Below are 57,671 nucleotides of genomic sequence, written 5' to 3' on the forward strand. Positions count from 1 at the left end.
ATTTTGACCCGCAGCGCATCAAAAAAATGACCGGATACATGGGCTCAAGCGGTCGCTGTTGCCACGCACCAATTTCTTCCATGGCCTCGTCAGGGACCGAGCTGATGAAATCATGCGAAACCTCTGTGCCGTATTGCTCAGAGGGAAAAGCACGGATCTCACGCACCGTCATGCCTCGGGCATACATGGCGATGATCTTGTCATCGAGAAACTGCCATCCCGGTCGCGGGGAATATCCAGCCGCAGCGGGCCATCGCCGGTCAGTACGGTTCTTCCACTCTTGCCATCGCGCTGATTGGTCTCATCCTCTGGGCGCTGCGCGCCCGGAGGATAGCCCAAGTGATGGCCGAGTTTGGCGTTCAAGGCCCGTTCAATCAAGGCTTTCTTGAATACCGCTGAGGCGTCCTCGATAGCTTCCGCTGTCATCAACCCCTGGCCGAACTGCTCAAGCAGCTCTTTGGGATTTTGGGCAGGTCACGCAGGGGTTTCTTCTTGGTTGGCATACATGCACCTCTTACCCATGTTATGCCCGAACACAAAATTTCTGACACCCCCGCAGGCCCAGGCGTACCTGATTGAGCGAGCTGAGCCTCTAGCTGCCTGTAGCGCTGCCATATTTGCCGCCCAGCACCAACGCAACACCACCCAGCACAGCGACGGATGCCAACACCATCCTTACGCTCAGGCTTTCCCCCAGAAAAACGATACCAGCCAGCGAAGCCAGGATGGGTACGCTCAACTGCCATGTCGCTGCCTGAAACGAGGCAAGATGACGTACCGCGACGTACCAGGCCGCGTAACCGACGCCTGACGCCAGCGCTCCGGAAAGAACGGCATAAAGTATCCCCAGCGGATCCCAACGCAGCCCTAACAGAAACGGTAAGCTTGCAATCAGGACCAGTGGAATGGAGCGGATAAAATTGCCGGCAGTGGTCGCAAGAGGATCGGCGACACCCTTGCCGAGTAGTGAATAAACTCCCCAGGCCAGCCCCGATAGCAACATCGTGAGCGCACTCAGGGGATCGGGTGCTGCCGCGCCTGGAAGCAGCAGACTGACAAGGCCAATGAGCGCCAACACAAACCCAACGATCGCCAGCCCGTGCATCCGCTCGCCTTTGAACAAGCCGTACAGAACCATGCTCAGTTGAACCGCGCCAAACAACAGCAACGCCCCCGTCCCGGTCTCCAAATGATGGTATGCGAAAGAAAAAGCGAAGACGTAGATGAACAAGGCTGTGGCGCCTTTCCAACTGCCCTTGATGGAAGTCGTGGATCGCCTGACGACGCACATCAGCCATAGCACCAAGGCCCCGCTAACCAGCCGGACAACGCTGAAACTCGCAGCATCGACGTCGGTGTGCTTTAGCGCCAGGCGGCACAGCAGTGAGTTCGCGGCAAAGGCAATCATGGCGAAACAGATCATCACAATCAGCCTTGCCGAGGCTGATGGATTGGACGTTCGGGTGAAGTGTCTGCTCGTTGTCATGGTCGGTCCGAATGCCTTGGTAGGCTCCTAGAACTTTCGACGCCACCGCGCCCGTTGGAAACGTTCGACTATAGCGAGCTTATAAAGGCGCCTGTACCGATCGGTCAATACAATTTTTTTCCTACGACCATGGGATGAGCGTCTCTCGCATGTATCCTTCAGTGCGAGCCCATGGGTATGATTGACCCTCAACCGGTTGGAATTGACTCATGGGAAAAAAGAACGCCGTCGTCGCTGCCGAACCTGCTGAAACAAGCACCAAGGAACGGATCCTGAAAATCGCTGCACAGTTATTTTCAACGCGCGGGTTTCACGCGACCGGCATGGCTGAGTTGGAAAAAGCCACTGGCCTGGCTCGAGGCGCACTGTATTACCACATCGGCAGCAAGGAAGAATTGCTGTTCGAAATCACCAGCCGGTACCTGCGAGTGCTCATCGCAGAAGGCACGCCTCTGTGCGAGAGCGATTTGACTGCGGAAGATAAATTTCGCCATCTCTCGGCCATCGTGATGCGCACGATTGTCTCCCACCTGGCCGAAATGACGGTGTGTTTTCGCGAAGTGTATTCGGTCATTGGCGAGCGCCAGACCGAGTTGCTCGACCTGCACCGGCAATATGAAAAACTCTGGTCGCAGATCCTCAAGGCTGGCGTGAGCGAGGGGACCTTTCGCACATCCGACTCGTTGGCCGTGAAGGCTATCCTTGGTATTCATCACTACAGCTACTTGTGGATCAAGCCTGGAGGCCCTCGCTCCCCGGAATCCATCGCGACGTTTTTCTGTGACACCCTCCTGCCCGGACTGAAGGTTGAGCCGCGCCCCGCTTGACTGTCATCAACGGCGCTTCAGATGCGCCGCCTCCCTGGACCTCCTCCGCTTTTACGTTCCCTCGCCATGGTTGCCCTTGCGACTGGACCAGGCGTACTTTTCGTCCTACGCTGACCATAGACCGACCGATCGGTCTGTAGATGTACTGTTGCGTCGTTCCGACAAAAACAAGAGGGAAAAACAATGACAAAAAAGTCCATGATCCCCGCCAAGCAAGACATGCCTCAAACAGCTTTGGCTCGCAGGGATTTCCTGATTAAAAGCGGGGCCATTATCGGTACTGCTGCGTTTGCTCTGGGTGACAGCGACCTGGTCAACGGGGAGACGACCAACATCGCCCCGCCTGATCCGAGCCAGCTTCTTGAAGTCCCACAATGGACCCGCAGTCTTGGCGCTCCCACGGCAAGCCCTTATGGCAAACCTTCAACATTCGAAACCAAAGCGGTCAGGAATCTATATCCCGGCCTGAAGGACACGATGTCCGCCTACAGCACCTCGCCACTTCAGGAGTTGGACGGCATCATCACCCCGAACGGCCTTTTTTATGAGCGCCACCATGCGGGCGTCCCACAAATCGATCCGGCGCAACATCGGCTGGTGATTCACGGCCTCACCGAAACAGCCTTGATCTTTACCATGGACGAGATACGCCAATTCCCCGCCGTTTCTCGAGTGCACTTCATGGAGTGCTCGGGCAACCCATCGTTTCTCCCACCCTGGGGCAAAACCGCAGCAGAAGTCAGCGGCCTGGTGAGTTGCGCTGAATGGACAGGCGTTACTTTGAAAACCCTGCTGGATGAAGCCGGGCTTAAGCCTCAAGCCAAGTGGATCATCGCCGAAGGGGCCGATGGCGCGGCAATGACACGCAGTATTCCCATCGAGAAATGCCTCGACGATGTGCTGGTGGTCTACAGCCAGAACGGCGAGCGCCTGAGGCCGGAACAGGGCTACCCGCTTCGCCTGTTTGTCCCCGGGTACGAGGGCAATACCCACATCAAATGGCTGCGCCGACTCCACGTCACCGACGCGCCCGCCTACAGCCGGGAAGAAACCGCCAAATACACCGACTTGATGGCGGACGGCAAGGCTCGGAAGTTTTCCTTTGTCATGGAATGCAAATCGCTGGTGACCTACCCTTCCGGCACCCAGAAACTGACGCGCAAGGGCCTGCATGAGATGCGTGGCATTGCCTGGAGCGGCCACGGCAAAATCACCCGGGTCGATGTTTCCGTCGATGGCGGCGATAACTGGACACAAGCCAGGTTACAGGAGCCCATTCTGACCATGGCCCTTACCGTCTTCAGGGCGCCTTTCGAATGGAACGGCCAGGAATTGATGATCATGAGCCGCGCTATCGACGAGACCGGATACGTTCAGCCGATGCTGGACCAGTTGATCAATGAACGTGGCAAGGTCTCTTTCTACCACAACAATTCGGTGCAACCGTGGCGCGTGTCCAGCACTGGGGAGGTGACCAATGGACGGGCTTAAAGGTGGGTCGTTATTCATCGGTTTGCTTTGCGCCTTTGCGCTGACTCATGCCTCGGCACAATCCCGATACGGTTTGGGCACCAAGGCTACCGAAGCGCAGATCGCTAGCTGGAACATCGATGTAGCACCCGACGGCAAGGGCTTGCCTCCAGGACGCGCGACGGTGGCAGACGGGGAAAAGGTCTACATGAACAGCTGCGTCAGCTGTCATGGCGTGAAGCTTGAAGGCGGCATTGGTCCTGCATTGGCGGGGGGCAAAGGAACGCTGACGACTGACAAACCGCTCAAGACAGTCGGCAGCTATTGGCCTTATGCAACGACACTTTTCGACTACATCCGCAGAGCCATGCCCTTCCAGGCGCCACAGTCATTGTCCAACGAACAGGTCTATGCAGTGACCGGCTACATCCTGCACATGAACAAGCTGCTGGACGCCAACGCGACCGTGGAAGCGGCGACCTTGGCGGATGTAAAGATGCCGAATCGAGACGGTTTTTTTACCGATGACAGACCGGACAGCAAGGCTGTTGCGTGTATGTCGGACTGTTTAAAAGCCCACTGACGGATCAAAAAATGTAGAATCCGCTCGCCGGAAAACCGTTCCCTTCTCCACGAGCTTTGCTGATGAAGCTGGCCAGCCGCGAAAAATCGATGATTGCCTGGGTGCTGTATTTCAGCGTCCTGTTCGCGTCGTTGCTGTGCGCGATGGGCCATGGACAAATGGCCGGCTTGCGATTGAGCGGTCTGGACGGCGGACTGTTTTGCTCTACAGACGGCGGCGCGGTACTCGAAAGCCCGCACGACGTGCCCGCCCCTTCACTGCCCGTCGAAGCTGATTGCGTCATTGCCAGCCTGTTCGGCGCGATCCTGCTGGCAGCGTTTTTCGGGCTGCTCGCCCTGCTTGCCGGCGAGCCAGCCAGGCCCTTGCCCGCACAACCGACCCGCTGCTTACCCAGGCAGCGCTGGCCCCTGATCAATCCTCGCGCCTCCCCAGACCTGCTTCCCTCGCCTTGACATCATCACCACTTGCCGCTGCATGACGCGCGGTCGGTGTGTGCTCATCGAATTAAGACAGGAAGCTTTTCATGTTTCGCTTGACTACTTTGGCGCTGCTCGCGGGCAGCACCTGCGCGTGGGCGCAAGACACGACTCTGAACTTACCCGCCAGCTATATCAACGCCTCGGCCGACCAGCCGAAACCGGCCACCAGCCTGGACCTGGACACCCCCATCGAAAGCGGCTCGCGCCTGAACCTCAGTGCCCGGGAAAATCCCGCCTCTGTAAGCGTAGCCGATCGCAAGACAATGGAACGCATCGGTGCACGCAACTTTCAGGACGCGGCGAACGCCCTGCCCGGGGTGAACGCTTCCGCGCCACCCGGCTGGGGTGGCTATGTGTCGTACCGTGGTTTCAACGGTGCCCAGATCAGCCAGTTGTTCAACGGCATCAATCTGCAATACGGCGGCGCAGCACGTCCGGTCGGCGCCTGGATTTATGACCGGGTGGAATTGCTCGGCGGCCCCTCCTCGTTCCTCAACGGCAGCGGTGCCGTGGGCGGCAGCCTGAACGTGATAACCAAGCTTGCCAACCGCGACGAAGATACTTTCGAAGGCCGGATGAGTTACGGTCGCTACGACACCTGGGAAACCGCGGTCGGCTTCAATAGAGCGCTCAACAGTGGCGATGGCCCACGCCACTATGCGCGCCTCGACTACAGCCGCACCAACAGCAACGGTTACATCGACCGCCAGGAGAACGGTGCGGGCAACCTGGCCTTCTCGCTGCTCAGCGACATCAACGATCAACTCTCCCATACGCTGGCGATCGAATATCTGGAAGAGGAAGAAGACAGTCCTTACTGGGGCACACCGGTACTGCAACCAATGACCGGCAGATTGCACATCGACAAGCGCAACCGCTTCAACAACTACAACGTCAAGGATGGCCGCTATGAGCAGCGCACCCGCTGGATACGCTCGATCACCGACTACCATCTGGACGACAACACCCAGTTGCGCAATACCTTCTACCGTTACGACGGCCAGCGCGATTACCGCAACCTTGAGGTTTACCGCTACAACAGCGATAACAGCGCTATCGCCCGCTCCGGCGGTTACCGCCAAAGGCACGATCAGGAGGTCAACGGTGACCGTATCGAGCTGACTCACCAGGCTCAACTGTTCGGCCTGGCCAGCGATTGGGCTCTGGGCGTGGATTACAACACTAACCAGCAAACCAACTATCCATTGTCCAAAGGCGCCTTCGACACCATCGATCCAGATGGCTTCGAGCCGGGCCACTTCTCGGACATTCCGGGGATGGATGCACCGCGCACTAAAGGCCGCAGTACTTGGACCGACACCTCGTCGGCTTTCCTCGAGAACCGTACGCGTCTGACCGAGCGACTGGCGCTAATTACTGCGTTGCGCTATGACCATATCGACTTCGAGGTCATCGATCATGCGGCGCAGGCCAGGCTCGACAAACGTTGGGATGCAGTCACGGGTCGCCTGGGTCTGGTGTACGACCTGACGTCGAATGTCAGCCTTTATACCCAATACAGTACGTCAGCCGAGCCGCCGGGAGGTACGCTTACCGGCGCCTCCATTTCCCAAGTGGGCGACTTCGACTTGAGCACCGGCCGCCAAATCGAGGTGGGCAGCAAGTTCGATTTTCTTGAGGGTCGCGGCTCGGCCACTGCGGCGGCCTACCGCATCGTGCGCAAGAACATCTCCGTCCCCTCCTCTACGGTGCCCAATACCACCGAACAAGCGGGTCAGCAGACTTCGACCGGCATCGAGCTCGCGACTTCGTTCAAGATCACGCCCAAGCTATTGGCCGCGGGTAACTTCAGCTGGGTCAGGGCCGAGTACGACGAATTCAATGAAACCATCGCAGGCGTCGTTTACTCGCGCAAAGGCAAGAATCCGGTGAACATTCCAGACCGCGTAGCCAATCTCTGGTTGACCTATGACGTGGCTCCCGACTGGCAACTCGGGGCCGACGCACGTTACGTGTCGTCGGTCTACGCCAATACGGCCAATACGACGTGGGTGCCCTCGTACACCGTTTATGGTTTGTCCATGACTCACGACCTGGACAAACACATGCAGCTCAGCGCGCGTCTGCGTAACCTGAACGACGAGGTCTATGCTCGTTTCATTCACCAGAGCAACACCCAATATTACCTAGGAGAGCCGCGCAGCCTGGAAGTCGCTGTGCAGTGGAGCTACTGATAAGAAAGAACCCGTAGCGTTATGGAGGGGCCCGCTGGACTGACATCCCAGCGTCCCTTTCATGATTCAAGCAGCTGGTCGTTCCCCTTTGATAAGCTCGAAAACATCGCTTATAGAACGAGGTTCGCCAGACTGTTTTTTTTTTCGATCTCTTCAGGCTTCTACTGTTGCGGCCAATTGCTTACGAATGTCCATTCGGTCAAAGTGAGCGCGCTTTTCAATGATTTTTCCATCGGCAACGGTCAGGAGCATCATCAACGAAAATCGTACTCGGGCCCCTTTCGGCTCAATCCCTTCAAATATTCCGGTTTGCCGACCATCGAATATCATGTAAGCCGCAACCTGATCGCCCTCGGCGAGCAGTGATTCGATCTTAAAAGTGAATCCTTCGAAGGCATCGAAGTTTTTTTTCTCCGACTGGATGAATCCTGCTGCTCCAGGAATAGGCGTGTCTACTTGGGTATAAAAAACAAAGCTCTCATGGCAGCAACTCGCCGCTGCCGCGTAATCCTCAAGCTGAATAGCGGCATAAAATTTTCGCACCAGTTCTTTGTTTGCTTCGACCGACATTAACTTTCTCCTTGCTGAATGGTCGTTTGGGCTCGCTGAATCAGAGACTACAAGTCTCGCCGTCTTCGGGGATGAGCAAGCGATCAGTCATGCCCTTCTCCACGGAGAACTCACGAAGCTCTTTACGCGTCAGCACAGCATGGTTTACAGACTCCATATGGGTAGCGATAAGCGTCGCCTGAGGCGCTGCCTGAAAAACTTCGTAGACGTCCTGCTTACCCATGATGATGGAACCGAGCCCGATCACCTGGGCATCTCCGGCATTTAGAATGACGACTTCGGGCTGAAACTGCTGCAAGGCGTCCTGGACGTATTGATTCCAGATCGTGTCGCCAGCGAGATAGAGAGTTTTCTCGTCTGGATGACTGAACATTACCCCGCACACCTCGCCAAGAATTTCCCCCATAGCTGCCATTGCACCATCAGTGCCGTGTTGACCGAGAGTCTGCGCCAGCGACACTCCATTAAATAGCGCTCCTTTGATCAGTCGAACGTCGCCGAAACCCTGAGATAGGATCAACTCACGGTCCTCTTCATTCTGAACAAAAATCGGCAGTTGTTTGGGAACCAGGGCTTTAGCGGCCTCGTCCCAATGATCGGGGTGGGTATGGGTCACGATGACGGCGTCAACGTTCAAGATGTCTTCCATGGACACCGGCAATGCCACCGTAGGGTTGAACAAATGGCTATTAGCCGTCCCCTCAAACCCTGGATATGCCCCCTTCTTTGCAAGCAAAGGGTCGATCAGAAACCGAGTCCCTGCGTATTCAATAATCAACGTTGCGTTACGTATCTGCGTGACCTTCACGATATTCTCCTTGACTCAAGCTATGATTTGGACCGAACAGTCCAAAATGTATAAAGTTTTCGACTCTTACAAATCCAAATTCGACAGCAGCAGGTGCAGCGCACTTTCTAAATCTTGTTTCGTGTATCCAGCACGTGCCATGACCTGCAGTCCGGGAAAAGCCAGAACCAACAGACGGGCCAATTCTCGGGCATTCCGGTTACTACCCAATGACCCATCTTGTTGCCCTCGCTCAATCGCCCTCTCCAACGCCTCCTCAATGAGACGAAAGTCCTCCATGACCCTCTGACGGACATCAAGATCATGTGCCGCCATCTCTACAGCTTGATTGATGCTCATGCAGCCATGAGATTCACTTGGGTCATTAAGGTCAGCAAAAAGAGAACGGAAGAACGACTCGATAGACAGGCGTGCAGGGCCGTCCTGCAAGGCTCTATGCATGTCTTTAGCTCGCTCACGACGATAGGCGTCGAACGCCATAATAAATAACTCGCGCTTGCCGCCAAATGTTGCGTACAAACTGCTTTTGCTCAGCCCCGTGGCGCCGAGAAGGTCAGTTATTGAAGTTGCCTCATAACCTTTGCGCCAGAACACAACCATTGCCTTGTGTAAAGCTTCTTGCGTATTGAATGTCTGCGGTCTGGACATGTTCGATTCGAGCGCTCCGTTGCGTAAGCCGGATTGGACTGTATGGGAACTACTCTAACCGTTAAGGACCGATCGGTCCAGAATAACGTCAAACCACTGGTCGGTAAGCGACAGCTCATCAGTCAAGTGGCGTGTTTCAGCCTCAGTCGCATATGCAGTGACCGGTCTGCGCAAGCGATGATCGTTCCACCATACTGCGCTGAGCTGCCATCCCAAGTGGTAATCACTCCATCAGCGCCTTTTACTATCGGAATCAACGCTTGGATATCGTAAGGCTGCAGACTGGCTTCGATCACCACATCAACGAATCCCGATGCGAGCATGCAGTACGCATAACAATCTCCGCCAAAACGAACCAACTTCACCTGATCCGCTACCGCTTGAAAAGCGTCTCGACGAACTGCCGTGTCGAACAACTGCAATGTCGTGCACATCAACGTGGCCGAGGAAATTTCCGGGCATTGACGTGTTTTAACTTGTTTCCATTGAGCCAAGCGCCTTCAGGCGTGCCAACGTACCGCTCGCCAGTAAATGGCTGATTCATCACGCCGAGCACAGGACGCTGACCATCGTTTAGGGCTATTAGCGTCCCCCATAGTGGCAAGCCAGTGATAAACGATCGAGTCCCATCGATAGGATCAAGTACCCAACTCAGTTCACTGCGCCCCTGCAGCGAGCCTTCCTCCTCACCTAAAATTCCATGTGTGGAGTATTGATCCTGAATCAGTTCACGCATTGCTTGTTCGGCTTTACGATCAGCCAAGGTTACCGGACCTTAGACGCTACCCCCTTTGTGCTTTACATCCAACGTGCTTCGAAAGTACGGCTCAATAACCTCAGCGGAGACATCAGCTAAACGCTCAGCGAAATGCTGATACTCATTAATCAAACGCATGTCCAACACATCAGCCCTCCTTCCCGGGCGCGGGCGCTGTCTGGCCGCTGTCTTTCAAGGCCTTGGTCACTTCCGGCGGCATGTATTTTTCATCGTGCTTGGCCAGCACTTCGTCGGCCACCACCACGCCGTCGGCATTTAGCTTGCCCAAGGCGACAATGCCCTGCCCTTCGCGGAACAGGTCCGGCAGGATGCCGCGGTAGGTGATGGTCACGGTCTTGTTGAAGTCGGTGACGTTGAAGGTCACGTCCAGGGAATCCCCGGAGCGCACCAGCGAACCTTTCTCCACCATGCCGCCGGCACGGATGCGCGTGTCCTTCGGTGCTTCGCCGTTGGCGATCTGGGTCGGGGTGTAGAACAGGTTGATGTTCTGTTGCAGGGCACTCAGGGCCAGGCCGACCGCGGCGCCCACGCCCACCAGGATCGCAAGAATGATGACAAGACGTTTTTTGCGCAGCGGATTCACTGACCGTTCTCCCGGCGCAGACGACGCGCCTCCTGTTGCAGATACCGCCTGCGGGCCAGGACCGGCACCGCCACGTTGAGGACCAGCACGGCCAGGCAGATGCCATAGGCTGACCAGACATACAGGCCATGATGGCCCATGGCGAGGAACTCGCCGAATGAAGCGAAACTCATCGAGCGCTCTCCAGGCTGCTCTGCACTTCGGCCTTCACCCAACTGGCGCGGGCCTCGCGCTTGAGCACTTCCAGGCGCATGCGCAGCAGCAGCACCGCGCCGAAGAAACAGTAGAAACCCAGCGCCGTGAGCAGCAGCGGTAGCCACATCTCCACGGGCATTGCCGGTTTTTCGGTGATGGTGAAGGTCGCGCCCTGGTGCAGGGTGTTCCACCATTCAACCGAGTACTTGATGATCGGGATGTTGATCACCCCGACAATGGCCAGCACCGCGCAGGCATTGGCGGCACTGTCACGATTGCTGATGGCGTTGCCCAGCGCAATGAGACCGAAGTACAGGAACAGCAGGATCAGCATCGACGTCAGTCGGGCATCCCAGACCCACCACGAACCCCAGGTCGGCTTGCCCCAGATGGCCCCGGTGACCAGCGCCACGGCGGCCATCCAGGCGCCGATGGGCGCGGCGCATTGCAGGGCCACGTCGGCCAGTTTCATTTTCCACACCAGCCCGACCACGCCACACACCGCCAGCATCACGTAGATGGACTGGGCCAGCATCGCGGTGGGAACGTGGATGTAGATGATGCGGAAGCTGTTGCCTTGCTGGTAATCCGGTGGGGCGAAGGCCAGGCCCCAGACCACGCCGACGCCAATCAGCAGCAGTGCGAAGAGGCTCAACCAGGGCAACAGTCTGCCGCTGATGCCGTAGAACCACTTGGGTGAGCCGAGCTTATGAAACCAGGTCCAGTTCATTGCTGTTTCCATCACGGTTGCGGCCCAGGATTTGCGACCGCCGAATCTGCCCATGGAGCAGGCCTCGCTAGCTGTTCGTGTTCCCTTTAACCAAGAGTGTTTTACATTCTGGACGCTTCAGAAAATGAACGGTCAAACCAAAAATCAACCCCCAAAAAGGGGCGGAGAATCCACAAAAAGAGACCCCAGAAGCTGTAACGAGAAAAGTGAAAAGTCCTGCGTCGTGCTCTTTTGTCTCACCCAGGCTGCGCACCAATGCATCGCCGATCGCGCCATACAACGCCAAGCCTGCAAGTGCTGCGATCAACGCTCTAGGAAACGCCGCGAACAAGGAAACCAGCGTGGCACCTGCTATACCAAACAGCAGATAGGTGGCACTCCCGGAAAGAGCAGCGACATAGCGCCGCCGCGGATCCTCATGGGCCTCGAGGCCGGTACAAAGGCTTGCTGTAACTGCCGCGAGGTTCAGACCATGGCAAGCAAAGGGCGCCAACAGCATCGCGCCGATAGCACTGACACTGATAATGGGACTGGCAGGCGTGTTGAACCCTGCGTTGCGCAAAACTGCCATGCCTGGCATGAACTGGCCCGTCAGCGACACCACAACCAACGGCAACGCCAAATTCAAAATGACCGTTAAAGAAAACTGAGGAGCGATCCATTGAGGAGTGGCTAGGTCAAACACTAACACTTCGGTTCGCAAGTGCCCGCCAAACATCGTGACGGCGCCACCGACCAGCAAAACGGCCAACACGGCATAACGTGGCCAGACTCTACGCATTAGGATGTACGCAATAAACATCGACGAGACCAAGGCTGGCTGCTCCGGTAGCACCCGAAATACCTCGATGCCGAACGAAAAGAGAATGCCGGCTTGCATGCCCGCCGCGATCGAGCCCGGCAAGCGAGCGATGATTCGATCGAAAGCACCGCTAACGCCAATCAGCAGTAGGATGACATTAGCGACTATAAACGCACCCACCGCTTGATTGATGCTCATTTGCGGAAGCGCCGTAACGAGCAGCGCCGAACCGGGGATGGACCACGCAATCACGACCGGCACCCGATAATACAGGCTGAGCGAAGCCCCAATTACCGCACTGCCAATCGAGATCGCCCATATCCAGGATGAAAGAACTTCCTGTGAAAGGGACGCACTCTGTGCGGCATGAAAAACCAACACAAGCGGGCCGGCATAAGAAATCAACGTTGCAATGATCCCTGCCACCAGAGCTGATGGCGAAGCATCTCTGAGCACACTTTTCATGGCATTCGCAATTTATCGACGCAACAAGGAACGACTCATCAGAACGGGGGCCGTCCCGCTGGCCCCGTTCTGGTGAATTAATCATGCATTCTGGAGGGCTCGGGGGCGCTGACTGCGCTGCTCTGCAGTTGGATCAACAGCGTGTTGCAGCTGGAAGTTAAACTTGAGTTCAGCGTAGCGCCCCGAAACACCCCGTGCGCCATCCTCCTTGAACTCCACCTCTCCAACCAATCCATCGCGGGTGGCGTATGCAAAGTCATCCCAAAGGTACTTATCTCCTGAAAGATTGATCTGAGTAGTCAGATGCCTGTGTCCTGGAGCCGAAATGAAGAAGTGAACATGCGCCGGTCGCTGGCCGTGGCGACCGAGCCCGTCCAGGCATTCCTGGGTAGGGCCCTGCGGATCGCAACCATAGCCGGAGGGCACGATACTGCGCGCACGGTAGCGCCCCTGCGCATCTGTAATGATGCGACGACGCAAGTTGTACTCAGACTGGCTCTTATCGAAAAATGAATACGTGCCCTTGGTATTGGCGTGCCACAAATCTACCGTGGCGCCCGCCAGTGGATGACCCTGTGTATCAAACACTTGGCCTTCAAGGAACATCACGGTAGCTGGCCCCTCCTCGTTGCCGTCGTCCATACGGACTTCGCCTTCGCTTATGGGGGCACCAGCAACGTAAAGGGGGCCCTCGATGGTACGTGGCGTACCGCCCGTCAACCCTACCTGCGCATCCTTGGCGTCTTGCAGCAAATCCAGGAAGTGCTCAATACCTAGGCCTGCGACCAGCAACCCGGCCTCACTGCGCCCGCCCAAACGGTTGATATAGTCCACCGCTTTCCAGAACTCATCCTCGCTGATTTCAAGGTCTTCGATTATCCGCGCGGTATCGTTCAACACTCGTAGGATGATGCTTTTGAGGCGCGCGCTGCCCGCCGCATTTTTCAACCCAGCAGCATCCTCGAAGAACTTCTGAATCTCGGCGGTTTGCGAAATCTTCACGGTCATGGTGTTCACCTCATCTTGTTTTTTTAGAGTGATCGAATAGCAATTGCAGGAATCTCAACGGTCATCCGCATGGATGGACGAAGGGTGGCGACACAGCCCGTTGATCTCGATGCTCATGTAGGGAAAAAGCGGCAGCTGCATGAGGGTGTCGTGCAGCGCCTCGACGCTAGGTGCATCGAACACGCTGTAGTTGGCGTAGTGACCCGCGATGCGCCAGAGGTGGCGCCAAGTACCCTCGCGCTGCAGTCGCTGGGCCAGTTCTTTTTCGTCGGCTTTGAGTTGCGCTGCCCTGCTCGCATCCATATCGAGTGGGAGGTTCACGGTCATCTTGACGTGGAATAGCATGGTGCTCTCCTTATAGGGTTGCGGATTCAGGAACGGCGAAAATGAGCCAGGCGATCTTCATCCAATGCCAATCCCAGACCTGGCGTGGATGGAACAAGAAGCTGGAAATCACGATACTGTGGTCGCTCGACCACGATGTCTTCGGTCAATAACAGCGGACCAAACAACTCGGTGTCCCAGGTCAGATGCTTGAGCGTGACGAATGCATGAGCCGAAGCCAGGGTGCCGATTGCACCTTCCAGCATCGTCCCCCCGTACAGCGCGATGCCGGCCGCTTCGGCAATCTGTGCCGTACGCAGCACAGCGCGAGGGCCGCCATTTTTTGCGATTTTTAGCGCGAAGACGCTGGCTGCGCCATCCGCCGCCAGGCTGAACGCGTCTTCGACGCTTTCAATGGACTCATCGGCCATGATGGGTGCCGGGCTTCGCTGGTTCAGCCGAACCTGGCCTGATCGATTAACCCGCGAGATGGGTTGCTCGATCAGATCAATGCCGTTCTCGCCAAGCACCTGGCAGCCACGTATTGCCTGGGACTCGTCCCAATACTGGTTGACGTCGACCCTCACACTGGCACGATCGCCAAGGGCCTTTTTGATCGCAACGACATGCTTGAGATCCTGCTCCAGAGGATTGGCGCCGATCTTCAATTTGAAGATGCGATGACGGCGCAGCTCCAACATTTGCTCGGCCTCGGCAATGTCCCGGGCGGTATCGCCGCTGGCAAGCGTCCAGGCGACTTCCAGGCTGTCGCGTACCCGACCGCCAAGCAGCTCGCAGACGGCCATTCCAACGCGTTTGCCCTGGGCATCGAGTAGCGCGCTTTCGATGCCGGACTTGGCAAAAGTATTGCCCTTGGCAATCTTGTCGAGTTTTTGCATCGCGGCATTAATGTTGTCCGCTGCCATGCCTACCAGCGCGGGCGCCAAGTGAGCGTCGACATTGGCCTTGATACTCTCCGGGCTTTCATAGCCGTAGGACAAACCGCCGATGGTGGTGGCTTCGCCGATGCCTTCGATGCCGTCACTGCATTGAAGCCGCAGAATAACCAAGGTCTGCTTTTGCATCGTGTGCATGGCTAGCTTGTGCGGACGAATAGTCGGCAGGTCGACGATGATCGCCGACAGGCTGTGGATCAGTACTGGGCTCATGACAATCTTCCGATACGTGAACTGAGAGACACCTGGTTCCGCTCAAGGAACAAGGCAAGATTGGTTACGGTTTGGCGGCCATCAAAACGCTCGAATCGGCCACGTTTCTTTTGCCGACGAGGGTGAACAGCGCCATGGCTATCGCGGCAATGGCGCCTGGAACCGCGAACGCAACGAAATTCAATGGCAGCGGCAGGCCAATGCCCAGCAGTGCTCCCCCCAACAGCGGCCCCAGGATCGCGCCATTGCGACCGATACCCGATGCCCATCCAAGGCCAGTGGAGCGAATCGACATGCCGTAGAACTGGGCAGTGGCGGCGTACAGGAGAATTTGCGTACCGATGGTTGTCGCGCCGGCCACACTGATCAGCAGATACAACAATGCCGGCGAACTTTTGAATCCCAGAAGGCTGATGGACACGGCGGCCGTCAGGAAAAACATCACCGTCACTTTTCCAAGGTTGTAGCGGTCTCCCAGCCAGCCACCAAAGATCGCTCCGGCCATACCACCGAAATTCAGCGCCAACAGAAAGGTCAGGCTTGAACCTAAGCTGTAACCGGCATTTGCCATCAGCTTGGGCAGCCAGGAGCTAAGTGCATACACCATGAGCAAGCAGCAGAAAAATGCGACCCACAAACACAGGGTGCGGGACGCGCGCCGCTCACGAAACAACGCCAGCAGAATCACTCCGCGGCCCTTGTTGTCCGCCTGGCTCAACGTATCGCTATCGCTGGGAGCCGAAGCAGGGTCTACTTTGCTCAGAATGCGCCGCGCCTGCCCTTCCCTCCCGGCCCGAATCAGGAAACCGATCGACTCGGGTAAAAAAACCAAGATCATGGGCAGCAGCAAAAGGGGCACGGCTGCGGCGAAGAACATGGATTGCCACCCGAAAAGCGGAAGCATGTAAATTCCCACGCTAGCGGCAAGCACGCCTCCCAGCGAGTAGCCACTGAACATGACCGCAACCAAAGTGCTGCGAAGACGTCTCGGGGCGAATTCGCTCATCAATGCGACTGCGTTAGGCATCAGCCCCCCGCAGCCCAATCCGGCAAGAAACCGGCAAATGCCAAACTCTGTCGGATTGCTGACAAAACCGTTGATAAGGGTTGCCGAAGAAAACAACGTGAAGCAGATTGCGATGCTTTTCTTTCTTCCGATCCTGTCAGCCAGCGACCCAAACGCAAGCGCTCCGAACATCATGCCGAACAGTGCATAACTGCCCAGTGCGCCGGCCTGGATCGGCGTGAGTTGCCACTCGCGCATAATGGCCGGCAGCACAACGCCGAAGATGAACAGGTCGTATCCGTCAAATATCAAGAGCAGCGCGCAAAGCGTTACCACTCCCCAATGGAATCGGCTGAAGCGTGCATTGTCGATGAACTGATTAACGTCAATTACTCGCATGGCGTCGTTACTCTTGTTTTTATTTTGGGAACCACATCGGCGATGCAATCTGTCGCGCCTGATGCGACAGGTTTTCCTGGTCAGCCGAGGTCACCGCCACTGACTGGCAGCGTTACGCCGGTGATATAGGACGCGTCATCCGAGGCCAGGAACAGGATCGTGGCGACCTGTTCGTCGATCGTTCCGTAGCGCTTCATCAAACTGCTTTGAATCGTCTGGTCGACGATTTGCTGATACCAAACCTTCTCTTCTTCGGTTGGCTGCGCGGTGTTGCGGGGGATACGCCGCGGTGGCGCCTCGGTGCCCCCGGTCGCGATCGCATTGACCCGGATACCACGTTCGGCATTCTCGAACGCCAAGCAGGCGGTCAAGGCGTTAACGCCACCTTTGGCTGCGCCATAAGGAACACGGTTGACGCCCCGGGTCGCGATTGACGAGACGTTGACGATCACGCCGTGCCCTTGTTCGAGCATGTAGGGCAACGCCGCGTGACAGCACCAGAGGGTCGGAAACAACGAGCGACGCACTTCCGACTCGATTTGCGCGGCCTCGTAACGCTCGAACGGTTTGGTCCAGATAGTCCCGCCCACGTTGTTGATCAATATGTGCAGGCTGTCGAAAGCCTCGACGGCGGCTGCCATCACCGACATGCATTCGGTGTGCATTTCCAGATCGGCGACGAGGGTCAATACGTCGTCTTGTTTGAGCTCATGCACCAGCTCCGATCGATCAACCGCAACAACCCGCGCGCCCTCGGCCCGCAATTGCTCACACACGCTTCGACCAATGCCTTGAGCCGCGCCGGTTACCAAGGCAACCTTGTTTTCGAATCTGTTTTTCATGACAACCTCGAACGGAGTCTTTGCGTAACGATTCAGGCCGCGGCAGGCGCGAACTTTTCGAAATAGAAATTGGCAGGGTTAATCCCTTGCTCGCGGATGTAATGGTTGACCGCTTCGACCATCGGTGGCGGGCCGCACAAATAAACGTCTACCTCGCCCCCGTTGAGATGACAGGGCTCGATGTGCTGAGTGACATAGCCCTTGAACGGATAAGTACTTTCCGGATTGGCCACACAGGCGCGAAAACTGAAGTTGGGGATGCTCGCGGCGAAAGCTTCCAACCGATCCAACTCGACCAAATCGAAATCATTGGTGACGCCATAGATCAAGTGCACCGGATGCTCACTGCCCTGCTCCGCGATTTTTTCTAGCATGGCTGTGAATGGCGCCAGCCCGGTGCCGCCAGCGAGCAGCAGCAGTGGTCGCTTGATTTCACGCAGGTAGAAACTACCCAAGGGGCCGGCCAGGTTCATGCTATCGCCGGCCTTGGCCAGGCCGGTCAGGAAACTGCTCATCAGGCCGCCCGGTACGTTACGGATCAAGAAGCTGACCTCACCGTCTTTCTGCAACGAGCTGAAAGAATAGGCGCGTGTCTGTTCGCTACCGGGTACTTGCAAGTTGACGTATTGGCCCGGCAGGAACGCCAGCTTGTTTAGGCCATCGCCCTTGATCGATAGCGCGATGGTGCTTTGAGACAGTTGTCGCACATCGCTGATTGATGCCTGGAAACTCGCCTGTTCGATCTTGCAGACTTGCGAAGCTGCGGGCACCCGCACGACGCAATCGCTCTGAGCGCGCATCTGGCACGTCAGCACGTAACCTTGGGTAAGCTCGTCTTCGCTCAGGGCATCTTCGATGAAGTTGTCACCCATGTCGTAACGCCCGGCCTCGGCGAAACATTTGCAGGTGCCGCACGCGCCGTCACGGCAGTCCAGCGGGATGTTGATGCCTTGGCGATACGCCGCATCAGCGACGGTTTCGTGCCCCTGGGCCTCAATGAAGCGGGTGATCCCGTCTTCGAAATTTAATGCGATCTGGAAACTCATGTTGCACCTCACTCACAGCGTCGAGCCGACACTTGGATGCGTCGACAGCGCTCGCCGCAGCCTGATCAGATGTGATAAATGTCGATGACTTGGCGGACGTAATCGTTTTTCAGCACGACTTTCTTCGCCTTGATAAGCGGCTGGTCGCCGCGCAGGTCGAGGGTGTAGAAACTGCTGCCGAAAAAGCTGTCCGTTACCTGGTAGCGAAAGCTCAGGGTGTGCCAGTTAAAACGCACCAGGCACTGGCCTTCGGTCTGCTCGACAATTTCAATATTGCTCAGGTTGTGAGAGGTACGCGTGTCCGGAGTGGACGCACTGGAGCGCTCGGTCTTGATGCGAAACACACGATCTTCCAGACCGCCACGGTTGCCGTACCAGATCAGCGATATTTCACTTTGCGGATCTTCGGTCAGCGTGTCATTGTCGTCCCAGGCCGGCATCCAGAACGTGGCATCAACGGCGTACAGCTCCAGCCATTGATCCCATTGGGCATCGTCCAGGTAGCGAGCTTCGCGATAGAGAAAGTCACGCACAACGTCATAAGTACTCATTGCACGGCCTCCACCGGAATCAATGGCTGCTCGGCGGATGCGGCCTTGAGCATGGTTTCTTGCCAATATTTGTGTTGCAGGACAAACAGGCCCTCGTCTTCAGTGCGCTTGCCGGAGAGCAGCGGCTTGAGGCCGATTTCCTGTGCGGCAGTGTCTGCGCCCTCGACCCAATGTTCTGCACCACGGGACATGTCGTTCCATCCACGCCCAGCACCGTAGCCAGTTTGGCAGGAGCGGAACTCTTCCAAATCATCCGGCGTGGCCATACCGCTGACGTTGAAGAAGTCTTCGTATTGGCGTATGCGCTTGGCGCGCGCCTCGGCGCTTTCGCCTTTGGGGGCGATGCAGTAAATGGTGATTTCAGTCTTATCGACCGAGATGGGCCGAGCGATGCGAATCTGCGAACTGAACTGGTCCATCAAATACACGTTCGGGTACAGACAGAGGTTGCGGGAGTTTTCGATCATCCAATCGGCCCGGGCCTGTCCGAAGTCACGTGCCAACTCATCACGACGCTCGTATGCAGGTCGATCCTCGGGGTTGGCCCAACGCGTCCAGAGCAACAAATGGCCGTGGTCAAAGGAGTAGAAACCACCGCCGTTTTTTGCCCAGCTACCGGCACTCATGGTTTTGATTTCTTCGCCCGACTCACGTTGCTTGCGCTGGTTCTGCGTGGCTGCGTAGTTCCAGTGCACAGAGCTCACGTGGTAGCCGTCGGCGCCGTTTTCGGCGGTCAGCTTCCAGTTGCCTTCGTAGATATAGGAACTGGATCCGCGCAGCACCTCCAACCCTTCCGGCGATTGGTCCACGATCATGTCGATGATTTTCGATGATTCGCCCAGATGCTCCGCCAAAGGTTTTACGTCGGCATTGAGGCTGCCAAACAGGAAGCCACGATAGGACTCGAAACGAGCAACTTTTGTGAGGTCATGGGAACCCTCGCAATTGAAGCTTTCGGGGTATCCGGCCTCGCTCGGATCCTTGACCTTGAGCAGTTTGCCGCTGTTGTTGAACGTCCAGCCGTGAAATGGGCAGGTGTAGCTGGAACGATTGCCGGACTTGTGTCGGCAGAGCATGGCGCCGCGGTGGCTACAGGCGTTGAGAAAGGCATTGAGCACACCGTCCTTGTTGCGCGCGATGAAAATCGGCTGGCGCCCCATGGTGGTGGTCAAGAAGTCGTTGTTGTTGGGAAGCTGGCTTTCGTGGGCAAGGTAAATCCAGTTGCCTTCGAAGATGTGCGTCATCTCCAGTTCGAACAGACGTGGATCGGTGAACATCTCCCGTTTGCAACGGTAGATGCCCTTCTCCTTGTCTTCTTCAAGCAGGGCATTCAGGTAATCGTTTCCCAGGGACATGGCCAGGGCCTCCATTGTTATTGTTCAGGCCCGGTCAGATTAGGCAGACAATTCAGGAGGAAATATCCGATTTCCGCAGATCGCTATCCATTTTGCGCAGCCGTCACGCAGGATCGATCAGCGGCACCGGCGCGCCAGGATGGCGCGTTCAGACGCGTGATTTGAGGGTTTGCGAAGGAAGCTCGCCGAACTGCGAACGGTAAAGCTCAGAGAAGCGGCCCAAGTGAAGAAAGCCGTAGTCCAGCGCCACTTCAGTCAGGCTACGGACCGGGCAACTCGGGTCGCTCAGGCAAGCTTGAATGCGTTCCAATTTGCGCTGGCGAATGTACTGCAAGGGTGTGATACCCAAGTGGCGCTCGAACAGCACGTACAAGGACCTGGTGCTCATACTGACCTGTTGTGCCAAGTGCTCGGCGTTCAAGTCCTGTTTCAGATTTCGGTCTATGTAATCGAGAATGCGATCGAAGCTGGCCGATTGTGATCCTGCGCCTTCGCGGCTGACGTTGGTCGTCATGAGCGACAGCAGCTTGCTGCCAATTATCTGGGCGTAATGCTCTTGTACCCGCATGATCGGAGTACTGGCCTCGGACTCCTGGCAAATCATCGCCAGTAAGCCAAGAAACCCTTCCAACTCATCCAGCTGATAGTGGTTACGCAGAAAACGTATGCCCGTCGCGGGCCGCAACCATCGCAGCTCATCACATATCGATTCAAGCAACTGAACGGGCAACTTAACAATGAATTTCTCGCAGTCCTGGGAGTACGTCAGGTCGACAGGATCGTCTGGATTGATCAGCAGCAATTCGCCCGGGAGCAGGTAGTGTTCATGCTTATAGCCTCGCCACAAACAATTGCCGCTAAGCAACACCTGAAGGTGGTAGACGCTTTCCAGCGCAGGCGACGTGACACGCACGCTTCCGCCGTAGCTGATGCGGCACAGATCGAGACCGGCGAATTTTCGATGGTTCAGGCTGGCCTGGGGGTGGGTGGTTCGAGAGAGACCGATGCGATGGGATCCAACGTGCAAGTTCACGTAGTCGGACACCGCGTAAGGATCCGCATCCCGAAAAATGCTACTGCGCTCACTGAGCAGATGGCTATCCATCGCACCGGCACTCGAAGTTGCAATTATTAGAGTCATTACGCCCACCCGAAGTGAAACCTGCGCCTGGCGTGATGTAAATGTCTCCAGGCTTGACGGCGCGTCGGCAATCACACGCCCCCTTTGGACTGACGATCAAGCATCCCGCAATCCGAGTGTACACGCACTTGATCATCAGACTTTGAACTGTGCCATCAACTGCTGCTGATGATTGGCCAGATGGTTCAAGGACTGACTGATCTGAGCGGATCTCTTAGATTGATCAGACAGCGACTCGGTAACATCGCGAATCGATGCCACATTTCGATTCACCTCCTCCGCAACCGCACTCTGCTCCTCGGCTGCGCTGGCGATCTGCAGGTTCATGTCATTGATGATCGAAACTGCGCCGCTTATACGCTGCAGTGCCGTCACAGCTTGCATAACCTGCCCTGCACTCCCCTGGGCCTGATGGTGACTATTGTTCATCGCGTTGACCACCTCACTCGTACCGCGCTGCAACGTCTCGATCACCAGACGGACCTCTTCGACTGAGTCCTGGGTTCGCTTTGCCAACCCTCTCACTTCGTCGGCCACAACCGCGAATCCACGACCAGCATCACCCGCCCGCGCGGCCTCGATGGCCGCGTTCAGCGCCAACAGATTGGTTTGCTCGGCGATCGCTCGTATGACATCCAGCACCGAACCAATCTTGCCGCTGCTGGCTGCCAAGCCTTCGACCTCTCTTACCGCAAGACTCATGTCTTTGGCCAAGCCATCAATCAAATGCGTAGTTTGTTGTATCACCGCCAGGCCATCCGAGGTCGCCTGCTCCGCACCACGAGCCGCTTGCGCAGCCTGGGCCGCGCTATTGGCCACATCATGGGCCGTTGCACTCATTTCCTGCGACGCTGTGGCCACCTGTTCGATTTCCCTGAACTGGTGCTCCATCCCTGTACTGGTTTGCTCGGACAGTGTCGCTGACTGATCAGCAGTTGTGCGGGCGTCATGTACCGACGCCTTGACGTCTCGGATTATCGGGTGGAGTTTGTCTAGGAAGCGATTAAACCAACCTGCTAACTGACCCAGTTCATCGTTGCCTTGATAATCCAAACGTTTGGTGAGATCACCCTCACCGCTGGCGATATCCCGAAGCATGTTGGCCACGCTGAGGATTGGCATGCTGACGCCGCGAGCAGTCAACCACAGCACAATCAGACCTAACAGCGCCACGCCTCCCGCAAGCCCTGTTTCCCATAGCGCACCGGACAGGCTTCGCTCATCAAGTTCCTGATGCAGCGCAAGCGCCGGTTCCAGCAAGATTGCTCGCGGAACCTCTAAAACCAATCCCCAAGGTTTCCCCTCAGGGATCACCTTCAGCGGCTCCAAAATGCGCAGGCTCGTAAGCGTATCCAAGGACTGAGACTTACCTGCGCTCAACAGCGCCAGTAGGTCAGCACCATCCTTCTGAACGCTTTCGAGTGTACGACCGAGTGAACCTGGATTATGGCTATCGCCCGCAACCAACCCAGCGGAACTGACGATTCGCAATGTCCCCCTACCCTCATAAAGTTGCAGGCTGCCATCCAGACTTAGCTGCTGCAATCGACTCAAGCTGATATCCGCGCCGATGACCGCAATGACTTTGCCGTTTTCGATCAATGGAAAAGCAAGAGTTGTCATCAGTAAAGGCTGGCCAGACGTGTCGTCAAAATAAGGATTGAGCACGCAAGGCCTGAGGGTTTGCTGTGGGCAGCTATACCAGGTGTTGAACGGAGTACCGTCCAACATAGGGGTGGTATCGGCGATGATTTTCTCAGGCACTGCCATGTAACTGTCTGTCGGATCCTTTTGACTCCAGTAAGAGGCAAATCGACCTTTTTCATTACTGCCCACGGTAGATTCATCCGAAAAGCGCCCATCCTGGCCGTCCAGTGCATCAGGCGCAAATACCACGTACAAACTCAATAGCGAAGGATTGGCTTTAAGGCCGTCGTGTACCAGTTGATTTAGGTCCTTGCGCAGCTCCCGGGGATCAGCTCCATGCTTGGTTGCTTGCTCTCGAAGTTGTTGGACTTGTCGAGTGAACTGGTTACCGTAATTATAGATGTCCGAAAAAAAGCGCTGAGTGGTCTCAACCTGCTGCTTTCCGCTAGCCTCCATGCGTGCACGGGCTGCCGCCTCAAGCATCTGTGAGTTGGCTGATTTGACCAATGCCAGACTGGTGTCCATGCGATACAGGGACGTACCCACCAACAATACGACGGTACACAGCAGGCAAAATCCCGCCAATAGTGTGATTTTCCACTTGATGGAGACACGCGCAAAACGCATAGATACCTCCCCGTACCCGGGATATTTTTTAGTGGAGCCAAATCAATGACTCAACATGACTGATTGATGTACCTGCGCGATCACATCCCTTCAGCCAGTTCTTCTTTCAGGCCCGAAGTAATCGCAACACTCGCCCATCAGGGAAAGCGCCTCTTGGATTTCCAGAGCACGTCCTTCTCGCAAAAGGATGTTGGCTAAATGCCCCGCTACCCTCGCTGCGCCCAGACTGGCACCCGCCATGCCCTCCCCGGCCTGTTCAGGTGAGTTACTCCAGGCGCCAAACAAACGAGGCCCCAAGCGCGAGAGTTGGTCCCACGTACAACGCGCATCTCCGGTACCGCCTATCACGCTCTCGTAATCTGCCGGATAACACGTGCTACCTCGGGCCGGCCTGGCCGCAACAATCAACACTTTCTCAGCACCGGCGTTATAGACAGCCTCACGCAAAGGCGCACGATCAGCAGCAAGCCCCAGGCTCATGCAGACAATGTCCACTCGATGAGAAGCTGGCTGCGAGACGAACCAGTCGAGCGCCATGGAAACCTGAGTGGCGGTTGTCACCGGCCGCTCCTGAAACACTTGCGCATGGGTAATGATTGCTTGAGGGCAGCTATTACGAATAATCTTCGCAACGATCGTTCCGTGCCCCAGGCGGTCCGGTGCGCACGCCTCGACCCGCCCATCGGGAAGAAAGGCCAGAGAACCTTCGATGTCCATCGAAAGTCCTCCGCTGTCAATCACACCTATACGGACGGCCATTACTGAACCGTGAACAATCGCAGGGCTGAGTTGTTCGACATGTTGGGGTTACCGGGCAGCTTCAGCTCCCCGACCTTCTCCAAACTGGCACCGTCATAAATAAGCAAATCACCACCCGCGCCACCAATCCACACGTATCTGTTATCGGAGCTGACGACGACGGAATAAAACGTATGGGGGAGGCTTACTTGCTTGAGGGGTTTGCCACCCTGTTCCAAGTCGAAAGACTGGAGCACGTTATAAACCGCATAGGCGCGCTTTTGGTCCGGGCTAGCCGCCATGGAGAAATAAATGGTCTGGGTGGGTTCAATATCGTTCATGTGCAACTTGCCCTTCTTCAGATCAAGGGTAAGCAGCCCCGTTTGGAATGTTTCAGGGGACGCGGGGTCTTTATTGCGCAACTTGACGTAGTATGGGGCGACCATGAGCTGAGAGTTGTCGTACTGATACCAGACGTTAAGCATATCGGGGGGGAAATGATCCTTTTGCGACCATTTCTGGATAGGCAACTCCTCCAATTGCTTTCCCGATTCGGCATCAAATACATACATATCCTTGCCCAACGCATAAATCTTCTTCCCGTCAGTCGAGTACATCAGCATCGTCACTTGACGAGGGGCAGGAGCTGTTGATTTCAACGTCAACGTTTCCGCGTCGTATAACGCAATGCGCGTGGGTTGGACTTTGAATTCGTTGCGCAGGTGTTTTACCGGATTCTGATACACCGCGAGCGTTTTGCCGTCGGGCGAAAGATTCATGCCCCACGTCGCCCAGACACGCTCGTCGGCTTTGCTCATGTCCAATCGGAGCAGGTTTTTTCCGGTTTCCATGTCCATCTTTATGACGCTTTGGCTTCCATTCGCCAAGACGTATACATATTTGGCATCAGGGCTTACTGCGGAAACAATTGGCGTAGCACCGCTGTTTTCAACGACAAATTCTTTGAGGATCTTGCGGTTGTCCATGTCCACAACGAACACTTTGTCAGGGTGCGCGACCACCGACAAAAAATCTTTAGCCACGGCAGGCGTTACGCCGCTCATTGCAGCGATTACCGACAGCACGGCGAAGCAGGATGACTTTATCATTATTATTAGCCCTTGGATTCGGGGAATACGGAGTTCAGGTTGCGCCAATCTTGAGTGGGGTCCGCAGTGTCTTTGCCCCACGTCGGATAAGTAGACATCGTGTCTGGAACTTGGGCAGGCCACCAGCAAGGATCAGAACAGGCGTACAAGTCTGCTTCCATCGGCTGACAAAGGTTGGAAACGCCACCGAACCCATCGATTTCCCATCCTGGATCAAAAGAAGTCGAACAGCCTACCAAGGCGTTCATTGCTACAACTTCTTCTTCACGACCTTCGGCGTGAGCTTCAACAAAGGCCTTGGCCTTGGCATTGGCGGGAGTCAAATGTTTCATACTTTGGCGCTCCGTGGTTCGATATGATTACGGAAGAAGCTAGGATTATTTTTCATTATTCGCACGTAAGATTCGATTCCGAAATCCACCCAATCGCGCAGCAAGTCACAGTAATGATAAACAGGAGCAAACGGATCACCTTGTTTCGCATAAGACTCGTGATAACACCCACCCGCACAAATAGAGCGAATACGGCAGGTTTTGCAACCGAAACTACTGCGATCTTGGGCGCCTTCTATGAACGCCGCCAACTTAGGCACATCGATACCGCGACCAACGTTGCCATAGGTCGGTTGATCAGACCCAACGAAACGATGACACAGGTGCAGGTCGCCATCCTTATCAACGGCCAGCAATCCCAGACCGGCACCACAAGGCACGACTTTTTTGGTGCCCTGTGCAATATCTGTCAGCAATTGGTGCATGTTGGAAAATCCGATATTTTCGCCACGGCAAGCCGCATCGACATAACGGCGTCCCAGGGTCTTCATATCACTGAACACTTGCTTCAGCGCATCGTTATCCAGATTGAATGATGCAATCGGACCCGACGTCGCTGGGCCAAACCCAACTTCAGCAAATCCCAGTTCGTTCTTCAGGTGATGATGGATACCCAACACATCGGTAACGCCGCGGGTCAGTGTCACACGGACGCCGACCGCCCTCGCGGTATAGCGCGACAGCAGCATCCGCACCTTATGCGCCACCACGTCATAGGTTCCGTTGCCACCTACCGTAATGCGATTGGCATCATGCATGGCTTTCGGACCGTCCATTGATACCGTCAGGCCAAAGCGATGCTCGTTGAGCCAATCCACCATGGGCTCTGTTAACAGCGTGCCGTTGGTGGTCAACGAAAAATCAATCTTCTTGCCCTCTTGCGCCGCTCGGGCTTCGGCGTAAGGCACCATCTCGCGAATGAGTGGGTAGTTGGAAAGCGGCTCACCACCAAAAAACACAAGATTGACCTGGTCCCGATTCTTTGCCTGTTTGAGCAACATCTCAAACGAGGCCTTGGCGGTTTCAAAGCTCATCTTGACGCCCTTCGAGGGGGTCGTGAGGTCTTCCTTGTAGCAGTAAGTACAGGAAAGATTGCAGCCTGTATTCACGTTAAGAACAATGGTCGAAAGCGGTATCTCATCAACCTTGGCGATCACGCGAGGCGCTTCGACAATACCTGGCTCGCGCAGGATATCCAGGTCGATAAAACTGCTGATGCACTCTGCCAGACTGTCCGGGGAATGTCGGGCGCCTAGCTCGGTGCGCATGACCTCGCTGTCGACACTATCGAAGCGATTGAACAGGTCGTATACATCGCGACCAACCCCATCAAGCTCGAAAAGGCTGCTGCTGGGGACATGCATCATCATGGCATGACCGTCCACATCTATTTGATGCGCGTTATGCCGAATAAGGGTAAGCGCTGTCATGAGAGCCTCAACGAATAGGAGTGTCGACGAAACGCTGGACGGTGACATAGAGATGCGCCTCGCCCTGGAGAGTTTTGCCGTTGTCATCAACGGTGGCGATCACCTTGAGATTGCCAAGGTTGTTGGTAGACATCGGCCGTTCAGGATTTAAACCCGCGTCCGCTGGCGTGAAACGGCCGTTCTGTTCAATGGAACCTGAGTACTTGGTGTCCTGCATCTTCGCAGCCCCTTCGTCCCAGTTGTCCACCGCCCACGAGGCGTCAAACGTCCCCACACGGATGTCGTCAGCGGTTCCCAGTTTTCGGTCGGCTCCTTTGAGCAAGCCGATTGCCTCAAACTGCGCGGGAACCTTTGCGATGGGCCCACCATTGCCGCCCACCCGAGCGATAGTTTGTTCAGGCTCAACGCGTACACCGTCAAGCTTGGAAAAAACCACCAGAGGCGCACTTGCCTTGCCCACGCTGACCTTCACTGCCCCCCAAGGCTTTTCCGAGGAAAGCTTCATCACAACTTTGGTATCGCTCTGAGAAACAACGGTCCCGGTAACGCCTTTCGGTAGAACCGGCTTACCCGACAGCCCCACCCCGACGAGCGTGATCTCACTTTCTGTCCCGGTTCTGAGGTATGTCGGACTGACAGCGAGAATCCGAGGCGAGGCATCGACAGGTGAAGCTATGAAGCGTCCGCCAATGACCTCATTGGATTTTTCGAACCATCGACCTGTCAGTGATCCGTCTGCATTCAGAGCAAACACTTGCCGGATTTCCTGCTTGCCGTCGCTTAACGTCGCGCGCCACTCACCCTCGCCCAGCAACACTCCCCGGCCTTGATACGTCGCAGAGCCTGCTTTGTTATCGAGGGTCATTGAAACATCGTAGCCCTCCTCCCCGGCCTTCAATGACAACGTACCCGAATAGTCGCCGCTTCCTGGTTGATGACCGGTCACGACCCAACGCTCGCTCAATTTGGCATTGGTTGCTTTGGGTGCCTGACCCAGTGGGTAGTTTTTCGCCAGGAATGGCAGGACTTCGCCATTAACATAGGTCCACCAATCCCGGTCACGCGCCATGGCTTGAAGCTCCAGCGTCGGGAATTGCCCCAAATGGAAGTTGAGCAACTTCTCCCAGTCAGCAGGGGTTCGACGTTGCAAGGCGACCCGCGCATAGGAGTGACATCTGGAGCAGGTCTCGGTCATCATTTGGTTAGGCGCCACGTCTGTTGCGACGGGCTCCTTTTCCAAGACGTAGCGACGCCCCTCGGTTTCCTTCACGCTCAGCCCGCGTGTCTGGGCCAGGTATCTCACGACCGCAGTGCGGTCATCCTGGCTCAGCGGAACATGATGGTTGCGCATCATCCGCACGACCGTCATATCCCAGGCCTCGGGGGTTTTACGCACGGCGTCTATACGCTCGAAACTACCATCGGCAGCAATGTGACAACCGGCGCACATGGTATTTAAAACCTGTTCCCCTGTTTGTTGTGCTGCCGCAAACGGGGCGATAGCGAGCGCCAACACCGTACTACATGAGATGAACGCAAGGCGACGGAGTGGTTTCATCGATCAGAATTCCTTTGGCTCTTCACAGGGGACAAAGCCCATGCTGGCGATTTTTTTATAATATTGTCTTTAGTTTTTGTTTTATCGCACTCCAAAACCCGGGGTGGCCTCAGAGTGTCTTTTCATTCATATACATATTCCGTGCCATCTCACACAACACGCTGATTTATATAGATAAAAATGAAAAAATCATGACAAGAAACAAGAGGAGTGATCTATTTCTGAACACAGTGTTCAACGCCTCTCAGGGTGCGATACACACCTAAGTCGCGATGTATAACGTCTGTTCAATTGGCGGCTTGAGGCGCAAAAATGATCAGAGATGGGTTAGAGCGTGTATCCGCGCCGTTCGGAGACAAACATTGATGAATGCAATCAAATAACTATCACGCCAAGAGGGGGGCCAGTGATAACCCCCTCAATCTGAAAGGCATAACAAGCTATTCCATTTTTAGCTTACGATAGATAGTGCCGCGAGCAACGCCGAGCTGCTGCGCAGTCGCTTTCACGTTGCCGCCATTGGCATCCAGCGCGTCTTGAATCTTCTTCCTTTCAAATTCCTTTAACGATTTCTCATCACGCTTCTCGTCAGGCTGCTCCAAGCCTGGAAAGTGTTCCGGCAGGATCACGAGCCCTGCGCCAGCCAACGCCACAGCCAGCCGGATCACTTGCTCCAGTTGCCTGATATTTCCGCGCCACTCCTGATTCTTCAGCAGCTCCAACGCTGCGGGATGAATCGCGCCTCCCTGATAGCGCTGGGTCAATTTGGTGATGATATCTTCCATATCCTGCCGCTGACGGAGCGCCGGAATCCGAACCTGCATGCCATTGAGGCGATAAAAAAGATCCTCTCTGAAACGATGCTCCTCAATAAGCTTGTGGATATCGCAATGGGTCGCGCTAATAACTCTTACATCGACTGGATGTCGTTCTGAGCTGCCGAGACGGGTTACTTCCCTCTCCTGCAGTACCCGAAGCAGCCGGGTCTGAAGATTGAACGGCATATCGCCAATCTCATCGAGCAACAAAGTCCCGCCATGCGCTTCTTCGATACGACCTTTCGCACCGCCTCGACGTGCCCCTGTAAACGTTCCTTCAACGTAGCCGAACAGCTCGGACTCAATCAGATTCTCGGGTATGGCAGAACAGTTAATGGCTATGAACGGAGCACCAGGATTCAACGAGTCGTGAAGCGCCCTGGCGAACACCTCTTTTCCTGTACCCGTTTCGCCCTGCAGGATGACGGGAATGCTCGCTGCAAAGGCTTTCGAGGCCATGTTGAATTGCTGATTGAGCGCAGGATCGTGTCCAACCCCAGGGGATGTATGGCGCAAACGAGCAGCAGGCTGAGCGCCGCCAGGCAACGATAATGACTGGGCATAAACCGAAGACCCGTCGTTGAGCGCTATCAGACTGGGTGAGTTCACAACTATGGACTGTGGCCCACGCTCAAAAAAACTATCCCAATCCAATGAAGACTCGACTGGCGCAGAAGCATCGATGCCCAATATCTTCTTTGCGACTTTATTGGCGGCACAGAACCTTCCATTCTGATCGAAAGCGACCAATCCCTGGAAAGGTGTTCCTATCAATCTCGCGTCAAACTGAAGTGCTACGATCTGGCAATCCACCAACCCCGAATACAACCTGCTTTCGATGGCCATGGACGCGATCTTTAGCTGCTCCAGAACAGCAGTCGCATTGCGCTGGCCGATACCGGTTATGTCGATTGCACCCACCAGCTCCCCACGCACACCGAAAACGGGTACGGATACGCAGAAAAAATTTTCAAATTCTTTCAAGTAGTGCATACCGCCGCAGACGATAAACGGCTGCTGCTCATGGAGTGTGCAACTGGGCGCCGTGGTTCCGATATCCACTTCATTGACGCGCTTTCCCACTTTCAGTGAGTCCACAGTGTCGGGCTGGGACGCGTGCTTGGCATAAACGATCACGCCTTCGAGGTTGACACAAAACAGGGCCCAGTCTTGCCCTCCGAATATTCCCCACAGCCTGTCGAGCTCAGGTTGAGCGCATGCAGCCAAACGCGAATCCGAACTACTCAATTCATGGGCGCGCCAACGTCCAGACAGTCGCTTATCCCAAGGTGAGAGCCCTGCTTTCCTGGACCGCTCCCAAGAACTGGCTACTGCAGGAGGCAGCAGATCCGCCGGCAAGGAGTGTCCATCCAGAAAGCGACGCCGAACCTCATCAAGGCCGTGCATGTCTCTTATATTCATTTGCTGACCACTCATTACCTTTCTACATTCTTGTATGTTTTTATCATTAATAATGACCAGCCGCATATAATTACATAGCATAAAAAAGCGCCCGTTCAGAACGGGCGTTTTTTCTTCAAGATCTTGCAGTTATGTTCGATCCAGTGCCTTACAGGGCATAAGGCGTGGCCTCATCCTTGATGGTCAACCATTGCCATTGAGTGAACTCTTCCCAGTTCGCCGCCCCTCCCACGCTCGTGCCATTTCCAGATGCGCCCCAGCCGCCGAATGGATTCACCACTTCGTCATTGACTGTCTGGTCATTGATATGAAGCATTCCGGTCCGAAGCTTGTCACCGACCTTCATCGCACGGCCAATGTTCGAACTGATGATGCCGGCAGCCAAGCCGTATTCCGTGTCGTTAGCGAGTCGTATTGCTTCCTCGTCAGAGTCAAAGGGCACGACAACGGCGACGGGTCCAAAAATCTCTTCACGGAACGCGGGATTGTCCGGTTTGACATCGCTGAGCACCGTCGGCTGGAAGAAAAGCTCTTCGTAACGCCCACCCACTTCGAGTTTTGCACCGGCCTGCTGAGCCTCGCGGACAATCTTGGCCACTTGATCGCGCTGGTGTGCATTGATAAGCGGCCCGAGCGAGACCTTTGTCGTAGCGGGATCACCCACCGAGAGCTTGCCCACTTTGGCAGTCAGTGCTTTGAGGAAGGCCGGATACAGGCTGCGCTGAACGAGAATGCGCCCAGTAGCCATGCAGATTTGCCCCTGGTGCAAAAACGTTCCCCAGATGGCGTTGGCAACTGCCAAGTCGAGATTCGCATCGTCCAGAATTATCAACGAATTCTTCCCGCCTAATTCCAGCGACACCTTCTTCAGGTTGCGGCCAGCCGCTTCGCCGACTTTGCGACCTGCGGCGGTCGATCCGGTAAATTGGATCATTGCCACGTCTGGCGATTCAACCAACGCTGCGCCCGCATCGCCCGCACCCGGCAAGACGTGGAGAACGCCCTTCGGCAGCCCAGCAAGCTCAAATAAGCGCCCAATGACCAGCCCGCCACTAACGGCGGTTCGGGGATCGGGCTTCAGCACGACACTGTTACCGACGGCCAAAGCAGGCGCGACCGAGCGCATAGCAAGGTAAAGCGGAAAATTGAAAGGTGAGATGACCCCTACAACCCCTATTGGACGACGCCTGGCTAGGCTGAGGCGACCGGATCCCGGAGCATTGGGCAGAACGTCACCCTGGCTTTTCCCAGGCATCATGGCGCTTTCCTGCAACGCTTTTATCGTTACACGGGTTTCAAACGCCGCTTTTAACTGGGTCGAACCGCTTTCTCTAACCAACCACTCGACGATATCGCCAAAATGCAGTTCTGCGATTTCTGCCGCTTTACGCATGATTGCGGCACGTTCTTCATAATCAGTGAGGAACCAATCCGCTTGTACTTCATTAGCCACGCGAGCCGCCGCTGAAACCGACGCCGCGTCAGCCATGCCGATGCAACCCAACGATGCCCCCGTTGCAGGCTCTATGACCTGACTGACGTTAGGAGAAACATTTATCCAAGTACCGTCGAAAACACAGTGACTCCAGAGCTCCTCTGGCAGAAATTTTAAAGTTTGATTCATGACGTTACCTATGTAAATTATTTTTAGGGCAGTGCTATGTCTGGAACTCCTTCGGTTACAGCACAAGGCGTGCCAATGCCATTTCAGGAACACACACGAAACTTTCTGTTTAATGTTTGCACACCGACAAAAAAATGTGTTCCACAATTGAACACCGGTCGACCGCACAGACATATTGTTCGGCGACGACATAGTCATCGATGATTAGCAAAGTTATAGAATGAGCAACTTTCCGCTGATCGTAAACACTGAATTCAGACAGGCCTGTATCCCTGCGACAACAACCAGCTTCGAACCCCACGCCCCTGAGATTCCGTCAACCCGGCAAGCACCTGCTCGTGCGGCTCCGAGCGTAACCGTTGCACAAGCGGCGCCAGCTCGACCCCGTGCACCTGCCAGGCACCCAAGGGTTGATCCGGGGTAATCACTACCTGCGCCTCAACTACGAACCCGTCACACAGTACAGGGGCGCGCTCAATCTTCAGGGCGTCGAAATTCGCTTCGGCATGAGCGGCCACCGCATCCGGCCACTGTCTGCGAGCAAGCCAGAATGGTTGGTCTTGCCATCGCTGTTCGTCGAGGTAAAAGTCCCGACCAATCCTCGCGAAACGCATGAACAATTGCTCGACTCGCTGCTGGTGAAACCGCTGGGCCAATGCCGATCGCTCGGGTTTGCACAGCAACGTGTTGATCACCGTCGGCGCCTGCAGTGCCGAGGATAATGATTGGAATATGCCGTTTCCCGAGAGCGGATCGACCGCCATCGCAGCGTCACCGACTCGTATCCAATGATCGCTGCAAACGTGTGGATTCAGAATTGCCGTGCTGCTGCGTGCAAGCACCTGCACATCGATCTGACGCTGCGGGCCAAAGAATGCTTGCGCAACAACCGAATCCAGACGTCGCTCAAGACAATATTGAAGTAGATCGCGCTTATCAGGCAGGTCGGCACTGGCGACATCCAGCGTCCACTGCCAATAACACTGGCCATCGGCTCGCCGAGCCATCCATACCCAACCGTCCTTGAGGCTTTCTACTGCGCTGGCGGTGGCACCCGGCCGACCTTGCCATCGATTGAGCAAGCTTACGGTCTCCGGCCCACGCACACCTTTACCAAGCGAGGGGGCTTGGCGTCCTCGTGCCTCTACCAAGAAGTCCGCCTTGATTGCGCCATGTCCTTGGACCTCGACTTTGTGCCCGTCCGTTGAGCTTTCGATGCCCAGCACGCGTCCGTCTATCAACTCCACCCCGGCCAGGCGCAAGTCTTCCCGTAGCCCTTTATCGAATGTCGTACGGTCCAATAAATATTCTATGTTTTGGGAATGTTGCTGACCGTTCCACGCGACTTCGCGCTGTGAAGGCAATGTCGCGTCGCCCAAGGCGTGATGGAATCCCGCGCTGTGCAAAGCCTCAAGCACACGAACCGAGACGCCCTCCAGCGCTGCGAATCTTCGCCATTCGCTGGCCAGCGAGACCGAATAACCTAACCGCCGTAACCCCAGCGCCACCGCCGCTCCGGCCGGTCCGGCACCAAGGATGAGTATTCTGGGGCCAGTCATCGGCAAGGCCTCTCGCCCGAGCCAACGAAGGGATACAAGGAACGTGCTTGAAACATCATGCAAATCCTCATGATCAGATTTCGTGTTGGACCGATTTAGGCCTCAACACGCCGTCGAGCAGCTCAAAATGTAGGTCTGCATTGGCCAGTGTTGAAGGGCGATGACTGATCAGGATTCGCGTGCGCCCGGCAAATAATCGGTCGATGGCTTCGATGACGTCACGCTCGGTGGCTTCATCTACCGCAGACGTGGCTTCGTCCATGACTAAAATCATCGGATCCTGTAGCAGTGCCCGAGCGATTGCGATTCGTTGTTTTTGTCCGCCAGACAATTGTTGACCGCGTTCACCCAAAGGGCTGTCGAGCCCTTCGGGCAGTGACGCGATCAAGCTATCAAGCTGCGCGAGTTGCGCCACTGCGGTTATGGCTTCCCGACTGGCGTGCGGCACGGCGTAGGCCAGGTTGTCGGCGAGACTGCCACGAAACAACACGATGTCTTGGCTGACCACGGCAATCCGTTGCCGTAGCTCGAACAGGTCGAACTCTCGCAGGTCGATTTCTCCCAACAGCACCCGCCCAGCCTGTGGATCGAGGTGGCGCTGAAGAAGGTCTATCAATGTTGATTTACCCACCCCGGAGCCACCGCTCAGCGCAACTTTCAAGCCATAAGGAATGCACGCATCGACACCGTGCAGGGTGCTGAGACGACCTGGATGGGTGAAGTGAACGTCATCGAAACGCAACTCCCCTTGGGCGGGCATCGGCTTGGGTAATACAGGGCTGAGGACAGTAGGCTCTTCGCCGCGTAGCTCCATGACCCGCCCGAGACTGACCGTCATCCTTTGTATCGCAACATAAAGGCCCAGCAGGCTTTGGACTGGTCCCACCGCCATCCCTAGGTAAGTGGAAAACGCGATCAACGCACCGAGTTGCCACGTGCCTTGAACCACCCAGTAGCCTCCCAGGAGAAAGGCACAGGCACGCGCCAATGACGTTAATGTTCCCGGAACAGCCTGCGTAAAAAACTCGGTAATCTGCAGCTTCAGCAATTGCTGCATATAGCCCTGTCCCAACGCTTCCAATCGATTCGATTCTCGCTTTTGCTGACCGGCAGATTGAATGAACTTCATCACTGGCAGTGTCTCGACCATGAACGACGAAACGTCCGCAGAACACTCACGCAACCGCCTTACATCGCGCTCGACTTTGCGGCGCATCCAGCGCAACCACAGGATGTCGAAAGGAATCAGCACCAGAACCAGCAGCGACAGCTTCCACGACAGCGTCACTAACATGACTACCGCACATATCAGCCCGACCACGCTCGATACTGCCGAAAACAATGAGTCCACGGCAAAGCGCTGGATCTCAGCGACATCACCATCTAGCCGTGACATCACATCACCGATGCGTCGTTGAGCATAAAAGCTCGGCGCCAAGGTTTGCAGGTGTCGATAAAGGTCGTCACGTAGCGAAAATAAAATCCGTCCGGACAAGCGTGTGTGCAAGTAACGATTCATCCCCGAAAGCACTGTTCCGAGTATGCCTGCGACGATCATCAGGCTTGCGATTGTTACCAGCTTCGAAAAGTCTCGTGCGAGCAAACCATCGTCGATCAGAAGTTTCGTCAGCCAAGGTTGCAGCAACACCAAAAGCGAGGCACAAACTGACAAGCCGAGCAGCCCGACGATGGCCAGTCGATGCGGACGTACAAAGCTGTAAAGCCAACGCAACGCAGCCAGCAACGACTCTGGATGCTGGCTGTCGATCAGCCAAGAAATCAGTCGCTGCATCGAACAGCTCCGCATGGCACAAAGGTACTTATTTTTATCATGGTCAATCCCTGCGCCAGTGTCTTATGTAGATCTGCGCTTTCAACCATCACCTTAGATGCAAATTATGAGCCAGCCTGGCAATCGATCAGTGTGCACGCTCGCGTACTATGCTCCCTGGCCCTCCTCCCGCCTAAGGCCAGTTGGCGCCTTCATGCCTGAGCATCCAGTCTGCAAGGGGATTCAGGAAGGCTCATAACTGGGATGCTGATTCCCCCGGCTTCCGAGTTATGGAGAACACAAGTGTTCAGGAACTGAACACATTTCGCTGATCACTCAACCTGAGGCTCGACCGTCATGGTAGAACTCGATACGATTCATAAGTAATTTTAAGACGAACGTGAAAATTGCACGAGCGGTATGCGTATATAGCAACAAACAAGACATAGTCGCTACAGCCGCTCCTCCCCTGCTCGAAATTCTCGTGGGCTCTTGCCTGTGAGCCTACGGAAGAAACGCGCAAAGTAGGTCGGTTCGGCAAATCCGAGAGCATCACTGATCTGAGCAACACTCATTGTGGTGTAAATGAGTTGGCGCTTTGCTTCCAAGAGCAAACGTTGGTGAAGGAGGGGCAAGGCACTTTCGCCTGTCCATTCTCGGCATGTGGCATTCAATGTTCGAGCAGAGACACCGAGCCTGTGAGCAAGACTTTCAAGCTTGGGTTGAAGCTTGAATTCTGTATCGAGCAAACGCTGAAAGCGCCGCATCAATTCATGCCCGGACCTTAAAGGCGCGCTCTTGCTGCGATGCTGAATTGTTTGGCGTGCAAGCCACACGAGAACTGGCTGGATAAAGGATTGGAGCATCACATCCCGACCTGGCTGACTGCTGTGATATTCCTTGCTGAGTGCTGAAAGCTGCGCATAAAGGTGGTTCTTGTCATTACCTACTGACCAGCCGCCAGGACTCTCAAAAACGCTTGAATCTAACCCGGTGATTACACCCAATCTGGCCACCAAAGGCGCTGCCATGGTCACCACATATCCATCTACATTTTTATAAAATCGAAATCCATAAACACGCAAGGGAGGTATGAACTGCAGCGTGGCATCATTAACCACACTTGCTTGGCCCTCAATCTCGATCTGTGCGTGACCCTGGTGGATATACAAAACCTGGGCAAGATCGACGTGTCGATGAGGCGTGATTTCCCAGTGATGCAGACTGCTTCGCTTCGGTATGAATTCGTGAAGTTATAGAAAGCTTCAGTTAATTGCCTCCAATGTTCATAAAGCAATGCACAACGGCACCCTACATATAGCAGAGGGTGTCCAGAAGGTAAATTTAGCCGCGCAGTCATTCCATAGCATTGGCTCGGCAGTGAGCGTTATCAATGATATTGACATTGCAGATTGCCGCGCGGCGGAACAACAAAGTCGTGTGGCAGAGGAAGCAAGTAGAGGAGTACCCAAAATTCGCGATGTAACAGAGGCGCTATCTGAAAAAAGCCGACAATCTTACCAAACTAGCCAAACGTTAAATGATCAAGCTATCAAGCAGAAGAACTTGGTAGATGTCTTTAAGATCTAAAATTCATGACGTTTTATCCAACTCATAGGATAACTTGGACAGCTGGAGCTTTTCCTATAGCGGCTCTCCCTTATAAGGGCACCTATTCAGTACAAGCTCCAGGTGAACGGACGACCACGGGCTACGCATGCCCGGGCATGATTACGGCCTAGCGTCAGTTCAATCACCGACTAAGATCGAACGATCAGCGTTTGCAGATTGCCAGTCTTAGCCACTGAGCGAAAAATCAGGCTACCAATAACAATTCAAATCCCGTCTTGCTGTAAGGGGAGGCCTGTATGCAAATTGAGCCGACACAACCAGGGCTTAAGCCCAAATCCTTAGGTGTCTCCGACATCGTCTTTTTTGTAATTGCAGCTGCGGCCCCGCTCGGCGCCACCCTTGGTGCAGGCCCTGTGGTTTTCGCTATGGGAGGTACAGGCGCTCCAGGCATCTATCTAATCGCCTCGCTCGTCCTGCTGCTTTTTGCCATTGGATTTGCAGCGATGAGTCGTCATGTGATCAGTGCTGGTGGCTTCGCCGAGCTAGTGACTCACGGATTAGGACGAGCAGCAGGCAACGCAGCTGGCGGAATCGCGCTACTTGCCTATATCGCGATGTTGACTGGCATCTACGGTCAATTCGCTGCGTTCGGGGCAGACCTTGCTCTGTCGATGGCGGGATTGCAGATGGACTGGTGCGTCGTAGCTCTTCTCATCATTGGACTGGTCGGTATTTTCGGATACATGGACGTTAAAGTGTCAGCCAAGGTGTTAGGCGTGCTGATGATTTTCGAGATCCTGATCCTGCTTGTCTTTGACATCGCGGTCATCGCCCAAACGGACGCCAAGAATTTCTCTTGGAATGGCTTCCTGCCCTCCCAGATATTCACACCTGGCCTTGGGGTGGCATTGATGTTCGCGTTTTGTTGCTTTGTAGGATTCGAGTCAACAACCATTTATGGGGAAGAGGCGAAGAACCCGAGCCGCACAGTTCCCCTTGCTACATATGTTGCCATTGCCATTATCGGGATCTTTTACACGCTTACTACTTGGTGTCTCGGTCTGGCATATGCGAATAGCGATGTTCAAAGCCTCGCCGCCAATGACATGATCAATTTCGTGTTCAATGCCAACACACAGTACGTCGGCTCCCTTTCTACCGAAATCATGAAAATCCTGGTAGTCACGAGCGTCTTTGCCGTGTTGCTCTCTTTTCACAATGCCCTGAGCCGCTATCTTTTCGCACTGGCTCGCAGCCACTTCGTACCTCACCAGCTCAGCCGAGTACATCCAAAACACGCTAGCCCTTACGTTGCAAGCATTGCGCTATCGATCACAACCGTCGTCGCCGTTGGTGTCTTCATGATCACCAATGCCGACCCGATAATGCACCTCTACATGTGGATGGTTGGACTTGGCACCCTTGCTGTACTCGCCTTGCAGACTTTGGGGGCAGCCGCTGTCGTGGGATTCACTCTCCAAACCCAGAGATGTAATAAATGGCAAGGCGTGATCGCTCCCACCCTTGGTGGATGTGGATTGGCAACCGCCGTTGTTCTCGCCGTGGCAAATTTTGGCGAACTCACCGGTACTAAGGAAGGTATCGCAACGCTGCTTCCATGGTTGGTTGTGATAGCGGCCTCGCTGGGAGTTTTTAATGGACTCCGAGCCAAAGGGAAATTTCCTGTGACACCTGCGATTACCTGAAGCGACCACCTCCCCACTAGCAAAATTGAATAAATATCGATGGGTGGTTCTTAAATTTGTGGGGCCACCACAGAAAGGTCAGCGACCCAGAATCCAATGCTACGGTCGTCATAAAATTTCGGAGAGTAACGTGAACAAAAATCATCCTTACAGCGACCTGAATCTGCAGTTGATAGGGGGAGTTTGGCGCGAAGGTCGGACGGCGCGTTCCATGACTGTTAGCGACCCGTTCACCCAGCAAACGCTGCTTGAGATTGCCTTGGCTAACAAGGACGACTTGAATGAAGCCTATGCTAAAGCCAAAGCAGCACAACCCGGTTGGGCGGCAATGGGGCCATCTACGCGAGCGGGTGTGCTCCTAAGAGCTGCTCAGATTTTTGATGAGCGCCATGACGAGTTGGTTGAATGGATCATTTCCGAATCAGGGAGCACGCGAATCAAAGCTGAGATCGAATGGGCGTCAGCTAAAGCTATCACTTTGGAGGCTGCTTCATTCCCAAGCCGGGTTCATGGCCGCATAGTGGAATCCGATGTGCCCAATAAAGAAAGCCGCGTTTATCGGCGCCCACTCGGCGTTGTTGGGGTAATCAGCCCTTGGAACTTCCCATTCCATCTTACCCAGCGATCTCTGGCACCGGCGTTGGCTCTCGGCAACGCTGTAGTTGTGAAGCCTGCCAGTGACACTCCAGTCACCGGAGGCCTCCTGCTTGCGCGCATCTTCGAAGAAGCAGGACTGCCAGAAGGAGTTCTCAGCGTGGTCGTGGGAGCGGGATCAGAAATTGGCGACGACTTCGTTCTCCATCCTGCACCAAGCTTTATCTCCTTCACAGGATCAACCCCGATTGGCCAAAACATCGCCCGCCAAGCTGGTAGTGGCGATTATTTGAAACATGTGGCGTTGGAATTAGGCGGTAACAACCCTTTTGTAGTGCTAGCTGATGCGGATCTCAAGCAAGCAGTTCACGCGGCTGTTATAGGCAAGTTTCTGCATCAAGGCCAAATTTGTATGGCCATCAATAGAATCATTGTGGAAGAGCCGATTTACGACGCTTTCGTCTCCCTGTTCGTTCAGCGCGTCAGTAAGCTGGTAATCGGTGATCCTAAAAACCCGGGGACCTCGGTTGGCCCGGTGATCAACAGCAAACAATTTGCCGGATTAGCTCACAAGGTCGAACAGGCCAAAGCGGAAGGCGCAACATTGGCTTACGCTGGCGAATCTGCAGGACTCGTATTTGCGCCGCACGTTTTCACTGAAGTGACATCCGACATGGAATTAGCCTACGAAGAAATCTTCGGGCCTCTTGCCGGGATAATGCGTGCACGGGATGCTGATCATGCATTGGAACTGGCTAACGCTACCCGTTTTGGACTTTCCGCTGCAGTCTTTTCGGGTGACATCGAACGCGGCGTGCAATTTGCTCGGCGCATCCATTCTGGTATGGCCCATGTGAACGACATGCCGGTTGCGGATGCCCCTAACGTCCCCTTTGGTGGGGACAAGAACTCAGGCCTCGGCAGATTCAATGGCGACTGGGCAATTGATGAGTTCACAACCACTCAATGGGTATCTGTTCAGCGGCAACTCCGCCACTATCCTTTCTGAGCACACCCTCCAGCTTGCCAATTGACTGGAGGGGTAGGCGCATACACTCCTGGAGCTCGCAAGTGGTTAAGCCACTTCGCAGCGACGAGCCTCAGGAATACAGGAAAGAGAGCTTTCAAGAGTATCTGTCACACAGCGTCGAAGCGATCTAACAGATGGCGACCTGTTACCAGCAAGTGTGGCCAAAGCCAATGAGCTACGTGGCGCGTCTGCTAGGGGTACGTACCGCACGCCAGGGTGACTAAATAAGCGTGTGGCTGTCAGTGGGAACGTATCAAACGCGCCACTATAGGCCACAGCAGCCAAGCTCTCAGGAATCGATTGGACATACGCTCCAATCCGGCAGGCTTCATGACGCTCCGCCCCCAAACTCCAGTAAGCAGCCCATTCGGTGGGAGCTCCCTCACCCGCTACCGCGAATGGTTGCTCGATCAAGTCTGAAATAGTAAGGATCGAGGCATGTGCCATTTCATGATTGGCCGGTACGGCAGCGACTCGCGGTTCATCAAACATCACATCGAGCTCAAGACGTGGATCGCAAATCGGTAGCCTAATGAGCGCAGCATCTACCTTGCCAGAGATGAGCGCTTGCACCTGATTTGTCATGGACAGCTCAGTAAACACCAACCGGATACCAGGATTGCTCTGCTGAAAGAGTGTGAAAATAAGGTGGGTGAGTTCACCCGCAGCATCCCCGAAAAAGCCTAACTTCAAGACACCACGACTGTTTTCAGCTAGGGCACGGCATTCTAGGATCGTATTGTTCATGCTCCCTAGGAGCGTGCGGGCCTGATCTATGAACGCCTGACCTGCCTCAGTCAATGAAACACGATGACTGGTACGTTCAAATAATCTGAAGCCCAGCTCGCTCTCAAGCTTAGCAATTTGAGCGCTCAAGCCAGATTGGGCAATGTTCTCGATCTCGGCTGCCTTACCAAAATGGAGGGTCTCAGCAAGCCTGGTTGCCAAGAGAAGCTGTCTAGTGTCCATTGAGGGTACCTGCTACTCACGGAACGTGTGAAAGAGCTATCCGTAGCAAAATTCATGCAATTCAATGCATTCGCTTTAAAGCGGCACTCACTTCCCGACCTGCGGATCCCGGGCCACTTTACTAAACGAATAATGCGCCCAAATGGGGCAATTCGTTAGGTTTTTTCGTACACGGCCATCTCGAATTTGCTTGAATCACCCTTCGGCGCTCACGGAGCCGTCCAGTTCGTGATTTAGGAAACTGCGATGCGGGGCGAGCCGACAAAAAATGCCCTCGTATTGTGCGCATATGGGGGCAGCCAAGAGCACACAGTAACAAGCCGTATTGAGCGGTAACACATGGCGATTTGCGCGATGCCTTGTCCTCTGCCGGAGCGCCATATTTCAATTCATGATCATATTCCATTGGAGTCTAAAAACTGGGCAAATGGACGGTGGCAGTTCAAGATGCGCGATTTTGCTAGTTTTGCCAATAAGCAACAATCACAAAACACGATCAAGCAATCTATATATCGCCATTGCCCACGTACTAATTGTCAAAATACTATGACCTTAGCTTTCGTCAAGTGCACAGGAGCCGAAGCTGTATTTGTGAGGACAAGCAAAGCCTCATGACCTTCAATTCTGGTGTCGAAAACTAAAAACGTAATGCACCTAAACTATTGGCAAAGCCTGAGAACCAATCAAAAACAACCATAATCTAAGTAAACTTGGAAATAGCCATGAAGCTTAATTACCAGCAATCGCTAAAAAATTTCTCTGAAGCCTTTTCTCTTTCCAAGAAAGAAACCTCGAAAGGAAAGGAATACATTCCGGGAGGTTTTAGCAGGCGCACATTTGGCTATGGCCCACATGCGATTTTCGTCGATAAAGGCGAAGCTCAATACCTTCATACCATCGAAGGTAAAAAACTTCTCGACCTCAATAATAATTTCGCTACCAATGTACTAGGTCATAATCACCCAGCGATTATAAAAGCAATTCAGGAAACGCTACCCAATGGTTTCTCATTCGGGAATCCTACCAACCACGAACTTGATCTGGCCAAGCTGATTTGTGAGCGCATCGATTCTGTTGAACAGGTAAAGTTTTTTTGCTCTGCAAGCGAGGCATGTTTGAGTGCCGTGCGTATCGCTAGAGGTTATACAGCTCGTAAAAAGATTGCAAAATTTGAGGGCGGATACCACGGCTTTTCAGATGACTTGGCGATTTCCGCCCACCCTAACCCGAACAATTTCCCTGGCCCGGATACTAATCCGAAAGCACTTCCAGATTCCGACGGCATTCCTGCCTATAAAAGCGATAACATCATTGTTCTGACCCAAAATGATTTTGAGTCCTGCGAAAAAATCCTTCGTGGCAATGCGGACGAAATTTCATGTTTGATTATGGAATTGCAGACTTGCGCGGGCGGAATTGTAGAGCTGGATAAAAATTTTGTACAAAAGCTTCGAGCCCTTACTAAAGAGCTGGGCATCTTGCTAATCGTTGATGAAACCATAACACTACGTGCGAACTTCAAAGGTCTGCAAAGTGAGTATCAAATCAAGCCAGATTTGACCGTCCTCGGGAAAATGATCGGTGGCGGCCTGCCAATTGGCGCAGTGGGCGGCAGCAAAGAGGTTTTTCGGGTAATCGAGGAAAATCAGGTCATGATCTCAGGCACCCACCATGGTCACCCATTGGCCTGCGCAGCAGGCATTGCCTGCCTTAAAGCCATGGATAGGAAGGCATATGCACGACTCAACGAAATGGCGGCGAAGATCAAATCCGAGCTGAATACTTGGGCCAAGGAGTCCAAATACCCATTTACCGTGTTCGGATCTTTCTCGGTATTTGCTTATGCGTTCACTAAAGAGCTCGGTCAGACCATTAACACTCACCGTGACTACTGGCACAAAATTGACGAGAACAGTATGAGTATCTATGCATTGGAAATGGCTACTCGTGGCTACTACCCAGTCCACCGTGGCCAAGTCGGACTTACGCTTCCTATGACGGACGAGGATGTCGATGGCTACATCGAGACCACTAAAGACATCATACGCCTTATTTACGCCAAGGACTGAGTTTTAGGCAGGCCAATTATTAAGCCTTCGATGCCTATGACTACCGTTGATTGTCATAGGCATTTGGAATCCCACAATTTACTTTTTCTTGTGCATGGACGTACAAGGTACCTGAAGAGCCCAAGCCAGTGTCCTGCTCCCAAATTAAACAGCGTGCCTGAGCAGCTCCACTAACTGGGCATGCAATGCCGGATCACCACAGGCAACGACAGCCCCGCCGTTCTGAGCTGCGCTCCCATCCCAGGTAGTAATCACCCCACCGGCACCTTCGATGATCGGTATCAGGGCCTGAACGTCGTAAGGCTGAAGACAGGCCTCGATAATCACATCAACGAAACCCGAAGCCAGCATGCAGTACGCATAACAATCACCACCGAAGCGAACTAACTGCGCCTGATTTGCCACGGATTGAAAAGCATCTCGCCGTACAGATGAATCGAACATATCGAGTGTTGTGCACATCAGTGTTGCTGAGGAAAGACCTTGGCATAAGCGTGTCTGCAGTTTCGTACCATTGCACCAAGCACCATCCGAAGTCCCTATGTAGCGCTCGCCAGTGAACGGCTGATTCATCACGCCGAGCACAGGACGCTGACCATCGTTTAGGGCTATTAGCGTCCCCCATAGTGGCAAGCCGGTAATAAAAGCTCGGGTACCGTCGATGGGATCGAGCACCCAAGTCAGCTCACTGCAACCTACGATTGAGCCCTCCTCCTCACCAAGAACTCCGTGTTGGGGATACCGATCCTGAATCAGTTCGCGCATGGCTCGTTCAGCAGCCTTGTCGGCCAAGGTGACAGGATCGAAGACCCGCCCACCCTTATCCTCGACATCTAGTTTTGCTCGAAAGTAGGGCTGAATAGCATCGGCGGCAGCCTCAGCTAGCTGCTCTGCAAACGCTTGGTACTCAGCAGTCTGCGCTGCACTGATGGTCATCGACGCTCACCTCGGTTTGGCATAAGGACTTGGAAAAGTCCGAGGCATATTTTAAGCCCAACAGCTTCATATCTTCCACAAACAAACCCTCAAAGGGAACTTTGTACTCAAACCAAAATAACTTGATGAGCCAAGACTTAGCAGTCGCCTGCAGCTCACCGATCCAGGTTCACACCCAAAGATAGAAGTCGCTCTATCTTTTTAGTAGCCTCGCGCATCAACTGAGTTAGCGATGGAAGATCACGCTCATCTTTGCGGTACTGAGGAATCGTAGCCGAAATTGACCCGCGAATTTTACCATCTGCAAAAAATGGCACAGCCAAGCCGAATGCGCCGAGTACACGCTCACCGTCACCTGTGGCCCAGCCTCTTTCGTGAATGACCTTTAACTCCGTCTTGAGCACTTCACGAGAAGTAATGGTTGCCTCTGTAATTTTTTCAAGCTCGATAGAATCGACTAATTTTTGATCACAGAAAGCTAATACAGCTTTACCAGCTGCACCGGCATAAAGCGGTACTGCCACGTTGACCTGCAGCTTGTACTGAATCGGTCGCCATCCTTGAATTACGTCAAGAAACTCAGCTTTTTCAGTAGCTTCGTCATAGGCGAGTAACGCGATCGTCTCACCGGTTTCCTGGACTAATCCTGACAAAATTGGCCGGGTGAGATCAGCGAGGTTGCGATGATCGCCGCCAATCTTGGACGCCCATCGATAGAGTTTTGAGCCAGGAAACAAGGTTGAGCCAGATAGACTGACAATACCCGCCTGGACTCCAGATTGTATCAATCGTTTAGCAGTCGCCTCATTGCATAAGAGCTGATCAGTCAAACCCACAGAGTTTTTCAGCCCATCCGGAAATGCGCAGGCCAATAGTAAAAGTCTTTCGAGACGAGTAACGGTGGACTTCGTCTCCTCGATCAGTATGTCAGGCACTCGCTGAGGGCTACCCAAAATTCGACATTTTACAGCCGCTTCTATTTGCTCAGCGACTCGCTGTACATCTGCATCAATTTGCGAGGTCTTTTTTGACCCAACGTTACCAACGGAATGGACAGAAACTGACACGACTAGCCCATTCGCGAGACTCTTTGTGACAATCGATAATGCGCTGGGAAATTCTGTCTCTGATAGCAGTCCCAAGGCATCGTAGGCCCTCGAATTGCAGTCTGTATCACGTGCATTACCCTGTACATTTGAAGATAAAGAATCGGCTTCGATAAATTCAGCAAACTGCCGACCGATATCCCCGAATGTAAGCGGAAAGATCACGCCCAGTTCAGGCCTGAATGTGAGCGTAGCTTTGGCTTCGCGGCAGGCAGCTACGAAATAACCATTACTCAGACGGCAGTACACAGAAATGAGCGCAGTGCATTGTGAAGCATCAGCCAGCTCACTCAACGATGCCCCGCTCAAACCCAGAAGTAGACTTGCATCGCCAAGCACTTTCGTAAGAACGCATAACCTTGGCCCTAGGCTGTATTTGCCTACTCCCACCTCAATAGCAAAACCATTTTCAACCAACGAGACCAGAATCCGATTAACGGTACTTCGACTCTCGCAAAGCTCTGCTGCGAGCTCTCGCACTCCCCACGGCTCACCGCCCGTTCTCATGACAAGTGCGTCCACTACCTCAATCAGCCTGGTATGGCTGGACGCAGGAGTAGTGGCTGTAGAGGCGGTAATAGAGCGTTCTGACTGAGCCATCTTTAGACAAATCGAGGTTTCGGGAGCCCCATTCTGGAGGCAAAAGCTGCCCAACGGCAAATCGCACCTGGCTGTTGACAAGCGTGGCGTGATTCTAGAATCTAGACAAAACAAAAGCTGGACACTGTCCCATTTTTTGAATTGGACAGAAGTCCGATAATCCGAGGTGTCCATGAACAACAATAACGTTATGGCCGAGCCTGTCGTTCAGACCGTTGAAGAAACGGAGCAGACGAGGAACGCCAAGAAGGCCACGAGGGCCGCTGTATTCGGAACCTTTGTCGAGTATTACGACTTCAGCGTCTACGGATATGTCGCTGCAACCCTCGCCATGGTTTTCTTTCCTTCAGATGATGCGGCGACCGGCCTGTTGAACACTTTCCTGGTGTTCGGCTCCGCGTTTTTGGTGAGGCCGCTCGGCGCTATTGCTTTCGGCTGGCTAGGCGACAAGGTAGGCAGACGCTTCAGCCTGATTGCCAGCATCACCCTGATGGGGGCTGCCGCCACGCTTATCGGTCTGCTGCCCGGCTATGCACAGATTGGTGTCTGGGCGCCCATACTTCTGGTCGTGCTGCGCATGTTGCAAGGCTTCTCCGCTGGTGGCGAAATCGGGGGAGCTGCAAGCTACATCCGCGAGTGGGCTCCGCCTAAACGCCGCGCCTTGTACATTTCCTTCCTGCCCTCGATTGCTCAGTTTGGTAAAGGCTTGGCTGCTGCAATTGCGGGTCTTGCTGCGGCGACTCTCACCGATCCGGAGATGCTTTCTTGGGGCTGGCGTATCCCGTTCCTGCTGGCGCTGCCGCTCGGGATCATTGGTCTCTATATGCGACTGAGCATCGAAGACAGCCCGGAGTTCGCGTCTAAGAAAAACGATGCAGAAGTCAAAAAAGGCCAGCCTTTCGCTGAGTTGATCCGCGACTATCGCAGGCCTTTGGCCAAGGTGATCATGATCGCTATGGTTCAGAACATTGGAACCTACATTGGCACCGTATTCATCGCGGCCTACTTCAGCTCCATCCTGGGGTACTCAAAAGGTGAAGCGTCCACCATCGTTCTAATCGCCGTCATCCTCGCCGCATTTTTGATTCCTCTCGCTGGCCAGCTCGGCTCTTATCGCGGCGGCAAATCCATCCTGCGCTATGCCTACGCTGCGTACGCCGTAGTGTCGATACCGTCCTTCATGCTGATGCAGCTAGGCTCGGTCAATCTGGCAATGGCTGGTCTTGCTCTCGGCATGATTCCGTATGCCCTTTGCCAGGCGGGTACTTATTCAGTCATGCCGGAGTTTTTCCCGATGCACATTCGCCATACCGGCGTCGCATTCGGACATAGCGTAGGTGCCGTTATTGGCGGGGGGTCAGGTCCATACCTTGCTACCTGGCTAATCGGCGCAACCGGAAATCAGTCCACGCCCGCATTCATCCTGTGCGCATCAGGTCTTCTGGGACTGATCGTCCTCTCGACTGTTCGTAAAAATGCGCCGGCGGCTGGCGATGACGCCAATACCCACCAGTTTTCCTAAGGTGACGATCATGTCTTTGATTTATGTGACAAGCCCTATCCATCCCGATGTATTACAAGCGCTTTCCGCTTTAGGCGAAGTTCGACTCGGCTATGGCGCCGACGCGGTTACCTACGCAGACATCCAGCACTACGTAGACGCCGTATTTTTACGCGGTGGCCATATCTCTGCCGAGATGCTCGCTGCGTCCCCGAACCTGCGTATCGTTGCTCGACACGGCGCGGGTTACGACAACGTCGACTACAAAGCGGCGGCCGAGTTGGGTGTGTGGGTAACCAACACACCTGGCGCAAACAGGAGAAGTGTTGTGGAGCATGTATTTGCTCTGCTGCTGGGTATTGGCCGCAAGATCCAACTGGCTACGGATCAGACTCGCAACAACATTTGGGCGGCAGATCGACTGTCCCTCACAGGTATTGAGCTTGAGGGTCGTACTCTGGGTTTGATCGGATTCGGCGACATCGGTCAGCATGTTGCGCCTGTGGCTGAGGCTTTCGGCATGAAAGTGCTGGCAACCGACCCAGCTTATGACTCTAGCTTTGATAAACGTTTGGTAGACCTCGACACCTTATTGTCCCAAGCGGACGTCGTGAGCCTCCACGTGCCCCTGCAGGCTGGCACTGAGAACCTCATTGGCGGGGCTGAAATTGAGAAGATGAAAACAGGCGCCATCCTGATTAACACCAGCCGTGGCGGAGTCATCGATGAAGCAGCGGTTGCTGAAGCCCTGCGCAGCGGCAAACTGGGTGGCGCGGGCATCGACGTTCTAGCTGCAGAAAACACGGACATGATCACCCCATTCAGTTGCAACACGTTCCCTGTAGCTGACCTTCCGAACCTGCTCGTCACTCCCCACGTTGCCGGGCAAACAAATGAATCACTGCTTCGGGTTGGCATGAGCGCAGTAGAGGCTATTTCTGCTGTCTTGCGCGGCGGCCCTCCGCTCCACCCAGTCAACAACCCCGTACCTAAAACGTTCAACTAATAGCGTTCTAGACAGATTTACGCCGAGGCCACCATGTTTATCAATGTATCCGATGAAAGCATCACCGTGAGCGAAGATTGGGAACGCGCATCCCTTGAACACATTGAAGAGATATCGCATTACCCGGTCGCACTGATCGGCGATGTATTGCAGCGCCTGGGAATGATGGCTTCCGCTATCCACCATGTTGCAGGTAAGGCTTCTTTCTACGGAACGGTACTGCCTATCCTCACTTGGGAAGGTGACAATCTCGCCATCCATAGGGCATTGGACGATGCGAAGCCAGGTGATGTTCTAGTGATCAACGGCAACGGTGAAACCAACCGTGCGGTCTTTGGTGATCTGCTGGGTGAGGTTTGTCTGATTCGCAACGTCGCAGCGGTGGTCATCGACGGCGCGGTTCGAGATGTGGAGGAGCTGAGCGCTATGGGGCTGCCGACCTATGCGCGCGCCGTGAATCCAGCCGGCCCATCCAAATACGGCCCCGGGCAGGTAGGTGCGCCCGTCGCTTGCGGAAATGTGGTTTGCAACCCGGGCGACGCAATTTTGGGAGACAAAGATGGAATCATCGTTATCAGTCGCCACTTGGTTCCATCGCTCGCCGGGAAGCTCAAAGTCCAGCATGGGATAGAGAACAGTTTCAGGGAAAAAGTCCGAGCGAGCATTCGCTGAGGATCGGTGAAGACATAAGGGAGGTCATATCAAGCCTCCTTTATACAACCCTCACATTCAAACCGACCGTTACGACCACATGCAAGTAGCGGATTGTCAAATTACAAAACGAAAAACATAAAAATACGGGAGTAAAAACTCAGTAGCCTGGATCAGGCTGGCGTTAGAGGTATTCGATTACACCTGAGCTTCGGCGGAACCGAAATCGAGGAGCTGGAACGCCTCGTTTCAAGGGACAATGAACTCGACTGGCTCGTGCGGCTGGTGTCGCTAGATGATCAATTGCCGGGGTTTGAATCCGAATTACTCAAATTGCCATGCCGATTGGTGATTGATCATCTGGGCCAACTTGCTCAACCCGGCGGCGTCATGACCGATGGCTTTTCGGCAATTTCAAGATTGCTCGCTACAGGTCGCGTGCGGACAAAATTGTCCGTTCCCTACAACACCTCAAAGAGCGGCGCGCCTGAATACTTTGACTTTGGGCACGTTGGTTCAGCCCTCGTGAAACTGAAAGCCGAAGGTTGTTGTGGGAAAGCGATTGGCTCACCCAATAATGAAATTCGATAAGCCCGACGATGCCCAAATTCTCGATCTTCTAGTGATTTGGGTGCCCAAAGGTGGTGGCCGGCGACTCATCCTTCGAGAAAGCGCGGTCAAGCTTTACGGCTTTGATGGCTGATCGTCCATACAGGCTAAAGGCATCGCCGTCCTCCCGTTCCGACAAATTAGCTAGTCAAAAAACCGCATGCCGGTTGGAGTTTTATCATGATCGCACGGTTGCTTCCGTCCAAAAATCAAAGCGCGAGATACGGCTTATTTCTAAGGCAGCTCACTAAAGCGGGGTTTCGGGGAGAAGTCGCCCACAGCTACGGCCAGCGGACGGTGCTTGCAACTGACAACTCGATTTATCAACGTTTACCTCAAGCAGCTGTGTTCCCACTGGATGCTCAAGACGTTGAGATTCTTGCGACGCTGGCGGCTGATCCCAAGCATAGAGCCGTTGTCCTCACACCAAGGGGTGGCGGAACAGGAACCAATGGCCAGTCATTGACCGATGGTATCGTCGTCGACCTGTCACGTCACATGAATAGCATTCTTGAAATCAATGCTGAAGAGCGCTGGGTGCGCGTCCAAAGTGGCGTGGTCAAGGATCAGTTGAATGCCGTGCTGAAACCCTACGGACTGTTTTTCGCGCCGGAACTGTCCACCTCCAACCGGGCAACGATTGGCGGCATGATCAACACCGACGCCAGCGGCCAGGGAAGTTGCAGCTACGGCAAAACCCGTGACCACGTGCTGGAGCTTACTACGGTGTTGCTTGGCGGTGCGTTACTCCACAGCGGCGTGGTGGATAAAAGCGCTCTTATGCAAGAAACTGCGCGTCGGGATCGGATCGGTGAGATTTATCGATGTGCTGTAGGCATTGCGGATAATCAGGCTGATCTGATTGAACGAACCTTTCCGAAATTGAACCGTTGCCTCACCGGCTATGACCTGGCGCACCTTCGAGAGCAGGGCGACAGATTCAACCTCAACAGTGTGCTGTGTGGCTCCGAAGGATCGCTGGGTTTCATTGTTGAAGCCAAACTCAACGTGTTGCCGATCCCGAAGTATTCGATCCTCGTCAACGTACGGTACGCCGGCTTCATGGATGCTCTGCGCGACGCAAAAGCGTTGATGCTTCTCAAGCCTCTATCGATTGAGACCGTGGACTCAAAAGTCCTGATGCTGGCAATGAAGGACATTGTCTGGCACGGCGTCGCTGAATACTTCCCTGAAGATCCAAGCACACCAACCTTGGGCATCAACCTCATTGAGTTCAGCGGGGAAGACAAAGCCTCCGTCGAGCAGACCGTTCATGACTTTGTCTTGCATCTGCAGCGCGACACCTCCGTGGTGCGCTTGGGGCATACGGTCGCCATAGGTGCCGACGCACTTAAGCGCATTTACGCGATGCGTAAGCGGGCGGTTGGACTGCTTGGCAACGTTAAAGGTGAGGCGAGACCGCAACCTTTTGTGGAAGACACCGCCGTACCTCCCGAGAATCTTGCGGATTTCATCCAGGAGTTCCGTGCGTTGTTGGACAGCTATGAATTGCAATACGGAATGTTCGGCCATGTCGATGCTGGCGTACTGCATGTTCGACCAATTCTCGACATGAAAGACCCCGTCCAGGCTGCACTGATCCGCCCCATTTCCGACGCTGTTGCCGCCCTGACTCAGAAGCATGGCGGCTTGTTGTGGGGCGAGCACGGGAAGGGGTTGAGATCCCATTATGTCCCAGACTACTTCGGTGACCTTTACCCTGCGCTACAGGATTTGAAGGCTGCCTTCGATCCGTACAACCAACTTAACCCTGGAAAAATCGCGACCCCCAAGACGGTACCTGAAGCTCGGCTCACTCAGGTAGATGGCGTTGAGTTACGAGGCGACTTAGACCGGACAATCGACGAACGCGTATGGCGAAGCTACGACGCTGCTGTCCACTGCAACGGGAATGGCGCCTGCTACAACTTTGACCCAGACGACGCCATGTGCCCCTCATGGAAAGGCACCCGTGACCGCGTTCACTCACCGAAAGGACGTGCCTCGTTGATTCGCGAATGGCTGAGACTTCAGGGCCGACAAGGCGTTGATGTGTTGGCGCCGAGTGATCAAATTCGATCAACCAGTAACATCTTCAGTATCGCAAAACGAACCGTCAATTCAGTCGCGCAAAAGATAGGACAGCAAGACTTTTCCCACGAAGTCTATGAGGCAATGACTGGCTGCCTTGCGTGTAAATCCTGCGCGGGGCAATGCCCCGTCAAAGTCAACGTGCCTGAATTTCGCTCTCGGTTTCTAGAGTTGTATCACAGTCGCTATCTGCGCCCGTTGAAAGACTACCTAATCGGCTCGCTGGAATACACGATTCCCTACATCGCTCGTGCCCCCCGTATGTACAACTTCGTCATGAGCGCCCGCCCTGTGCGCTTCATTCTTGAGCACGTGGCCGGAATGGTCGACAGCCCACTGTTCAGCATCACGGACTTCGACGCTGTATGCCGTCGTTGGAACGTTCAGATTACAACGCCAAAGCTTCTGTCGACATTGGGTAAGCAGCAGCGTGCTCGCAGCGTAATCATCGTCCAGGATGCCTTTACCCGTTATTTTGAAACCCCTGTGCTGTCGGACTGGATCGAACTGATCTCAAGGCTTGGCTACCAGGTTTACATCGCGCCTTTTGCCCCCAACGGTAAGCCGCTTCAAGTGCAAGGCTTTATCAAGGCTTTTGAAAAAGCGGCACGTTTCAACAGTGCAGCTTTGCTTCAGCTTCAGCGATACGAAATACCGTTGGTTGGACTCGATCCTGCGATGACGCTGGTGTATCGCCAGGAGTATGCGAAAACGCTGAGCAGCGACAAAACGCCCACCGTTCTACTGCCCCAAGAGTGGCTAGCGGGTGCGCTTCCACAATCACAGAGCATCAAAGATGCCGCACCTTATTATTTTCTTCCCCACTGCACTGAAAAAACAAATGAGCCCAGCAGTGTCGTTCTTTGGCAGCAAGTCTATGAGCGAATGGGGCTGAAACTGAGCGTACAAGCCAGCGGATGCTGTGGCATGTCCGGCACCTACGGGCATGAGAAAAAGAACGCTGGAACTTCTGTGGTGATTTACAAACAATCCTGGAGGCCGCTTGTGACTAAGTTCAATGTTTCAGGCCGATTATTGGCCGACGGATATTCTTGCCGAAGCCAAGTGAAACGACAGGATGGTGTGACCGTCCTGCATCCGCTACAGGCGCTGCTCGCTGTTGTTAGAGATCATACTGCCTGACCAATGGTGGATCGCGAAATCTCATGCCGGGGCACGAGTAAACCGCTAGGCAGTAGCTTCATTGCCGCTCAGCTCCCGGCCTGGGTTCATTTCGCGAAAAAACGTTCACCTGTATCAGCTATCTATTGCGGGGGACCGCTCGATCACTCAAAATCACTTAGTGAGTCGCCAGATGAAGGAATCCAGATTGTTCTCATGGAGTACCTGTGATGCGTTCTAAATCCATACAATTCATCACCTATCCGGAAGTAAGTTTGCTTGATTTGGCAGGCCCCCTCGACGTGTTCATGGCAGCCAACCGCTTTTCACGCTCCGATCATCAACCATACACAATTTCTATTTTAGCATTGAACCAGACCACTGAGATATGCTCGAATTTATCAATACTTACTGAAACTCTGCAAGCAGAAACCCTTTCCCCACATACTTTAATCATACCCGGCGGACCAGGTATACATGACTTCTACAAAGACCCGAAGTTCACCACACACTTTATACATCATATAGACAAAGCCAAGCGCTTGATTTCTGTTTGCACTGGCATATTCGCGTTAGCTTATGCTGGAAAACTGGACGGAAGAAAAGCAACCACTCACTGGTCCGCGTACGACGATTTGGAGAGAAGCTTTCCTTCAATAATAGTTAAGCGCGGTCCTATATTTATTAATGATGAACACATATGGACGTCTGCAGGCGTCACATCAGGTATTGACTTAGCGTTAGCGATCGTTGAGGAGGACCTAGGACACACCGTTGCACTAGAGGTTGCTCGACATTTGGTAATGTTTCTCAAACGCCCGGGCGATCAGAATCAATTCAGCTCTGCCTTGACTTTGCAATCGAAGAGTAGCCAGTTCTCAGACTTGCACGCATGGATTAATGAAAATCTAGGCACCGACTTAACAGTGCCTGTGCTCGCGAACTTCATGAACATGAGCGAAAGAACATTTATACGTAAGTACTCAGAATCCATGGATAGAACGCCAAGCAAAACGGTAGAGCTCCTCCGACTAGACGCGGCTCGCGATATGCTTACAAACTCAAAAAAACCGCTCAAGACTATAGCCAAGCACTGCGGACTGGGTAGGGAATCGACACTAATTAGAAGATTTTTGAAAAAATTTGGCACCACACCAAAAGAATATCGCGCTCGCTTCAAATCGACCCAATAACATTTTCACCGCTATAACGTAGCGATGTTCATTCCTCCAAATAGCAGTGATTTTCCACATACTTAATGATCTCATCTATCGATGACGCCCCCCTAAAGGCTTGCTTTCCATGAGCCACAACCCCCAACCTGGCGGACATGATCAATCTTTTGTCATATCCTCGCAAAAAATCCTCTATAGATTATTCCTATCTAAAAAATATTCTGACACTCGTACAGAATAGACCTGAATGTAGAGATTCAAAATCAGTATTTAGCCTCTACAAATAACACGCTAATACTTCCTGCCATTCTCAGCGTCAGAGACCTTTACATGTTAAAACTGGCAATCAATACGATTGAGCTACAAGCACAAATGGATGATGACCTGCACATGGAGATCCTGTCCTTACTAAACAATATAAAACGGATTTCGCCACACTGCGTTAAATACAACCTCACACCAACTACAAGCTCCGGCGGCTGGATTATAAAATTTACCTGGCTTGATACGGCCTCAATGCGCAATCATTTTTCCTCTGAATCATTGCAGGACCTCCTCACATTATTAGTTTCCAGATGCTCGAAGCTCTACTTTGAAGAAACATTTAGCACCTTGGAGTGAGGCTGCTTTGCGACTTTCACAGCACACAACTACAAGCCTTAAAACCCAAACCCAAACCCAAACCAAAATTCTTCGGATTTCTACCGCATTCAAGGTTCGTATCCGGATGCCGGTTCGATACGCATTTACGTATGAATCTAGACGTTCCATAGCAGTGGAAAAACTTAGTTATCCACATCTACTGGCTCGTTATGACGGCAGCCTATAGGCGCCTAAATTTGGCAATCAGGCCCCTTTGCGGGAGCTTTATTCGATAACCGAGTTGCGTTTGGCGGAAATAGTCAACAATTTGACATTTTCGCGACGAACGAATGTAATAGAGTTATCTGAAGAACATTAATTTATATAGGCTTACCTTCCGATAAGACGCTAGCGAAGATCTGACCCATATAAACAAAAAGCAACGCACTTATTACCCTTTAACAAGTATAACTATACAAGCCCGTTCGCACCAGCTGTTTCAAACTCCTGATCTTCTCCAGCACACTCAAAGCCACATAATAACGAACCTCACAACACGAAATAAACTACCTTTCCATGGCTCTACCCACAACAACAAACCTTTCAAATCCACCACTACGAAACGAAAACCACACACCCCAACCTTAGCGAGAAAGCATTATATTTTGAAAATCGGTGTTTACACCCCAAATCATACTTTAACCTTCAGGATCAGGAGCAAAATATTTCAATGGAGTGACTCTCTTTATGTATTCAACTCAAAGCTGCAACCCCTACGAAAAACTTTTTTATAGGCCTATTGATGCAGCCTTGCGCTGGTGCAACTTAATTAACTACGAAAGAGAGATACTCGAGGTAGCTCAGCACGGCCCAAGCAGGCTCAAAACCAGCTTCCCGCAATGGCCATGCCTGCATGCGAATACGGAAAAAATTTTAGATGCCATTCAACACGGCGAGCTCGCGTATGGATGTTTCGGCGTGCCAGTAGCCATGGGCACTCCTGTTTTATACGACCACGTAACCGTCCGCCATACTGACCTAAAACGTTGGATGTCGCGATATTATCCTGACCAACGACCAGCGTTTCTCTTTGAGAAGCGGCACAATCAAAAAGTAGGTATTAGCATTGCAACATACTTAGCATTGCAAGGTGATCGGGACGCATTGAAAGTTCGAATAAAGAGTTTGGAAACAGCTCATCAACAATTGCTTAAGGACCTTGACGCCATTGGATTGGAAAGCAAGAGCATCCATGACTTGCTCAAGTCCAATCGTAAAGTCAGCGATCGCAGCGAATCCGTCTATCTCAATATTATCGGGGCGATGGTCAATCTGTTCCTCGGTCACTCCCCATCAGGGAAACCATTGTCAGCTTTTCAGTCCCAGGCGGCCATTGTTGACGCACTAACCGCTCACTATAAAAACGTACCGGGCATAACCAAGCGTACGCTAGACGAAAAATTCGCTGCCGGTAAACGCAACCTCATAAATCACTGAGACGGATTGCATTGCAATCACTCCTGTTGCGGCGCAATGACTCCTGTCTTTTTTTGCACTTCAATTCAGGTCACTTCCCACCAAGCGCCAATTGACGATAGGAGTGGCCACCATGTCCACCATTGCGGAGCCTCAACCACAGTTCGAACGCCACATAATGCGACGCGATGAGGTGGAACGGAAAACCGGCTTCAAACGAGCGCATATTTACAACCTGATGAAGGAAGGCAAGTTCCCTCAGGCTAAGCGCATCGGTATGCGAGCGGTGGGTTGGGACTCGCTGGAAATTGAGAAATGGATAGCCGAGCGCTTGGCGCAGCAGGTCTGATGCCATGCGCGTGGTATCGGTGGTTTCCACGAAAGGTGGAGTAGGCAAAAGCACAGTCGCCGCCAATCTAGGAGGTCTTCTGGCCGACGCTGGGCAGCGCGTACTACTGCTGGATCTGGACAGCCAGCCCACCCTCTCCAGCTACTACGTGTTGAACCATGTGGCTCCGTCGGGCGCCTACGAACTACTCGCACTTAACCTGACAGATCCTGCCCAGATCATTTCCTCAACCGCGATCACCGGACTCGACCTGATCCTCTCCAACGATGATCAAGGTCGACTGAGCACGTTGCTGTTGCATGCCCCTGACGGACGCCTCCGACTGCGTAACCTGCTCGATACTTTCCGCCCCCACTATGATCTGCTTCTGATCGATACCCAAGGTGCGCGGAGCGTTCTGCTGGAGATGGCCATATTGGCCTCCGATCTTGC

50 protein-coding genes and 3 pseudogenes (2 of these 53 cut by a window edge) are annotated in these 57,671 nt (G+C 54.0%); 19 read left to right on the forward strand and 34 right to left on the reverse strand.

Annotated features, from left to right (window positions below):
- Together Q6A48_RS05005 and Q6A48_RS05010 are read right to left on the reverse strand one after the other, a co-directional pair.
- Positions 1-426 (reverse strand): annotated as a pseudogene (locus Q6A48_RS05005) (transposase); it reaches 23 nt to the left of the window's first position.
- A 166-nt stretch (positions 427-592) separates the two neighbouring features.
- On the reverse strand, positions 593-1,423 hold the full coding sequence (locus tag Q6A48_RS05010; RefSeq protein ID WP_234407909.1) for a DMT family transporter: 831 nt from the start codon (positions 1,421-1,423) through the stop codon (positions 593-595).
- A 272-nt stretch (positions 1,424-1,695) separates the two neighbouring features.
- On the opposite strand from Q6A48_RS05010, the gene Q6A48_RS05015 reads away from it, so the two are divergent.
- The 5 genes from Q6A48_RS05015 (at position 1,696) to Q6A48_RS05035 (ending at position 7,040) form a co-directional block, all read left to right on the forward strand.
- Positions 1,696-2,313, forward strand: coding sequence for a TetR/AcrR family transcriptional regulator (locus Q6A48_RS05015; RefSeq protein ID WP_047738989.1), 618 nt, complete (start codon positions 1,696-1,698; stop codon positions 2,311-2,313).
- Between the two features lie 183 nt (positions 2,314-2,496).
- Positions 2,497-3,804, forward strand: a complete 1,308-nt coding sequence (soxC, locus tag Q6A48_RS05020; RefSeq protein WP_047738990.1) for a sulfite dehydrogenase — start codon at positions 2,497-2,499, stop codon at positions 3,802-3,804.
- Positions 3,791-4,366 (forward strand): c-type cytochrome, encoded by a 576-nt coding sequence (locus tag Q6A48_RS05025; protein WP_047738991.1) that lies wholly within the window; start codon positions 3,791-3,793, stop codon positions 4,364-4,366. The genes soxC and Q6A48_RS05025 overlap by 14 nt, the downstream gene beginning before the upstream one ends.
- Positions 4,367-4,428: 62 nt before the next feature.
- Complete coding sequence (locus tag Q6A48_RS05030) at positions 4,429-4,818, forward strand: DUF2946 family protein (RefSeq protein ID WP_047738992.1); 390 nt, start codon at positions 4,429-4,431, stop codon at positions 4,816-4,818.
- Positions 4,819-4,889: 71 nt separating this feature from the next.
- Positions 4,890-7,040 carry a TonB-dependent receptor gene (locus tag Q6A48_RS05035; RefSeq protein ID WP_047738993.1) on the forward strand — a complete coding sequence of 717 codons (2,151 nt, stop codon included), beginning with the start codon at positions 4,890-4,892 and terminating at the stop codon, positions 7,038-7,040.
- A 153-nt stretch (positions 7,041-7,193) separates the two neighbouring features.
- Here the strand turns inward: Q6A48_RS05035 and Q6A48_RS05040 are convergent, their stop codons facing one another.
- The 29 genes and pseudogenes from Q6A48_RS05040 to Q6A48_RS05175 all read right to left on the reverse strand — a co-directional run bounded on the left by Q6A48_RS05040 (position 7,194) and on the right by Q6A48_RS05175 (position 37,216).
- The gene (locus tag Q6A48_RS05040) at positions 7,194-7,610 is read right to left on the reverse strand and encodes an ester cyclase (RefSeq protein WP_047738994.1); all 417 of its coding nucleotides are present in this window, start codon (positions 7,608-7,610) and stop codon (positions 7,194-7,196) included.
- Between the two features lie 40 nt (positions 7,611-7,650).
- Positions 7,651-8,418 (reverse strand): MBL fold metallo-hydrolase, encoded by a 768-nt coding sequence (locus Q6A48_RS05045; protein WP_047738995.1) that lies wholly within the window; start codon positions 8,416-8,418, stop codon positions 7,651-7,653.
- Positions 8,419-8,484: 66 nt separating this feature from the next.
- Positions 8,485-9,066 (reverse strand): TetR/AcrR family transcriptional regulator, encoded by a 582-nt coding sequence (locus Q6A48_RS05050; RefSeq protein ID WP_047738996.1) that lies wholly within the window; start codon positions 9,064-9,066, stop codon positions 8,485-8,487.
- A 122-nt stretch (positions 9,067-9,188) separates the two neighbouring features.
- Positions 9,189-9,961: pseudogene (gene hisN, locus Q6A48_RS05055) on the reverse strand (histidinol-phosphatase).
- Between the two features lie 10 nt (positions 9,962-9,971).
- On the reverse strand, positions 9,972-10,427 hold the full coding sequence (gene ccmE / locus Q6A48_RS05060; protein WP_047738997.1) for a cytochrome c maturation protein CcmE: 456 nt from the start codon (positions 10,425-10,427) through the stop codon (positions 9,972-9,974).
- A complete protein-coding gene (gene ccmD, locus Q6A48_RS05065) occupies positions 10,424-10,600 on the reverse strand; it encodes a heme exporter protein CcmD (protein ID WP_047738998.1) in 177 nt (58 codons plus the stop codon). Before ccmD ends, ccmE begins: the two co-directional genes overlap by 4 nt.
- Positions 10,597-11,352 (reverse strand): heme ABC transporter permease, encoded by a 756-nt coding sequence (locus Q6A48_RS05070; protein ID WP_047738999.1) that lies wholly within the window; start codon positions 11,350-11,352, stop codon positions 10,597-10,599. The genes ccmD and Q6A48_RS05070 overlap by 4 nt, the downstream gene beginning before the upstream one ends.
- A gap of 67 nt (positions 11,353-11,419) precedes the next feature.
- Positions 11,420-12,619 carry a benzoate/H(+) symporter BenE family transporter gene (locus tag Q6A48_RS05075; protein WP_047739000.1) on the reverse strand — a complete coding sequence of 400 codons (1,200 nt, stop codon included), beginning with the start codon at positions 12,617-12,619 and terminating at the stop codon, positions 11,420-11,422.
- 81 nt (positions 12,620-12,700) lie between these two features.
- Entirely contained in the window at positions 12,701-13,627 is a 927-nt protein-coding gene (gene catA / locus Q6A48_RS05080) for a catechol 1,2-dioxygenase (RefSeq protein WP_047739001.1), read from the reverse strand.
- A 54-nt stretch (positions 13,628-13,681) separates the two neighbouring features.
- On the reverse strand, positions 13,682-13,972 hold the full coding sequence (gene catC / locus Q6A48_RS05085) for a muconolactone Delta-isomerase (RefSeq protein ID WP_047739002.1): 291 nt from the start codon (positions 13,970-13,972) through the stop codon (positions 13,682-13,684).
- Positions 13,973-13,998: 26 nt separating this feature from the next.
- The gene (locus Q6A48_RS05090) at positions 13,999-15,120 is read right to left on the reverse strand and encodes a muconate cycloisomerase family protein (protein WP_047739003.1); all 1,122 of its coding nucleotides are present in this window, start codon (positions 15,118-15,120) and stop codon (positions 13,999-14,001) included.
- Positions 15,121-15,184: 64 nt separating this feature from the next.
- Positions 15,185-16,525 carry an MFS transporter gene (locus Q6A48_RS05095; RefSeq protein ID WP_047739004.1) on the reverse strand — a complete coding sequence of 447 codons (1,341 nt, stop codon included), beginning with the start codon at positions 16,523-16,525 and terminating at the stop codon, positions 15,185-15,187.
- A gap of 80 nt (positions 16,526-16,605) precedes the next feature.
- The gene (locus tag Q6A48_RS05100; protein WP_047739005.1) at positions 16,606-17,367 is read right to left on the reverse strand and encodes a 1,6-dihydroxycyclohexa-2,4-diene-1-carboxylate dehydrogenase; all 762 of its coding nucleotides are present in this window, start codon (positions 17,365-17,367) and stop codon (positions 16,606-16,608) included.
- A gap of 32 nt (positions 17,368-17,399) precedes the next feature.
- A complete protein-coding gene (gene benC, locus Q6A48_RS05105; protein WP_047739006.1) occupies positions 17,400-18,413 on the reverse strand; it encodes a benzoate 1,2-dioxygenase electron transfer component BenC in 1,014 nt (337 codons plus the stop codon).
- 65 nt (positions 18,414-18,478) lie between these two features.
- Positions 18,479-18,964: a benzoate 1,2-dioxygenase small subunit gene (gene benB, locus Q6A48_RS05110; RefSeq protein WP_047739007.1), complete on the reverse strand. Its 486-nt coding sequence runs from the start codon at positions 18,962-18,964 to the stop codon at positions 18,479-18,481.
- The gene (gene benA, locus Q6A48_RS05115; protein WP_047739591.1) at positions 18,961-20,319 is read right to left on the reverse strand and encodes a benzoate 1,2-dioxygenase large subunit; all 1,359 of its coding nucleotides are present in this window, start codon (positions 20,317-20,319) and stop codon (positions 18,961-18,963) included. Before benA ends, benB begins: the two co-directional genes overlap by 4 nt.
- A gap of 148 nt (positions 20,320-20,467) precedes the next feature.
- Entirely contained in the window at positions 20,468-21,424 is a 957-nt protein-coding gene (locus tag Q6A48_RS05120; protein WP_047739008.1) for an AraC family transcriptional regulator, read from the reverse strand.
- A 171-nt stretch (positions 21,425-21,595) separates the two neighbouring features.
- The gene (locus tag Q6A48_RS25985) at positions 21,596-22,351 is read right to left on the reverse strand and encodes a methyl-accepting chemotaxis protein (RefSeq protein ID WP_369811666.1); all 756 of its coding nucleotides are present in this window, start codon (positions 22,349-22,351) and stop codon (positions 21,596-21,598) included.
- 102 nt (positions 22,352-22,453) lie between these two features.
- Positions 22,454-23,734: pseudogene (locus Q6A48_RS25990) on the reverse strand (PDC sensor domain-containing protein); the annotation flags it as partial.
- A gap of 90 nt (positions 23,735-23,824) precedes the next feature.
- On the reverse strand, positions 23,825-24,493 hold the full coding sequence (gene qhpE / locus Q6A48_RS05130; RefSeq protein ID WP_047739010.1) for a subtilisin-like serine protease QhpE: 669 nt from the start codon (positions 24,491-24,493) through the stop codon (positions 23,825-23,827).
- Positions 24,493-25,581, reverse strand: a complete 1,089-nt coding sequence (peaD, locus tag Q6A48_RS05135) for a quinohemoprotein amine dehydrogenase subunit beta (RefSeq protein WP_047739011.1) — start codon at positions 25,579-25,581, stop codon at positions 24,493-24,495. The genes qhpE and peaD overlap by 1 nt, the downstream gene beginning before the upstream one ends.
- Positions 25,582-25,586: 5 nt before the next feature.
- Positions 25,587-25,913: a quinohemoprotein amine dehydrogenase subunit gamma gene (gene qhpC, locus Q6A48_RS05140; protein WP_011334374.1), complete on the reverse strand. Its 327-nt coding sequence runs from the start codon at positions 25,911-25,913 to the stop codon at positions 25,587-25,589.
- Positions 25,910-27,343: a quinohemoprotein amine dehydrogenase maturation protein gene (peaB, locus tag Q6A48_RS05145; RefSeq protein ID WP_047739012.1), complete on the reverse strand. Its 1,434-nt coding sequence runs from the start codon at positions 27,341-27,343 to the stop codon at positions 25,910-25,912. The genes qhpC and peaB overlap by 4 nt, the downstream gene beginning before the upstream one ends.
- A gap of 7 nt (positions 27,344-27,350) precedes the next feature.
- Positions 27,351-28,901, reverse strand: coding sequence for a quinohemoprotein amine dehydrogenase subunit alpha (gene peaA / locus Q6A48_RS05150; RefSeq protein WP_047739013.1), 1,551 nt, complete (start codon positions 28,899-28,901; stop codon positions 27,351-27,353).
- Positions 28,902-29,341: 440 nt separating this feature from the next.
- On the reverse strand, positions 29,342-31,207 hold the full coding sequence (locus Q6A48_RS05155; RefSeq protein ID WP_160310729.1) for a sigma-54-dependent Fis family transcriptional regulator: 1,866 nt from the start codon (positions 31,205-31,207) through the stop codon (positions 29,342-29,344).
- Positions 31,208-31,289: 82 nt separating this feature from the next.
- Complete coding sequence (locus tag Q6A48_RS05160; protein ID WP_047739016.1) at positions 31,290-32,765, reverse strand: benzaldehyde dehydrogenase; 1,476 nt, start codon at positions 32,763-32,765, stop codon at positions 31,290-31,292.
- Between the two features lie 254 nt (positions 32,766-33,019).
- Positions 33,020-34,324 carry a flavin-dependent monooxygenase QhpG gene (gene qhpG, locus Q6A48_RS05165; RefSeq protein WP_047739017.1) on the reverse strand — a complete coding sequence of 435 codons (1,305 nt, stop codon included), beginning with the start codon at positions 34,322-34,324 and terminating at the stop codon, positions 33,020-33,022.
- A gap of 73 nt (positions 34,325-34,397) precedes the next feature.
- A complete protein-coding gene (locus Q6A48_RS05170) occupies positions 34,398-36,116 on the reverse strand; it encodes an ABC transporter ATP-binding protein (protein WP_047739018.1) in 1,719 nt (572 codons plus the stop codon).
- A gap of 431 nt (positions 36,117-36,547) precedes the next feature.
- A complete protein-coding gene (locus Q6A48_RS05175) occupies positions 36,548-37,216 on the reverse strand; it encodes a helix-turn-helix domain-containing protein (RefSeq protein WP_144419459.1) in 669 nt (222 codons plus the stop codon).
- Positions 37,217-37,391: 175 nt separating this feature from the next.
- Here Q6A48_RS05175 and Q6A48_RS05180 point away from each other — a divergent pair, with 175 nt between their 5' ends.
- The 3 genes from Q6A48_RS05180 to Q6A48_RS05190 all read left to right on the forward strand — a co-directional run bounded on the left by Q6A48_RS05180 (position 37,392) and on the right by Q6A48_RS05190 (position 40,976).
- On the forward strand, positions 37,392-37,685 hold the full coding sequence (locus tag Q6A48_RS05180) for a hypothetical protein (RefSeq protein WP_144419461.1): 294 nt from the start codon (positions 37,392-37,394) through the stop codon (positions 37,683-37,685).
- Between the two features lie 278 nt (positions 37,686-37,963).
- Positions 37,964-39,373 carry an APC family permease gene (locus tag Q6A48_RS05185; RefSeq protein ID WP_047739019.1) on the forward strand — a complete coding sequence of 470 codons (1,410 nt, stop codon included), beginning with the start codon at positions 37,964-37,966 and terminating at the stop codon, positions 39,371-39,373.
- A 130-nt stretch (positions 39,374-39,503) separates the two neighbouring features.
- Entirely contained in the window at positions 39,504-40,976 is a 1,473-nt protein-coding gene (locus Q6A48_RS05190; protein ID WP_047739020.1) for an aldehyde dehydrogenase family protein, read from the forward strand.
- Positions 40,977-41,042: 66 nt separating this feature from the next.
- On the opposite strand, the gene Q6A48_RS05195 is transcribed toward Q6A48_RS05190, so the two are convergent.
- On the reverse strand, positions 41,043-41,966 hold the full coding sequence (locus Q6A48_RS05195) for a LysR family transcriptional regulator (protein WP_047739021.1): 924 nt from the start codon (positions 41,964-41,966) through the stop codon (positions 41,043-41,045).
- 722 nt (positions 41,967-42,688) lie between these two features.
- On the opposite strand from Q6A48_RS05195, the gene Q6A48_RS05200 reads away from it, so the two are divergent.
- The gene (locus tag Q6A48_RS05200) at positions 42,689-44,035 is read left to right on the forward strand and encodes an aspartate aminotransferase family protein (protein ID WP_047739022.1); all 1,347 of its coding nucleotides are present in this window, start codon (positions 42,689-42,691) and stop codon (positions 44,033-44,035) included.
- A 144-nt stretch (positions 44,036-44,179) separates the two neighbouring features.
- Here Q6A48_RS05200 and hisN (Q6A48_RS05205) read toward each other — a convergent pair whose 3' ends face one another.
- Positions 44,180-44,971: a histidinol-phosphatase gene (hisN, locus tag Q6A48_RS05205; protein ID WP_047739023.1), complete on the reverse strand. Its 792-nt coding sequence runs from the start codon at positions 44,969-44,971 to the stop codon at positions 44,180-44,182.
- A gap of 155 nt (positions 44,972-45,126) precedes the next feature.
- Entirely contained in the window at positions 45,127-46,599 is a 1,473-nt protein-coding gene (locus tag Q6A48_RS05210; RefSeq protein WP_160310730.1) for an IclR family transcriptional regulator domain-containing protein, read from the reverse strand.
- Between the two features lie 250 nt (positions 46,600-46,849).
- Here Q6A48_RS05210 and Q6A48_RS05215 point away from each other — a divergent pair, with 250 nt between their 5' ends.
- From Q6A48_RS05215 to Q6A48_RS05260, 10 genes are all read left to right on the forward strand, one after another.
- Positions 46,850-48,199 (forward strand): MFS transporter, encoded by a 1,350-nt coding sequence (locus Q6A48_RS05215; protein ID WP_080964365.1) that lies wholly within the window; start codon positions 46,850-46,852, stop codon positions 48,197-48,199.
- 10 nt (positions 48,200-48,209) lie between these two features.
- Positions 48,210-49,184, forward strand: a complete 975-nt coding sequence (locus tag Q6A48_RS05220; protein WP_047739027.1) for a hydroxyacid dehydrogenase — start codon at positions 48,210-48,212, stop codon at positions 49,182-49,184.
- A 33-nt stretch (positions 49,185-49,217) separates the two neighbouring features.
- The gene (locus Q6A48_RS05225; protein ID WP_047739028.1) at positions 49,218-49,856 is read left to right on the forward strand and encodes an RraA family protein; all 639 of its coding nucleotides are present in this window, start codon (positions 49,218-49,220) and stop codon (positions 49,854-49,856) included.
- 147 nt (positions 49,857-50,003) lie between these two features.
- Positions 50,004-50,426, forward strand: coding sequence for an amidohydrolase family protein (locus Q6A48_RS05230; protein ID WP_369811667.1), 423 nt, complete (start codon positions 50,004-50,006; stop codon positions 50,424-50,426).
- A gap of 198 nt (positions 50,427-50,624) precedes the next feature.
- Positions 50,625-53,678, forward strand: coding sequence for a D-2-hydroxyglutarate dehydrogenase YdiJ (ydiJ, locus tag Q6A48_RS05235; RefSeq protein WP_047739029.1), 3,054 nt, complete (start codon positions 50,625-50,627; stop codon positions 53,676-53,678).
- A gap of 209 nt (positions 53,679-53,887) precedes the next feature.
- A complete protein-coding gene (locus Q6A48_RS05240) occupies positions 53,888-54,850 on the forward strand; it encodes a GlxA family transcriptional regulator (protein WP_080964366.1) in 963 nt (320 codons plus the stop codon).
- 312 nt (positions 54,851-55,162) lie between these two features.
- Entirely contained in the window at positions 55,163-55,453 is a 291-nt protein-coding gene (locus tag Q6A48_RS05245) for a hypothetical protein (RefSeq protein ID WP_144419463.1), read from the forward strand.
- 708 nt (positions 55,454-56,161) lie between these two features.
- Positions 56,162-56,911 carry a hypothetical protein gene (locus Q6A48_RS05250; RefSeq protein WP_080964367.1) on the forward strand — a complete coding sequence of 250 codons (750 nt, stop codon included), beginning with the start codon at positions 56,162-56,164 and terminating at the stop codon, positions 56,909-56,911.
- Positions 56,912-57,023: 112 nt separating this feature from the next.
- Complete coding sequence (locus Q6A48_RS05255) at positions 57,024-57,239, forward strand: AlpA family transcriptional regulator (protein WP_047739031.1); 216 nt, start codon at positions 57,024-57,026, stop codon at positions 57,237-57,239.
- Between the two features lie 4 nt (positions 57,240-57,243).
- Positions 57,244-57,671: the 5' portion of a ParA family protein gene (locus Q6A48_RS05260; RefSeq protein ID WP_304552526.1), read on the forward strand. Its footprint extends 415 nt past the window's final position; 428 of the gene's 843 nt are visible here — the first part of the coding sequence; the start codon lies at positions 57,244-57,246; its stop codon lies beyond the right edge, outside the window.

The sequence above is a fragment of the Pseudomonas citrullilanati genome, from assembly GCF_030580855.1.
In the GTDB taxonomy this organism is placed as follows: domain Bacteria; phylum Pseudomonadota; class Gammaproteobacteria; order Pseudomonadales; family Pseudomonadaceae; genus Aquipseudomonas; species Aquipseudomonas citrulli.

Bases quoted from the DNA above. Each gene is read 5' to 3' on its own strand.
- Q6A48_RS05010 (WP_234407909.1), bottom strand. From the start codon at position 1,423: ATGATCTGTTTCGCCATGATTGCCTTTGCCGCGAACTCACTGCTGTGC.
- Q6A48_RS05015 (WP_047738989.1), top strand. From the start codon at position 1,696: ATGGGAAAAAAGAACGCCGTCGTCGCTGCCGAACCTGCTGAAACAAGC.
- soxC (WP_047738990.1), top strand. From the start codon at position 2,497: ATGACAAAAAAGTCCATGATCCCCGCCAAGCAAGACATGCCTCAAACA.
- Q6A48_RS05025 (WP_047738991.1), top strand. From the start codon at position 3,791: ATGGACGGGCTTAAAGGTGGGTCGTTATTCATCGGTTTGCTTTGCGCC.
- Q6A48_RS05030 (WP_047738992.1), top strand. From the start codon at position 4,429: ATGAAGCTGGCCAGCCGCGAAAAATCGATGATTGCCTGGGTGCTGTAT.
- Q6A48_RS05035 (WP_047738993.1), top strand. From the start codon at position 4,890: ATGTTTCGCTTGACTACTTTGGCGCTGCTCGCGGGCAGCACCTGCGCG.
- Q6A48_RS05040 (WP_047738994.1), bottom strand. From the start codon at position 7,610: ATGTCGGTCGAAGCAAACAAAGAACTGGTGCGAAAATTTTATGCCGCT.
- Q6A48_RS05050 (WP_047738996.1), bottom strand. From the start codon at position 9,066: ATGTCCAGACCGCAGACATTCAATACGCAAGAAGCTTTACACAAGGCA.
- ccmD (WP_047738998.1), bottom strand. From the start codon at position 10,600: ATGAGTTTCGCTTCATTCGGCGAGTTCCTCGCCATGGGCCATCATGGC.
- Q6A48_RS05070 (WP_047738999.1), bottom strand. From the start codon at position 11,352: ATGAACTGGACCTGGTTTCATAAGCTCGGCTCACCCAAGTGGTTCTAC.
- Q6A48_RS05075 (WP_047739000.1), bottom strand. From the start codon at position 12,619: ATGAAAAGTGTGCTCAGAGATGCTTCGCCATCAGCTCTGGTGGCAGGG.
- catA (WP_047739001.1), bottom strand. From the start codon at position 13,627: ATGACCGTGAAGATTTCGCAAACCGCCGAGATTCAGAAGTTCTTCGAG.
- catC (WP_047739002.1), bottom strand. From the start codon at position 13,972: ATGCTATTCCACGTCAAGATGACCGTGAACCTCCCACTCGATATGGAT.
- Q6A48_RS05090 (WP_047739003.1), bottom strand. From the start codon at position 15,120: ATGAGCCCAGTACTGATCCACAGCCTGTCGGCGATCATCGTCGACCTG.
- Q6A48_RS05095 (WP_047739004.1), bottom strand. From the start codon at position 16,525: ATGCGAGTAATTGACGTTAATCAGTTCATCGACAATGCACGCTTCAGC.
- Q6A48_RS05100 (WP_047739005.1), bottom strand. From the start codon at position 17,367: ATGAAAAACAGATTCGAAAACAAGGTTGCCTTGGTAACCGGCGCGGCT.
- benC (WP_047739006.1), bottom strand. From the start codon at position 18,413: ATGAGTTTCCAGATCGCATTAAATTTCGAAGACGGGATCACCCGCTTC.
- benB (WP_047739007.1), bottom strand. From the start codon at position 18,964: ATGAGTACTTATGACGTTGTGCGTGACTTTCTCTATCGCGAAGCTCGC.
- benA (WP_047739591.1), bottom strand. From the start codon at position 20,319: ATGTCCCTGGGAAACGATTACCTGAATGCCCTGCTTGAAGAAGACAAG.
- Q6A48_RS05120 (WP_047739008.1), bottom strand. From the start codon at position 21,424: ATGGATAGCCATCTGCTCAGTGAGCGCAGTAGCATTTTTCGGGATGCG.
- Q6A48_RS25985 (WP_369811666.1), bottom strand. From the start codon at position 22,351: ATGGAGCACCAGTTCAGGGAAATCGAACAGGTGGCCACAGCGTCGCAG.
- qhpE (WP_047739010.1), bottom strand. From the start codon at position 24,493: ATGGCCGTCCGTATAGGTGTGATTGACAGCGGAGGACTTTCGATGGAC.
- peaD (WP_047739011.1), bottom strand. From the start codon at position 25,581: ATGATAAAGTCATCCTGCTTCGCCGTGCTGTCGGTAATCGCTGCAATG.
- qhpC (WP_011334374.1), bottom strand. From the start codon at position 25,913: ATGAAACATTTGACTCCCGCCAATGCCAAGGCCAAGGCCTTTGTTGAA.
- peaB (WP_047739012.1), bottom strand. From the start codon at position 27,343: ATGACAGCGCTTACCCTTATTCGGCATAACGCGCATCAAATAGATGTG.
- peaA (WP_047739013.1), bottom strand. From the start codon at position 28,901: ATGAAACCACTCCGTCGCCTTGCGTTCATCTCATGTAGTACGGTGTTG.
- Q6A48_RS05155 (WP_160310729.1), bottom strand. From the start codon at position 31,207: ATGCGGCTGGTCATTATTAATGATAAAAACATACAAGAATGTAGAAAG.
- Q6A48_RS05160 (WP_047739016.1), bottom strand. From the start codon at position 32,765: ATGAATCAAACTTTAAAATTTCTGCCAGAGGAGCTCTGGAGTCACTGT.
- qhpG (WP_047739017.1), bottom strand. From the start codon at position 34,324: ATGACTGGCCCCAGAATACTCATCCTTGGTGCCGGACCGGCCGGAGCG.
- Q6A48_RS05170 (WP_047739018.1), bottom strand. From the start codon at position 36,116: ATGCAGCGACTGATTTCTTGGCTGATCGACAGCCAGCATCCAGAGTCG.
- Q6A48_RS05180 (WP_144419461.1), top strand. From the start codon at position 37,392: ATGCACAACGGCACCCTACATATAGCAGAGGGTGTCCAGAAGGTAAAT.
- Q6A48_RS05185 (WP_047739019.1), top strand. From the start codon at position 37,964: ATGCAAATTGAGCCGACACAACCAGGGCTTAAGCCCAAATCCTTAGGT.
- Q6A48_RS05195 (WP_047739021.1), bottom strand. From the start codon at position 41,966: ATGGACACTAGACAGCTTCTCTTGGCAACCAGGCTTGCTGAGACCCTC.
- Q6A48_RS05200 (WP_047739022.1), top strand. From the start codon at position 42,689: ATGAAGCTTAATTACCAGCAATCGCTAAAAAATTTCTCTGAAGCCTTT.
- hisN (WP_047739023.1), bottom strand. From the start codon at position 44,971: ATGACCATCAGTGCAGCGCAGACTGCTGAGTACCAAGCGTTTGCAGAG.
- Q6A48_RS05215 (WP_080964365.1), top strand. From the start codon at position 46,850: ATGAACAACAATAACGTTATGGCCGAGCCTGTCGTTCAGACCGTTGAA.
- Q6A48_RS05220 (WP_047739027.1), top strand. From the start codon at position 48,210: ATGTCTTTGATTTATGTGACAAGCCCTATCCATCCCGATGTATTACAA.
- Q6A48_RS05225 (WP_047739028.1), top strand. From the start codon at position 49,218: ATGTTTATCAATGTATCCGATGAAAGCATCACCGTGAGCGAAGATTGG.
- ydiJ (WP_047739029.1), top strand. From the start codon at position 50,625: ATGATCGCACGGTTGCTTCCGTCCAAAAATCAAAGCGCGAGATACGGC.
- Q6A48_RS05240 (WP_080964366.1), top strand. From the start codon at position 53,888: ATGCGTTCTAAATCCATACAATTCATCACCTATCCGGAAGTAAGTTTG.
- Q6A48_RS05245 (WP_144419463.1), top strand. From the start codon at position 55,163: ATGTTAAAACTGGCAATCAATACGATTGAGCTACAAGCACAAATGGAT.
- Q6A48_RS05250 (WP_080964367.1), top strand. From the start codon at position 56,162: ATGTATTCAACTCAAAGCTGCAACCCCTACGAAAAACTTTTTTATAGG.
- Q6A48_RS05255 (WP_047739031.1), top strand. From the start codon at position 57,024: ATGTCCACCATTGCGGAGCCTCAACCACAGTTCGAACGCCACATAATG.